Genomic DNA, 57,316 nt, shown 5'->3' on the forward strand with positions numbered 1-57,316 from the left:
CGAAATATCCACGCCGAGTTTTTTACCCAGCGCGGGGAGCGAATAGAACTGACCTTTCTTGGAACCCGAAATCGGGAATTCCTTGAGCGTGTTCAGAGTGTTGCGGGACATAACCTCTCCTTAGATATAACAAGACAAAGCTAACGGGGTTTTTACTTCACATTAAAAAATTTACTGCATTGTATTTTTTATTGGCAACTTGGCCAGAAATTATTGCTCAGCTTGCGGCTGCCTGTTCCGCCGATTTGCATTCGTTGGCAAGCTGGCGGCCGCGCTTGGCGTCGAGCAGCATGGCCTTGACCGGGATGCCGATAAACACCAGGCCGCGCTTTTTATGTTCCAGGCGTTCGGCGCCGCTTTCGGTTTCAACGCGGGTCATGGGAATGATCCGCTTGTCCCAGCGCAGGGCGACATTTTGCGGATTGCCAGGATTGCGGTAAACCGTGATTTTGTGGCCTTCGGCGCAATCGTATTCGGTGACGATAGAGCCCGTGACATCGGCTTCGGCCTCTTCCTCTTCTTTGGCCGCTTTTTTGGTGGTTTTCTTGGCGGGCTTCTTCTCCGCCTTCTTTTCAGCCTTGTTATCAGCCTTTTTCGGCGCGGGGGCGGCGGTTTCCGCCGAGGCTGGCGACATCGCCAGCGCAATACTTGCTGCCATCAATATGGATAGGAATTTCTTCATGCCTGGGTCTCCTGGAGCGTTCGGTGGTATGTGTCCCTGCTGCGATAAGGTGGTTTTGCCCGATTTATAGTAATGCGGCTGCCGCTTCGGGCAAGGGCATGCCGCCGAGTTTTGCGCGCTGCAGGATGGTCCAGTAATACCGGTAGCTGGCGCGGTCGTGCAGCCTGCCGTGGTGCTGGATCGGACCCCATTGCGCATTTTGTGCTTCAGTCAGGATTTGCGCCGCTTCGTGCACTTCCGAACTGCGCGGCGTCATTGCCTTGATGATCGGCTTGATCTGGTCCGGATGGATGCTCCACATGCGGGTGTAGCCACATTCGCCGACGGCGCGGGTAGCATCGCCGGCGACTACGGCGCTGTCCTTGATTTCAGTGGTGACATTGTGCGAGGGTACCTTGCCGTGCGCGTGGCAGGCAGCGGCGATCTCGAGTTTGGCGCGCAGCACCAGCGGATGGGTGAACTGACCGGGGCTGCGCATGGCGTTGCCGGGGATCGCGCCATAATGGGCCGAGACGAAATCCATGATGCCGAAGGACAGCGACTCGACCTGCGGCAAGGCGGCAATGGCGTGGACGTCAGCCAGCGCGCCGTGCGTCTCGATCAGTACATGCACCGGCAGCTTGCTGCGCCCGTGCGCACGGGCGATCTTGTCGATGACGGCGAGGGCGCGCTTGACGTCCTTGAGGTTTTCCGCCTTGGGCAGCATCAGGTAGGCCAGGCGCGCGGCAGCGGTGGCGCAGATGAGGCTGACGTCCTGCTCGAAAAAATTGTTATTGACGTCGTGTACGCGGGCGCCGATGCGGCCGAAGCGGTTGTCATCCGAGGCGATCAGCGCGCCGACCAGTTGCGCATGGGCTGTTTCATTGCCGGCGGCGGCGCCGTCCTCGCAATCGAAGGTGATGTCGAACAGGGGGCCAATTTCTTGTTGCAGGGCAAGCGATTTTCGCATCAGCTTTTCAGAGCCGGCGTAGTGGTCACAGACCGGCAGGGTCACCGGCTTGGTCTTGTCCTGGAATAAGACTTCGGAAGGATGCATGTGCAGCGTTGCTTTTGATGTTGTTATCGGTAATGGAGTGTGGCGCGGCCGGGCGGTGCGCTGCTGTGCGCTGCCCGGCCGTCGGTAGCGTGATTAGCCTACCAGATGCTTGACGCCTTCGCGCTCTTCCGACAATTCGTTCAGGGTGAGGTTGATGCGCTCTTGCGAGAATGCATCGATTTCCAGGCCCTGGACAATCTTGTATTCACCGTTTTCAGTGGTGACCGGGAAGCCGAAGATGGTGCCTTCGGGGATGCCGTAGGAGCCGTCCGACGGGATGCCCATGGTGGTCCACTTGCCGTTGGTGCCCAGCACCCAGTCGCGCACGTGATCGATGGCAGCGTTGGCAGCCGAGGCAGCCGACGACAGGCCGCGCGCTTCAATGATGGCGGCGCCGCGCTTGCCGACGGTCGGCAGGAACACGTCCTTGTTCCAGACCTGGTCGTTGATCAGGTCCTTGACCGATTGGCCATCAGCCGTGGCGAAACGGTAGTCGGCGTACATGGTCGGCGAGTGGTTGCCCCACACGCACAGCTTTTCGATGGCGGAAACCGGCTTGCCGATCTTGGCGGCGACTTGCGACAGTGCGCGGTTGTGGTCCAGACGCAGCATCGCGGTGAAGTTCTTGGCCGGCAGGTTGGGCGCCGACTTCATGGCGATATAGGCGTTGGTGTTGGCCGGGTTGCCGACCACCAGGACTTTCACATTGCGCGAAGCGACAGCGTCGAGCGCCTTGCCTTGCACGGTGAAGATCTGCGCGTTGGCTTCCAGCAAGTCCTTGCGTTCCATGCCAGGGCCACGCGGACGGGCGCCAACCAGCAGGGCGACGTCGATATCCTTGAATGCGGTCAGCGGATCGCTGTGCGCGGTCATGCCAGCCAACAAAGGGAATGCGCAATCGTCGATTTCCATCATCACGCCCTTGAGCGCCTTTTGCGCTTTTTCGTCAGGGATTTCGAGCAATTGCAGGATGACCGGCTGGTCTTTGCCGAGCATGTCGCCGTTGGCGATGCGGAACAGCAGGGAATAACCGATTTGGCCGGCGGCGCCGGTCACGGCGACACGCATGGGGGCTTTAGCCATGTTGAATCTCCAGAGTGGGTGATGAAAAAAGTGCGATGTTATAACCAAAACCTTGCAATGATACTGCCGAAAGCAAGCCAAGTCAGCCAGTTCCGGCGCGCCGGGCGGGAAAAGCCCCGGAAAGCCGTTTTGACCTCGATGGATTTACATCAGGTGAAAATATTGCTCGCGAGTGTAGGCGCTGCGTAACACGCTGTCAATGACTATCTTATATCTTATATAAGACATATCACTAGCATTTTTTGCTAGACGGAAAAGGGTGAATTGTGGTGAAATCGGGGGCATGAGTTCTGTCCTCTCCAATTTGAGCAATGGCGGTGCGCCTGGCGCAGGGGCAGGGCCATCCGTTTCCAGTCCTTCTCCCACCTTCAGTCCGCTCTATCAGCAAATCAAGGCGCTGATCACGCAGAGCCTGCAATCCGGCGAATGGAAGCCGGGTGAGCTGATCCCCAGTGAGGTTGAGCTGGCTGCCCGTTTCAAGGTGAGCCAGGGCACGGTGCGCAAGGCGATCGACGAACTGGCTGCCGAAAACCTGGTGGTGCGCCGGCAGGGCAAGGGCACGTTCGTGGCGACCCATCATGAGGTGCGCGCGCAGTTCCGTTTTCTGCGTCTGATGCCGGATGTGGGTGAGCCGCACAGCGCGGAAAACCGCGTCATCGAAGTTAAGCGCCTGCGTGCGCCGGCCGAGGTGGCGCGCCTGCTGGAAGTGAAGTCCGGCGACCCCATGATATTCATCAAGCGCGTGCAGTCGTTCGATGGCGTGCCCACCATCCTCGAAGAGTTGTGGCTGCCCGGCGTGCTGTTCAAGGGACTGACTGCGGAGCGTTTGATCGAATACAAGGGGCCGATGTATGGCTTGTTCGAGACGGAATTCGGCACGCGCATGATTCGCGCCACCGAGCAATTGCGCGCGATTTGCGCTGATGAGCATGCCGCGCAACTGCTGGAAGTTGCCCCGGGCACTCCTTTGTTGAGTGTCGAACGCGTGTCCTTTACCTATGGCGACAAGCCGGTGGAAGTGCGGCGTTGCCTGTATCTGACGGAAACGCACCATTATCAGAACGAATTGAGCTAGGTAGACAAGAAAAATTATTACCAGCGAGCTACAATATCGGGTTGGTGAGCTTCGCAAAAATAAGCGAAAATTACGAAATTGTTACAAGTGAGAGGTCTTGAAATGTCTGAACCAGAAAAAAACAACCGGCGGCAATTTGGTCCGATGACCTTTGCCCAGGCGCTGAGCTATCGATTGCCGCTGGCCGCCAAGGTGTCGATCCTGCATCGCGGCAGCGGCGCATTGATGTTCCTGCTGCTGCCCTTCGTGCTGTATCTGCTCGATCAAAGCCTGACGTCGGAGATTTCCTTCGACTATCTGAAGGGCTTTGCATCGCACTGGTTCATCAAGCTGCTGATCCTGGCTTTGTCGTGGGCTTATCTGCACCACTTCTGCGCCGGTATCCGCCACCTGCTCATGGATTTCCACGTCGGCGTCAACAAGGAAGCCGGTCGTAAGTCTGCCGCTACCGTGCTGGCGGTCAGCCTGCCGTTGACCCTGCTGGTTGCATTGAAACTGTTTGGAGTTTTCTAGAAAATGGCAAATAACAATATCGGACCAAGGCGCTTGGTCGTCGGCGCTCATTACGGCCTGCAGGACTGGATGGCGCAACGCATCACCGCGATCGTCATGGCGGTCTACACTGTCATCATCCTGGTCGCCTTCCTGAGCGGCACGCGCTTCAGCTACGAAGGCTGGGCTGGCCTGTTTGCCCACCAGTGGTTCAAGATCGCCACCTTCGTGACCTTCCTGTCGCTGGCGTATCACGCGTGGGTCGGCATGCGCAATATCTGGATGGACTATTGCACCAAGTCGGTCGTACTGCGACTCGTATTACAAGTTGCCACCATTGCGTGGCTGATTGGTTGTGCCGGTTGGGCGGCGCAGATTATCTGGAGAGCTTAACCGTGGCAGCAACTAAATCCACCATTCCAACCCGCCGTTTCGACGCCGTCATCATCGGCGCCGGCGGTTCCGGCATGCGCGCTTCGCTGCAGCTGGCCGAAGCCGGCCTGAACGTCGCCGTGCTGTCGAAAGTATTCCCGACCCGCTCGCATACCGTTGCTGCACAAGGCGGCATTGGCGCATCGCTGGGCAACATGGCCGAGGACAGCTGGTTCTGGCACATGTTCGACACCGTCAAGGGCGGCGACTACCTGGGTGACCAGGACGCCATCGAATTCATGTGCCGCGAGGCACCGAAGGTCGTCTACGAGCTGGAACACTTCGGCATGCCGTTCGACCGTAACGCCGACGGCACCATTTACCAGCGTCCATTCGGCGGCCACACCGCCAACTTCGGTGAAAAGCCGGTGCAGCGCGCCTGTGCCGCCGCCGACCGCACCGGTCACGCGCTGCTGCACACGCTGTATCAGCGTAACGTGCGCGCCAAGACCCACTTCTTCGTCGAATGGATGGCAATCGACGTGATCCGCGACGCTGAAGGCGATATCGTCGGCGTAGTGGCGCTGGAGCTGGAAACCGGCGATGTCATGATTCTCGAAGCCAAGACCACGATTTTCGCCACTGGCGGCGCCGGCCGTATTTTTGCCGCCTCCACCAATGCCTTCATCAATACCGGTGACGGCATCGGCATGGCAGCGCGTGCCGGCCTGCCGCTGGAAGACATGGAATTCTGGCAGTTCCACCCGACCGGCGTGTCCGGCGCCGGCGTGCTGATTACCGAAGGCGTGCGCGGCGAGGGCGGTATCCTGCTGAACTCCAACGGCGAACGTTTCATGGAGCGTTACGCGCCAACCCTGAAAGACCTGGCGCCGCGTGACTTCGTGTCGCGCTCGATGGACCAGGAGATCAAGGAAGGCCGCGGCTGCGGTCCGAACAAGGACCACGTGCTGCTGGACCTGCGCCATATCGGCGCCGATACCATCCAGAAGCGCCTGCCGTCGATTCTGGAAATCGGCCACAAGTTCGCCAACGTCGACGCCACCAAGGAACCGATTCCTGTCGTGCCGACCATTCACTACCAGATGGGCGGTATTCCGACCAATATCTACGGTCAAGTGGTCGCGCCGAAGAATGGCAACCCGAATGAAATCGTCAACGGCATGTACGCCATCGGCGAGTGCTCTTGCGTGTCGGTGCACGGCGCCAACCGCCTGGGCACCAACTCCTTGCTCGATCTGGTGGTGTTCGGCCGCGCTGCCGGTAACCACATCGTTGCCAGCAACCTCAAGCAAAAGAGCCACAAGCCGCTGCCGGCCGACGCCGCCGACCTCGCGCTGTCGCGCCTGAACCGACTCGAAACCAGCACTGGCGGCGAGCGCGTGCAGGATGTCGCCAACGATATCCGCTCGACCATGCAGAAGTATTGCGGCGTGTTCCGTACCGACGACCTGCTGCAGGCCGGCGTGGTGGAAATCATGAAGCTCGACGAGCGCCGCAAGCACGTGTCGTTCAAGGACAAGTCGAAGGTGTTCAACACCGCGCGCATGGAAGCCCTGGAACTCGACAACCTGATCGAGACCGCCAAGGCCACCATCGTTTCGGCCGCCGCCCGCAAGGAATCGCGCGGCGCCCATGCGCACCGCGACTATGAAGCGCGTGACGACGCAAACTGGATGAAACACACCCTGTGGTATTCGGAAGGCAACCGCCTTGACTACAAACCGGTCGTCACCAAGCCGCTGACGGTGGATACCTTCCCACCGAAGCCTCGTACATTCTGATCCGTCGGGCGTAAAGGAAAAATTATGGCACGTACACTCAAATTTCAAATCTACCGCTACGATCCGGACAAGGATAGCAAGCCTTACATGCAAGACCTGACGGTCGAGCTGAAGGACACCGACAAGATGCTGCTGGATGCACTGCAGCGCATCAAGTCCGATGTCGACGATTCGCTGGCGCTGCGCCGTTCCTGCCGCGAAGGCGTGTGCGGCTCCGACGCCATGAACATCAATGGCAAGAACGGCCTGGCCTGCACCACCAACCTGAATGAGCTGTCCGAGCCGATCGTGCTGCGTCCGCTGCCGGGCCTGCCCGTCATCCGCGACCTGATCGTTGACATGACGCAGTTCTTCAAGCAGTATCATTCGATCAAGCCGTATCTGATGAATGACCAGATTCCGCCGGAGAAGGAGCGCCTGCAATCGCCCGCCGAGCGCGAAGAGCTCGACGGTCTGTACGAATGCATCCTGTGCGCCTGCTGCTCGACGTCCTGCCCGTCGTTCTGGTGGAACCCGGACAAGTTCGTCGGCCCGGCCGGCCTGTTGCAAGCCTACCGCTTCATCGCCGACAGCCGCGACGAAGCCACCGGCGCGCGCCTGGATAACCTGGAAGATCCGTACCGTCTGTTCCGCTGCCATTCGATCATGAATTGCGTCGATGTCTGCCCGAAGGGTCTGAACCCGACCAAGGCGATCGGCAAGATCAAGGAATTGATGGTTCGCCGCGCCGCTTAAGGCGCTCATCGATATATCACTAATGTCAGCCACACATCAATCCGATCCGATCAAGCGTGCGCGCCTGCGCTGGCGCGCGCGCCGCGGCTTGCTGGAAAACGACCTGATCATTACGCGTTTCCTGGATGCGCATGAAACCACCCTGAGCGATGAAGAGGTGGATGCGTTTTCCCGTCTGATGGAATTGGCCGACAATGCATTGATGGAATTGCTGTTGGCGCGCAAGGAGCCGGAAGGCGAAGTGGACTTGCCGCACGTTCATGCATTGCTGGTCAGGCTAAGGGCGGCCTGATCGGCCTAATGTTTGTAGTCTCGTTTTTTATTTTAACAACCGACTCACCCCCAGGTGAATTGAAGGAAGAGCCATGACCAACTCTGATAATAAAGCCACGCTGTCGTTTTCCGACGGAACCCCCTCGCTTGATCTGCCTATCTACAAGGGCACGGTTGGTCCGGATGTCATCGACATTCGCAAGTTGTATGGCGCCACCGGCAAGTTCACCTACGACCCCGGCTTCATGTCGACGGCATCTTGCAATTCCTCGATCACCTATATCGATGGCGACAAGGGCGAGTTGCTGTATCGCGGCTATCCGATCGAGCAGTTGGCCGTCAATTGCGACTTCCTGGAAACCTGCTACCTGCTGATGAACGGCGAACTGCCGACCGCTGCGCAGAAAGATAAGTTTGTTTCCACCGTCACCAGCCACACCATGGTGCACGAACAGATGCAATTCTTCTTCCGTGGTTTCCGTCGCGACGCCCACCCGATGTCGGTGCTGGTCGGTACCGTCGGCGCGCTGTCGTCGTTCTACCATGACTCGCTGGATATCTCCGACGCGCATCACCGCGAAGTGTCGGCCATCCGCCTGATCGCCAAGCTGCCGACCCTGGTTGCCATGGCATACAAGTATTCGGTCGGCCAGCCGTTCGTCTATCCGCGCAACGACCTGTCGTACAGCGCCAACTTCATGCGCATGATGTTCTCCAATCCGTGCGAGGACTACAAGGTCAATGACGTGCTGGTGCGCGCCCTGGATCGTATCCTGATCCTGCACGCCGACCACGAGCAGAACGCTTCGACCTCGACCGTGCGTCTGGCCGGCTCTTCCGGTGCCAATCCGTTCGCCTGTATCGCAGCCGGTATCGCCTGCCTGTGGGGCCCGGCACACGGCGGCGCCAACGAAGCCGCACTGACCATGCTCAAGGAAATCGGCTCGGTCGACAATATCCCGGCGTTCATTGCGCAGGTGAAGGACAAGTCCTCCGGCGTCAAGCTGATGGGCTTCGGTCACCGCGTCTACAAGAACTTCGACCCGCGCGCCAAGCTGATGCGTGAAACCTGCTACGAAGTCCTGAACGAACTGGGCCTGGAAAACGATCCGCTGTTCAAGCTGGCCATGGCGCTGGAAAAAGTGGCGCTGGAAGACGAATATTTCGTGTCGCGCAAGCTGTACCCGAACGTCGACTTCTACTCGGGTATCGTCCAATCGGCCCTGGGTATCCCGGTGTCGCTGTTCACCGGTATCTTTGCGATGGCCCGCACGGTTGGCTGGATCGCCCAGTGGAACGAAATGATTTCCGATCCGGAGCAAAAGATCGGCCGTCCGCGTCAGCTGTTCGTCGGTTCCCCGACCCGCGATGTGCCGCCGCTGGCCAAGCGCGGCTGATACGGCAGACATGTCAGGTAAAGAAACGGGCTTCGGCCCGTTTTTTTTAGGCTGTTTGCCGACGGCAGCGGGGCCAACAAGGCGGCTTCTTTATGATATGCTCTGCGCTATCCATAATTCTGGTAATCAGGTCAAAAGTCCTTCCCCACAACTTGATGTGCAATCCGCTAACCGGTCAGGCCGTGTCGCGGAAGGTTAAATTAACCCGCTAATCTCGCGAAGCGCGAAGAAAGGTGAGCAGTATGATGCAGCAGTATCGTTCCAACTCCTATCTGTTTGGAGGTAACGCGCCGTACATTGAAGAATTGTACGAGGCCTATCTTCTCAATCCCGGCGCCGTGCCCGACAACTGGCGCGCCTATTTTGATGCGATGCAGCATGTGCCGGCCGTCGATGGTTCGGACAAGCCTGACGTTGCGCACGCTCCGGTCATTGCCTCGTTTGCAGAACGCGCCAAGCAGGGCCCGATCCGTACCGTGACCGCTTCGGCCGATGTCGAAATGGGCCGCAAGCGTGTCGGCGCCACCCAGCTGATCGCCGCTTATCGCTTCCTTGGCACGCGCTGGGCCAACCTGGACCCGCTGCAACGCCAGGAGCGGCCATCGATTCCCGAGCTGGAGCCGAGCTTTTATGGCTTTGCCGATGCCGACATGGATACGGTGTTCAATGTCAGCAATACCTATTTTGGTACGGAAAACGCATCGCTGCGTGACCTGCTCAATGCCTTGCGGGATACTTATTGCCGCTCGATCGGTGCAGAATTCATGTACATCAGCGACCCGGCGCAAAAGCGCTGGTTGCAGGAACGACTGGAGTCGACCCGTTCCGCACCGAATTTTTCCAAGGAAAAGAAACAGCATATCCTTGAGCGCCTGACGGCGGCCGAAGGCCTGGAACGTTACCTGCATACCAAATACGTGGGGCAGAAGCGCTTCTCGGTGGAAGGCGGCGAAAGCTTTATTGCCTCGCTCGATGAAGCCGTTCAGCGTGCCGGCCAAAAGGGCGTGCAGGAAATCGTCATCGGCATGGCGCACCGCGGCCGTTTGAACGTGCTGGTCAATATCCTGGGCAAGGCACCAAAGGACCTGTTTTCCGAATTCGAGCACACAGCGCCGGAAGACTTGCCGGCAGGTGACGTCAAGTACCATCAGGGCTTTTCCTCCGACGTTACCACGCCAGGCGGCCCGGTTCACCTGTCGCTGGCATTCAACCCCTCGCACCTGGAAATCGTCAATCCTGTGGTCGAAGGTTCGGCCAAGGCGCGCATGGTACGCCGTGGCGACAAAAAGGGCGCGCAGGTGCTGCCGATCCTGGTGCACGGCGATGCTGCATTCGCCGGCCAGGGCGTGGTCATGGAAACCCTGAACCTGGCGCAAACCCGCGGCTACGGCACGGGCGGCACGCTGCATATCGTCATCAACAACCAGATTGGCTTTACCACGTCCGACCCGCGCGACTCGCGCTCGACGCTGTACTGCTCCGACGTCGTCAAGATGATCGAGGCGCCGGTATTGCACGTCAATGGCGACGACCCGGAAGCCGTGATCCTGGCGACCCAGATCGCGCTGGACTACCGCATGGAATTCCAGAAGGATATCGTGGTCGATATCGTCTGCTTCCGCAAGCTGGGCCACAACGAATCGGATACGCCTGCGCTGACGCAGCCGCTGATGTACAAGAAAATCGGCAAGCATCCGGGCACGCGCAAGGTGTATGCCGACAAACTGATCACCCAGGGCGCCATTCCCGCCGATGGCGGCGACGCCATGGTCGCGGCCTACCGCGCGGCGATGGATGCCGGCAAGCACACGGTCGATCCGGTCATCACCAACTACAAGAGCCAGTTTGCCGTCGACTGGATGCCCTTCCTGAACCGCAAGTGGACCGATGCCGCCGACACGGCGGTGCCGATGGTGGAGTTGCAGCGCCTTGCCACCCGCATTACCGCTGTGCCGGAAGACTTCAAGCTGCACCCGCTGGTGGAAAAAGTGCTGGGCGACCGCGCTGCGATGGGTCGCGGCGAGACTAACCTCGACTGGGGCATGGGCGAGCATCTGGCATTCGCCTCGCTGGTCTCCTCCGGCTATGCGATCCGCCTGACCGGGCAGGATGCCGGACGTGGCACCTTTACGCATCGTCATGCTGTTCTGCACGATCAGAAGCGTGAGAAATGGGATGCCGGTACCTATATCCCGCTGCAAAATGTCTCGGACAACCAGGCACGTTTCCTGGTGATCGACTCGGTGCTGTCGGAAGAGGCGGTGCTCGGCTTCGAGTACGGTTACTCCTCGGCCGAACCGAACACCCTGACCATCTGGGAGGCGCAGTTCGGCGACTTCGTCAACGGCGCGCAAGTGGTGATCGACCAGTTCATCAGCTCGGGCGAAGTGAAATGGGGCCGCGCTTCCGGTCTCGTGATGATGCTGCCGCACGGTTATGAAGGCCAGGGTCCGGAGCATTCGTCGGCACGTCCGGAACGCTTCCTGCAGCTGTGCGCCGACAACAACATGCAAGTCGTGCAGCCCAGCACTTCGGCGCAGATTTTCCATCTGCTGCGCCGCCAGATGATTCGCCTGTTCAGGAAGCCGCTGGTGATCCTGACGCCGAAATCGCTGTTGCGCAACAAGGATGCCGGCTCGCCTTTGTCGGAGCTGGCCAATGGTTCGTTCCAGACCGTGATTGGCGAAGTCGACGAGAAAATCGACGCCAAGAAAGTCAAGCGCGTGGTCGCCTGCTCCGGCAAGGTGTATTACGACCTGGTGAATGCCCGCAAGGAGCGCGGCCAGGGCGATACGGCGATCATCCGTATCGAGCAGCTGTACCCGTTCCCGCACAAGGCATTTGCCGCGGAATTGAAGAAATTCCCGAACATGGCCGAACTGGTGTGGGCGCAGGATGAGCCGCAAAACCAGGGCGCCTGGTTCCAGATCCAGCACAATATCTTCGAGAACCTCGATGATGGCCAGAAGCTTGCCTACGCAGGCCGCCCCGCCAGCGCATCGCCGGCGGTCGGTTACTACGACAAGCACTATGCGCAGCAGAAGGCGTTGCTGGAAATGGCGTTTGCCAAGCTCAAGGGCTTCGTCCTGACTAAATAACACCCGGCGGCGCGCCAGAAGCTGGCGCGCCGTCTGAACAACCCGAAACGGAGAGTTACATGGCTATTTTTGAAGTGAAAGTTCCGCAACTGTCGGAATCGGTTGCCGAGGCAACCCTGCTGCAGTGGCACAAGAAGGTCGGCGAAACCGTCGCCCGCGATGAAAACCTGATCGACATCGAAACCGACAAGGTCGTGCTGGAATTGCCGGCACCCGCCGCCGGTGTCATCACCCAGATCATCCGGGGCGATGGTTCGACCGTCGTCGCCGGTGAATTGATCGCCGTCATTGATACCGAAGCCACCGCATCGGCAGGCGCCCCTGCAGCGGCAGCACCGGCTGCTGTCGCACCGGCTGCTGCCGCTGCGGCGCCGTCGGCCGCCGGCATCGCCATGCCCGCCGCCGCCAAGATGCTGGCCGATAACCAGCTGTCGGCTTCGCAAGTGGCCGGCACCGGCAAGGATGGCCGCATCACCAAGGGTGACGTCATCGGCGCGCTGGAAAAGAAACCCGCTGCCGCACCGGCCGCGCCTGCCGCTGCCGCCAAGCCGGCCCTGCAGCAAGTCGCCGCACCGGTCAGCCTGAATCTGGGCGACCGTCCGGAAGAGCGCGTGCCGATGAGCCGCCTGCGTGCCCGCGTGGCCGAGCGCCTGCTGCAATCGCAAGCGACCAATGCCATCCTGACGACCTTCAACGAGGTCAACATGCAGCCGGTCATGGACCTGCGCAACAAGTACAAGGACAAGTTCGAGAAGGAACACGGCGTCAAGCTGGGCTTCATGTCCTTCTTCGTCAAGGCGGCCGTCGCCGCCCTGAAAAAATACCCGGTCCTGAACGCTTCGGTCGATGGCAATGACATCGTCTATCACGGCTATTTCGACATCGGTGTCGCAGTCGGTTCGCCGCGCGGCCTGGTCGTGCCGGTCCTGCGCAATGCCGATCAAATGTCGATCGCCGAGATTGAAAAGAAAATCGGCGAATTCGGCGCCAAGGCCAAGGATGGCAAGCTGACCCTGGAGGACCTGTCGGGCGGCACCTTCTCGATTTCCAATGGCGGCGTGTTCGGTTCCATGCTGTCGACCCCGATCATCAACCCGCCGCAATCGGCGATCCTCGGCATTCATGCCACCAAGGACCGTGCCGTGGTCGAGAACGGCCAGATCGTGATCCGTCCAATGAACTACTTCGCGATGTCGTATGACCATCGCATCATCGACGGCCGCGAAGCAGTGCTCGGCCTGGTGGCAATGAAGGAAGCCATGGAAGATCCGGCACGCCTGCTGCTGGACCTGTAATCGAATCGGAATCGATGGGAGGCACGCGGCTTGTCGGCAACTCCGCCGCCGCGTGCCTCTTTTTGCGTATAAGGAATAAGACAATGTCCAAAGAATTTGATGTAGTGGTGATCGGCGCCGGTCCCGGCGGGTATATCGCGGCCATCCGCGCTGCGCAGCTGGGTTTCAAGACCGCTTGTATCGATGAGTGGAAAAACGACAAGGGCGGCCCGGCACCGGGCGGCACCTGCACCAACGTTGGCTGCATACCCTCCAAGGCCTTGCTGCAATCTTCGGAGCATTACGAACATGCCGGTCACGGCTTCGCCGAGCATGGCATCGAGGTCAAGGGCCTGAGCCTGAATCTCAAGCAGATGCTTGGTCGCAAGGATAACGTCGTCAAGCAAAACAACGACGGCATCCTGTACCTGTTCAAGAAAAACAAGGTTACCTTTTTCCACGGCCGCGGTTCGTTCGAGAAGGCCGAGGGTGGCGTCTACACCATCAAGGTCGCCGGCGCTGCCGAAGAAACCATCACCGGCAAGCATGTCGTGATCGCCACCGGCTCCAATCCGCGTGCCTTGCCTGGCGCAGCCTTCGATGAAAAGCTGATCCTCTCGAACGCCGGCGCGCTGGCGATCGACGCCGTGCCGAAAAAGCTGGGCGTGATCGGTGCCGGCGTCATCGGCCTGGAAATGGGCAGCGTCTGGCGTCGCGTCGGCGCCGCAGTGACGGTGCTGGAAGCCATGCCGACCTTCCTCGGCGCAGTCGACGAGCAGATCGCCAAGGAAGCGCAAAAGCTGCTGGCCAAGCAGGGCCTGGAAGTCAGCCTGGGCGTCAAGATCGGTGCGATTACCGCCGGCAAGAAAGACGTCACCGTGGAATACGCGGATGCCGCCGGCAAGGAACACAAGGCGGTGTTCGACAAGCTGATCGTCTCGATCGGCCGCGTGCCCAACACCACGGGCCTGAATGCCGAAGGCGTTGGCCTCAAACTCGATGAGCGTGGTTTTGTCGCCGTCGACGACGATTGCAAGGCCAGCCTGCCGAACGTGTGGGCGGTGGGTGACGTGGTGCGCGGCCCGATGCTGGCACACAAGGCCGAAGAAGAGGGAGTTGCAGTTGCTGAACGTATTGCCGGCCAGCATGGTCACGTCAATTTCAACACAATTCCCTGGGTGATTTATACTTCTCCAGAGATCGCCTGGGTTGGCAAGACCGAGCAGCAGCTGAAGGCGGAAGGCGTGGCGTACAAGGCCGGCACTTTCCCTTTCCTGGCCAACGGCCGTGCGCGCGCGCTGGGCGATACTTCCGGCATGGTGAAGTTCCTGGCGGATGCGAAGACCGATGAAATCCTCGGCGTGCATATCGTCGGTCCGATGGCTTCGGAACTGATTGCCGAATCGGTGGTGGCGATGGAATTCCGGGCATCTTCGGAAGACATCGCCCGCATCTGCCATGCGCATCCTTCGCTGTCGGAAGCGACCAAGGAAGCAGCGTTGGCAGTTGACAAGCGCGCGCTGAACTTTTAAGTACGCTTGCAAGCAAGCCTGCAGGTGTGCTTGCTCCCCCATTTCGGCAGGAATGGGGGCAAAGGAGCCCATATGCGTTATCTGATTCTTGCATTGCCGCTGGCGCTGGCCGCCTGCGCGAGTATGGATGCCGGTGAAAAAAAAGGCATCACGATCGAAACCACCAGTCGCCAGCAAGTCGTGGCCGGCGCCAGCTGTGTCGTCAGTAATGGCAACGGCTCCTGGCAGGTGGTGACGCCGGCGACCGTGGATACGGGCGGCGTCAATGGCGATTTGCGCGTGGTCTGCAACAAGTCGGGTTACCGTACCTCCGAATTCCTGTTCCGGCCATCGGCCTATGCCTCTTCCGGCACCAGCCTGGGCATTGGCGTGGGCGGCGGTGGCCGGCGGGTCGGTGGCGGCGTCGGTTTTAGTCTGCCGCTCGGCGGCAATGGCGGTGGCGGCAGTTACCCGTCGCAGGTTGCCGTGGAAATGAGCCCCATGTAATGAATGCAAAGTCGATGAACGTCCAGGAATTTTATGAGCATGCGCTCAAGCAGCGCAGCTATGCGTCCGATCCGGCGCAGCTGCGCGCGGTAGCACGCCTGCAGCAGTCTTTCGATGAATGGAAGGCGTACAAGGCGACCCGCTCCAGCAAGCTCAAGCGCATGATCCGACGCCCCGAAGTGCCGCGCGGCGTTTACATGTGGGGCGGGGTCGGCCGCGGCAAGTCGTTTTTGATGGACAGCTTTTATTCTGTGGTGCCGGTGGTGCGCAAGACGCGCCTGCACTTTCACGAATTCATGCATGGCGTGCATCGCGAGCTCGATGCGCTGAGAGGGGTCGCCGACCCGCTTGATGAAGTTGCGCGCCGCATCGCCCGCAAGTACCGCCTGATCTGCTTCGACGAATTTCACGTCTCGGATATCGCCGACGCCATGATCCTGTACAACCTGCTCAAGGCCTTGTTCGAGAACGGCGTGAGCTTCGTCATGACCTCCAACTATGCGCCGGACACGCTGTACCCGGACGGTTTGCATCGCGATCGCATGTTGCCGGCGATCGCCTTGCTCAAGGAAAAGCTCGACGTGCTGAATGTCGATGCCGGCAACGATTACCGCAAGCGCTCGATGGAGCAGGTGGAAAGCTACCTGACGCCGCTGGGCGCCGCGACCGACCGCGCCTTGCGCCACGCCTTCACGGCGATCGCCGAATGCGCCGACGAGGAGCCGCACATCATCGTCGAAGCGCGCGAGATCCATACGCTGCGCCGTGCCGGCGGCGTGATCTGGTTCGATTTTGCCGCCATGTGCGGTTCGCCGCGCTCGCAAAACGATTATCTGGATATCGCCAGCCGCTTCCATACGGTGATCCTGTCGGGGATTCCGCGCATGACGGCGGCGATGGCGTCCGAAGCGCGCCGTTTCACCTGGTTGATCGACGTGTTTTACGACCGTAAGGTCAAGCTGTTGATGTCGGCCGAAGTGCCGCCCGAGGAGTTGTACACTGAAGGCACGCTGGCTACCGAATTTCATCGTACCGTTTCGCGCATCATCGAAATGCAGTCGCGCGAATACATGGAGTCGAACCGGCGCGAAATCGCCGATGCGATCGCCTGAACAACCAGACTAGGACTGTATCGACCATGGATGTCAGCGGATTTTCACGTGTCTTGAGCGCCTTGCTGCTGGGCCTGGTTCTGGCCCAGCCGGCGCTTGCACAGCAAGACAAGGCGCAGCAAGACAAGGTACTCGAGGACGCGCCGCAAGACCAGCCGCGACCACAGGCGTCGCCGGCTCCTTCGGCCGCTGCGCACAGCGTCGATGCGATGGTTGCGCGGTATCCGCAGGGAGCAATTGATACGGACGCGCTGGCAGTGCAGGCGCAAGCTGATGTCAACTACGCACGGAGCGTGCTCGCGGCGCAATTCGCGAACGCCCAGAATGCCTGCCATGGCCGCTTCTTCACCAATGCCTGCATCGACCGCGCGAAGGAGGCGCAGCGCGCCGGACTCGCTGCACTGCGGCCGGTCGAACTGGAAGCCAATGCTTATCTGCGCCAGTCACGGGTAGACCGGCGTGATCGTGCGCTGACAGAACAGCGTATCAAGGCGGAAGCGGTTGCGCAGGAACGCTTGCAGTTGCAGCCGGAGAATGAAAAAAAGGCCGCCCGCAAGGCTGAGGAGCGCGCAAGCCGGGAGCAGGAACGACAGGCCGGGCAGGCGGCCCCTGCCGGCATCGTCGACGACCGCGTGCGGCGTCACGAAGAAAAACTGCAACGCTTGCGCGAAGAAGATGCCGGCAAGGCGCAGGAGCGCGCCAGAAATATTGCTGCCTACGAGGAAAAGCAGAAGGAAGCCGCCGAGCGGCAAAAGAAGGTTGCCGAGAAAAAGGCGCAGAAGCAGCAGAAGCAGGGCGGCAATCCGGCCAGTCCAGCTGCCACCGCAGCCGGCCAGGCAGTGACCCCTGCCAAACCCTAGACTGCCCGCCCCATTTTTCCGACAGTGTAGTTGCGTTGTTCCTTTGGCAGCGTCACCAGCTTGACGATGGCCAGAGTGCAATTGTCCGCTACCGTGCCGGCCGCGCGTTCACGGGCTTTCTTGATCAGCATTTCGGAAGCCTGTCGCGGCGAATTCATTGCCAGCGCGGCACCCAGTTCGGCATCGCTGAAATAATGCCAGAGGCCGTCGGAGCACAGCAGGAAGGCGTCGCCGGCTTTCAGGCCGTCGTGCCGCCCGATGGTGATGTAGGGTTCATTGCTCGAGCTGCCCAGCACGTTGATCAAAATGTTGGACAGCTTGTGGTTTTTGGCTTCGTCGCGCGCCAGTTTGCCCTGGCTGATCAATTGTTCGACATAGGAATGGTCGGTGGTGCGTTCGGCGAAATTGGGGCCGCTGAATCGGTACAGGCGTGAATCGCCGACATGCGCCCAGATCGCGGACTTGTCGGGCGTGATTACCAGCAGTACCATGGTGCTGTGCGGTTGTTTTTCGGCCGAAAATCCGGTCAGCTTGATGATGGTGTGGACTTCATGGGCGATGATCTTCATCATCTCTTCAACCGTTTCGGTCAGCGGCGAGAAGAGTTCGAAATTCTGCCTGGCAGTGCGGATTACTTGCTCTGCAGCCATAGAGCCGCCGCTCCTGCCGCCCATGCCGTCGGCCAGCACCGCCATCATGTAACCGGGTGCCTTGGGCGCGGAAAAGAGCGCGGCGCGATCCTGTTGTTCAGACCGGTCGCCTATGTGTTGGGCCGTGCCTGCTTCAATCTTGTATTGGCTCATACGTCGGGGTGGATTACACTGCGCATTGGCAATGGGCATATAGTACGGAATATTTCTTCCATGCGCCAATGATGACGGGTGGAAATGTGAATTATTGTGAATTTTTTGTCTTAAAAGTAACAGAATGAGCAAAGCCGCCGTGGAAGATATTCAACGCCGTATCATTGAACTGGAAGTCGAGCACCGCGATCTGGATGCGGTGATCGACCTGTTGTCGCGTGCTTTGCGGCCGGAGGAGCTGCAATTGCGGCGCCTCAAAAAGCGCAAGTTACAGTTAAAAGACCATATCACATTGTTGAAAATGCAATTGATTCCTGATATCCCGGCCTGATGCGCCGCCTGATCCGAATCTCCCGGCGACGCCTCCCGCGCACCGCCTTCGCTACAGAACGACCTTGACTCAAGAAAATCCCGCACCCGCCCAAGCCGGCGTCCATGACCAGGAAGTCGAGCAACTGTTCGATGCCGGCGGCCCCTTGGGCCAGGCGGTGTCGGGGTTCCGGCCGCGCCAGTCGCAAACCGAAATGGCCCAGGCGATCGCCGAGGCCATCGCGCAGCAGGGCAGCCTGATCGCCGAAGCCGGCACCGGCACCGGCAAGACCTTCGCCTACCTGGCGCCGGCGCTGCTGTGGGGCGGCAAGGTGATCGTTTCCACTGGCACCAAGAACTTGCAGGACCAGCTGTTCCTGCGCGATATCCCGACCGTGCGCAAGGCATTGAATACCCCGGTTTCGGTGGCGCTGCTGAAGGGCCGCGCCAATTACCTCTGTCACTTTCATCTTGAACGCACCTTGCAGAACGGTCGCCTGACCGCGCGCGAAGATGTCGGCTACCTGCGTGAGATTTCGCGCTTCGCCAAGACCACCAGCACCGGCGACAAGGCGGAGCTGGCGCGGGTGCCGGAAACCGCCCTGGTGTGGAACCTGGTGACTTCTACCCGCGATACCTGCATGGGTGCCGAATGCCAGTATTACCAGGATTGCTTCGTCATGAAGGCACGCCGCGAGGCGCAGCAGGCCGATGTGGTGGTGGTCAACCACCATTTGTTCTTCGCCGACGTGGCGCTGAAGGATACCGGTATCGCCGAATTGCTGCCCTCGGCCAATACCATCGTTTTCGACGAGGCGCACCAGTTGCCGGAAACCGCATCGCTGTTCTTTGGCGAGACGGTCTCGACTGCGCAAGTGCTGGAGTTGTGCCGCGATGTGCTGGCCGAAGGCCTGGCGCATGCGCGCGACGGCGCCGCATGGCCGCAAGTGGTGGCGCCGGTCGAGCGTGCCGCGCGTGATTTGCGGCTGGCCTTTTCGCAGGATATCGTGCGCCTGGCAGTTGGCCAGATCGCGCCGTCCAGCCCGTTTTTCCCGGCGCTGGACAAGCTCATGTCGGAACTCGAGGGCATGATCGTGGTGCTGCAGGCGCAGTCCGAACGCGCCGAAACCATCGAGCAGTGCCGCGTGCGTGCGCACGAGCTGTCGGCCAAACTGATGGCCTGGAAAAGCGCCAGCGGCGCGGCGCCCGCCCAGGTGGAGGAAGAACAGCAGGCGGTGCTGTGGGTGGAAGCCTTTTCGACATCCCTGCAATTGCACAAGACGCCGCTATCGATCGCCCCGGTATTCTCGAAGCAGCGCGAAGGCACGCCGCGCGCCTGGATATTTACCTCGGCGACGCTGGCGGTGAAAAATGATTTCCAGCATTACACCTCGCAAATGGGCTTGCACGATGCCCCGGCCCGCACCTGGCCGAGCCCGTTCGACTACGGCAAACAAGCCTTGCTGTACGTGCCCGACGGCCTGCCGCAGCCAAACTCGCCCGGCTACACCGATGCGGTGGTCGACATGGCGCTGCCGCTGATCGAAGCCGCCGGCGGCCGCACCTTCCTGTTGTGCACCACCATCCGCGCGGTCAACCGCGCCGCCGAACGCCTGCGCGCCGAATTCGAGGCGCGCAATCTGCCATTCCCGCTGCTGGTGCAGGGCGAAGCCGGCCGCACCGAATTGCTGGAGCGTTTCCGCAGCGCCGGCAATGCCGTGCTGATCGGCAGCCAGAGTTTCTGGGAAGGGGTGGACGTGCGCGGCGACGCCTTGTCGCTGGTAATCATCGACAAGCTGCCGTTCGCGCCGCCGGACGACCCGGTGCTGGCCGCGCGCATCGAGGCGCTGGAGCGGCGCGGCCTGAACGGCTTTGTCCACCACCAGTTGCCGGAAGCGGTGATCACCCTGAAGCAGGGCGCCGGCCGCCTGATCCGCGATGAAACCGACCGCGGCGTGCTGGTGATCTGCGACCCCAGGCTGATTTCCAAACCGTATGGCCGGCGCATCTGGCAAAGCCTGCCGCCGTTCAAGCGCACCCGTGTCGCCGCGGATGTCCTGGCATTTTTCAACGAGCCTGCAGGCATTGGTCATACGCACTGAATTTTTTGAGGAGCTTCATGGCTACACCGATTTCCCTGTTGCCGATACGACGTGCCGACCTGTCGGTAGGGTTGCGGCTTGGGCGGCCAGTGTACGATTGGCACGGCACATTGTTGCTGGCGGCCGGCACCGTGATCGAGTCGCAAGGACAGCTCGATAAACTCCTGCAAACCGGTTTTATGGAAGAATCGAATTGGGGGGCGGCCGCGCCTTCCGGCGTTTCCGCGCCTCCCCGGAGCAAGGTGCGGGTGGCTTCCAGCGCGACCGAAGCTGCCACGGATGCTGCCGCGAAGGAAACGATCGTCCGCATGGAGGACGTGCACTGGGCCGTTGGCGAAGCCATGACCTTGCAAGCACACGACAAGCCTTCGCTGCGCTATCCAATCCAGCTGATCGGTTTCATCAAGCATCGCATGCTGTTCGTCAGCGCGCCCACGGTGGATGGCAAGTTCGAACTGATCCGCGAGGGCCAGACTTTCGTGGCCCGGGCGTTCTCCGGGAAAAAGGCTTATGCCTTCACGGCAGCCGCTCTCAAGTCGGTGCATTCGCCGCATCCCTATCTCCTGCTTGCTTATCCGCGTGAAGTGCGCTGTACCGTGGTGCGCCAGAGCGCGCGCGTGCAAGTCAGGCTGATTGCTGCGGTGGCGCTGGGCAGGCCGGAAAGAATGGCTGCCGGCACCATTACTGACCTCAGCACGGGCGGTGCATCGGTTATTTCGAAAGAGCCGCTGGGCGTCAAGGGCGAAACCGGCACGATCAAGTTCAAGGTACATGCCGCCGAAGCGGACGCTTATCCCAACATCCGCTTCATTTTGCGTTCCGTGGTGCAGGATGAGGGGGGCGAAGGGTTCCGGCAGGGATTGGAATTCGTTGACGTGCCTGCGCATGAGCGCTTGATCCTGTCGGCGTTCGTCCATCAGGGCCTGGTGGCGTAATTTCATCGCATGTTAATCGGCGCCTGAGATTGCTTCAGGTAAAATCCGCTTATGAAAATTCTTGTCAGTAACGACGACGGTTACCTTGCCCCCGGCATCATTGCCCTGGCCGATGCCCTGGCGTCGATCGCGGAAATCACCGTGGTGGCGCCTGACAGCAACCGTTCAGGCTCTTCGAATTCGCTGACCCTGGACCGGCCGCTATCGGTATACAGGGCTGCCAATGGTTTTTATTTTGTCAACGGCACCCCTTCGGATTGCGTGCACGTGGCGCTGACCGGGCTGATTGCCGACAAGCCGGACCTGGTCGTCTCCGGCATCAACCAGGGCCAGAACATGGGTGACGATACGTTGTATTCGGGTACCGTGGCCGCCGCCACCGAAGGCTATCTGTTCGGCATTCCTTCGATCGCCTTTTCACAGGTGGAAAAGGGCTGGAAAGAGCTCGATGCAGCCGCTCGCAAGGCCAGGGAAATCGTGCAGCGGCGCTTCGATGCGCTGCAAAAGCCGTATCTCCTGAACGTCAATATTCCCAACCTGCCTTATGACAAGCTTGGCAAGATCGTGCCGACGCGGCTCGGCAAGCGGCATCAATCCGAGGCCGTGATCCGCACGCAGGATCCGCATGGGCGCGAGATTTTCTGGATTGGCCCGGCCGGCGCCGCCCGCGATGCCGGCGAGGGCACCGATTTCCACGCGACCGCAGCCGGCAATGTCTCCATTACGCCGCTGCAGATCGATCTTACCCATGCCGCGCAACTCGATGCGCTGGCCAGGGCTTGCCATGACTGACAAGGGCAAGCGTTTTCCGCTGTCCCTGTCTGCACTAGTGGAAAAGCCGGGGTCGGCGGCGCTCCGGCCAGGGGCGGCGGTATCGCGCCAGACCGCCACCCGTAACGCCGCCCAGCATTGCATGCGGGACGCACTCGCTGCAGCGGCGCCCAGGACGATGGCCGCAGGAGCGCTTGCACCCGCGGCGCCTTCATCCAAGTCCGCAGGTCCGGCCAATCCCGCTGTTTCGACAGGCGCCGGAAAATCGACGGCTGCTGCCGCGCCAGCCAGTGCGCGCGCGGTGCCGCTGGTGTCCGAAGGGGTACGCAAGGCGATGGTCGAGCGCGTGGCAAAACAGGGCGTGCGCGACCCCATGGTGCTGGCGGCCATGCTGGAAGTGCCGCGACATTTGTTCATGGAGCCGGCGCTGGCCAGCCAGGCCTATATCGATGCCTCGCTGCCGATCGGCTATCATCAAACCATTTCCCAGCCTTATATTGTGGCGCGCATGATCGAAGTCATGCGCGACAACCGCAATCGCGGCGCCTTGGGCCGGGTGCTGGAGATCGGCACCGGCTGTGGCTATCAGGCTGCCGTATTGTCGCTGGTGGCAAAGGATGTGTTTTCGATCGAGCGCATCAAGCCCCTGCACGAGCTGGCGAAATCCAATCTGCGGCCGATGCGCATCGCCAATATCCGCCTGCATTACGGCGATGGTATGCTTGGCCTGCCGCAGGCGGGGCCTTTTGACGGCATCATCCTGGCCGCGGCCGGACTCGAAGTGCCGCAAGCCCTGCTGGCACAATTGACAATCGGCGGCCGGCTGGTCGCGCCGGTCGGCGAGCGGCACCAGGTGCTGCAGCTGGTCGAGCGCACCGGCCCGGCGGAATGGGCCAGTACCACGCTGGAGGCTTGCCACTTCGTGCCGCTGCGTCCCGGCACCGTATGAAGGGAGTGCTTTTGCAAACAATGAAACTGAAGAGAAACGAAAAAATGCGTCTGGTTTTACCAATTACGCTGGCGGTCCTGCTGGCGGCATGCAGCACGCCGCGCCCGCCGGCCCCCATTGTCGACAGGACCCCGCGTCCTGACAGCCGTGCCGCCACGACGGCGAGCGCCGGCGCCCGGCAGATGGACAGCCATGGCAATTACGCGGTAAGAAAAGGCGATACCCTGTTCCAGATATCCCAGGATTTCGGCCAGAACGTGCGCGACCTGGTGAGCTGGAACAATCTGGCCAATGCCAATGACATCCAGGTCGGCCAGCTCTTGCGCGTGGCGCCGGCAGGCGCAGTTGGTGCAGTTGGCGCACCGTCCGCCGGGGTGCCCAGCACCGGCGCCGCAGCAGTGCCGGCGATCGAGGTCCGGCCGCTGAACGCGTCGCCGTCGGTGTCTGCGGCGCCGCCGGTCTCTGCAGCCAACGTACCCAACAAGACCGCGCCGCGGGGCGACAAACAAGCTTATTCCGAAACCGCCCTGGCCGAGCTGCAAAAGCCTGACAGCGCCACGCCGGCAAGCGCGCCGGCCCCGGCTCCGGCCCCGGCCGCGGCGTCCCCGAGCGCAGCCAGGCCGGTAGAAAAAGCCGCAGACAAGCCCATCGTCGCCGCCGTGAATCAGGAAGACGCCGGCATTTCCTGGATATGGCCGACCGACGGCAGGATCGTCGGCAGCTTCGACGGCACCAAGAAGGGCATCGATATCGGCGGCAAGTCCGGCCAGCCCGTGGTGGCTGCCGCCGGCGGCAAGGTGATGTATGCTGGCAGCGGCATTCGTGGTTATGGCAATCTTGTCATCGTTAAACATACCAATAACCTGCTTTCGGCCTATGCCCACAACAAAACCATCCTGGTCAAGGAGGGTCAAACTGTCGGCAAAGGCGACAGGATCGCGGAAATGGGCAATACTGATGCCGATGCGGTCAAGCTTCACTTTGAGATTCGTCAGCAAGGAAAACCGGTCGATCCTGCAAAATTCCTCCCTAGCCGATAAATGACACGAAACCCTCGCCCCCCGCTGGATGATGAAATGCTCACGGATGACGCCTCCGACATGCCCATTGAGCTCGCAGACCAGCGCACAGGGGAGGGGCCCGACGAGGAGCTTGCCGCCGTTCGCACGGCCGAAGTCGACAGCGTCGATGAACTCAAGACGGTGCTGGCTGCCGAGCTGTCCACCGACACCACGCAGCATTACCTGAACCAGATCGGCGCGCGGCCGCTGCTGACGGTGGCCGAAGAAGTGCATTACGCGACCCTGGCCAAGCAGGGCAACTTCGAGGCGCGTCAGAAAATGATCGAGCATAACCTGCGCCTCGTGGTGTCGATCGCCAAGCATTACATCAACCGCGGCGTGGTGCTGCTCGACCTGATCGAGGAGGGCAACCTCGGCCTGATGCGCGCCATCGACAAGTTCGAGCCGGAGCGGGGCTTTCGCTTTTCCACCTATGCCACCTGGTGGATCCGCCAGAGCATCGAGCGCGCCATCATGAACCAGGCGCGCACGGTGCGGCTGCCGGTGCACATGGTGCGCGAGCTGAACCAGATCCTGCGCGCCAAGTATCATCTGGAAGCACAGCACCGCGACGGCAAGGATGCCAGCGCCGAAGACATCGCCCACCTGGTCGACCGGCCCGTGGAAGACGTGCAGGACATCCTCGCCTTGTCCGAGCACGCCACCTCGCTCGACGCCCCGCTGGACAGCGATCCGCAGGCCAGCCTGATGGACATGCTGCCCGGCGACAGTGCCGACGGCCCCGATTCGCGCGCCGAACTGGGTGAAATGGTGGCCAAGGTGCGCGACTGGCTGGGCAAGCTGCCCGACAAGCAGCGCATCGTCATCCTGCGCCGCTTCGGCCTGGACAACGACGATCCCGCCACGCTGGAAGAACTGGCCGAGGAAATGGGCGTCACCCGCGAGCGGGTGCGCCAGATCCAGCAGGAAGCCCTGATCAAACTGAAACGCGCACTGACCTCCAACGGGGTTGGAAAGGATGCCCTGTTGTGACCCCGATCATGGTATTCGACATCGAGACCATTCCCGATGTCGATGGCTTGCGCCGCCTGCATGGCCATGCGGCCGAAATGAGCGACGCCGCAGTGGCGGAACTGGCCTTTGCCGCCCGCCGCGAAAAGACCGGCGCGGATTTCCTGCAGCACCACCTGCATCGGGTCGCGGCGATTTCCTGCGTGTTCCGCGACGACGAGGGCTTCCGGGTGCGCTCGCTGGGCAGCCTGGAAGACGGCGAAGCAAAGCTGGTGAACGATTTCTTCCGCGTGATCGACCGTTACACGCCGCAGCTGGTGTCCTGGAACGGCGGCGGCTTCGACTTGCCGGTGCTGCACTACCGCGCCATGCTCAACGGCGTGACAGCTTCGCGCTACTGGGAAATGGGCAACGAGGACCGCGATTTCAAGTGGAACAATTACCTGAGCCGCTACCACACCCGCCACCTCGACCTGATGGACCTGCTGGCCATGTACACCGGCCGCGCCAATGCGCCGCTGGACGACCTCGCCAAGCTGTGCGGCTTTCCCGGCAAGCTGGGGGTCGACGGATCGCAGGTCTGGAACCTGTGCCGGGACGGGCGCCTGAAGGAAATCCGCGACTACTGCGAAACCGACGTGGTCAATACCTACCTGGTGTATTGCCGCTTTCAGTTGATGCGCGGCGAATTGAGCCGCGATGGCTACGCCGCCGAGATGGAACTGGTGCGCTCGTCCCTGTCCAGGCTCGACAGCCCGCACTGGCGCGAATACCTGGACGCCTGGCCAGGCGAATAAGCCTCTCTGTCCCCGCCATGTCCGCACCGGCGCTGATGCCGGCGCGGGCGGATTGCTTTATCATGTCGGGCCATTCTGCGCCAGGTCACGGCTTCACGACGGCGCCCCTTAATCCAGTTTTTGCCGGTTTTATCCTATGCAGTCCAATATCATCGAAATCGAATCCCTCGACATGGAAGGCCGCGGCGTCGGCCACCTGGCCAACGAAGACGGCACTCCCGGGAAAGTCATTTTCGTCGAAGGCGCCTTGCCGGGCGAGCGCGTCACTTACCAGACCTTCCGCAAGAAGCCCAAGTGGGAAGCCGCCACCATGGTCGAGCTGCTGCGCGAATCGTCGCTGCGCGTCAAGCCGAAATGCCAGTACTTTGGCATCTGTGGCGGCTGCTCGATGCAGCATCTCGAACCTGCGGCGCAAGTAGCGATCAAGCAGCGCGTGCTGGAAGACAACCTGAAACACCTGGGCAAGGTGCAGGCGTCGATGATGCTGCGCCCCATCTACGGGCCGACCTGGGGCTACCGCTTCCGCGCCCGCATTTCGGTAAAAAATGTCGTCAAGAAGGGCGGGGTGCTGGTCGGCTTCCATGAGCGGCGCTCCAGCTTCGTTGCCGACATGAAAACCTGCGACATCCTGCCGCCGAATGTTTCGGCGCTGCTGGTGCCGCTGCGTGGCCTGGTGGCGTCGTTGTCGATTCCCGAGGGCATACCCCAGCTTGAGCTGGCGGTCGGCGCCGGCGAGCATGAAAACGTCACGGTGCTGGTGATGCGCAACATGGCGCCGCTCACCGCCGATGACGAGGCAAAGCTGAAAGCCTTTGCCGACCAGCACGCGATCCACTGGTGGCTGCAGCCCAAGGGGCCCGACACGGCCTATCCCTTTTATCCGGCCGATTCGCAACTGGAGTATGTCCTGCCGGAATTCGGCATCCACATGCCGTTCAGGCCGACCGATTTCACCCAGGTCAACCACCAGATCAACCGCGTGCTGGTGTCGCGCGCCCTGCGCCTGCTGGACGTGCAGCCGCAAGACCGGGTCGCCGACCTGTTCTGCGGCATCGGCAACTTCACCCTGCCGCTGGCGACCCAGGCGCGCGAAGTAATGGGTATCGAAGGCAGCACTGCGCTGACCGAGCGCGCCTTGCAGAATGCCGAATTCAACGGTCTGGCGGCGAGAACCACTTTCCAGTGCCGCAACCTGTTCGAAATCAGTGCCGAAGATGTGGCAGCCTTGGGCAAGTTCGACCGCATGCTGGTCGACCCGCCGCGCGAAGGCGCGCACGCATTGTCGCTGGCGCTGGCTGAACTGGCCAGGACGCAGCCGGACATGCTGCCGAAACGGATCGTGTATGTTTCCTGCAATCCGGCCACGCTGGCGCGCGACGCCGGCATCCTGGTGCATGAGGCAGGCTATGTGCTGCAAAAGGCGGGGGTGGTCAACATGTTCCCGCATACGGCGCATGTGGAATCGATTGCGGTGTTTGATTTGCCGGAACGGCATTGGCGACTCCCGGAAGCGTGAAGGATTTCCAATTGGAAAATTGCCGGATATCATGACGGTTTAGCCCAGCAATGTCGGTGGGTTCAAGCTTGGGAAAGTTGAATAAAATGCACGTCGGCAAGTTCATCAAACTTTTGAGCATTTGTGGCGCGATTCTTGGTCTGTCGGCTTGTGCAACAGGTGTGACCCAGCGCAATGAGGATCCGAAGGAATGGGCATTGAATGCGATGGTGGAGGCGAGGAAGTTTTATACCTCGGGAAAAACCGTCGAAGAATACGTGCGGGGCAAGGCGGACGGCGACGACAAAAGCATCTACGCTTATTACCTTTGTTCCGGCTTCATCGAAGCGGGCGACCAGATCCGCGCCGAACAGTGCATCGGCATGTACAAGCAAAAAACGCAGGCATTGGCGAACGATAAAACCAAATCCATGGCCGCCGCCGGTTTCAGCAACAGCCTGGAGCAGCTGCAAATCCAGTACAACCAGCTGTTGCTGGAGCAGGGCCGCTACAAGGAGGTAGTCGCCAACCTCATGCCTTACGTCCAGCGTGAAGCGACCATGTTCTCCTTTAGCGGGGAAAAAAACCGGAATTTCATCAGCCGGGCAATCGCGGCGCCGATACTCGCCAGAGCCCAGCGCAACATGGGCGGCATCGAGCCGGTTGTCAAACAAGCGCTGGAAGACTACGTGTCGTTCATCCGCCTGCCCTCGCGCATCATGAATCCGCGCGGCGGCGCGGTGGTGGCAGCCGAGACGGAATTTTTGCTTGGCCGATATGAAGCCTGTTATCAGACGATCCCGCGCTCGGCCGTCGGCCTCGATGTGGGCTTGATCAAGCTGTTCAGCGCGCCCTTGAACCAGCTTTACGAAGGCGGGGCGGACGCCATGGAGCGCGTCGCGAACTTGTATTACCTGCGCCTGCAAGCCTTGTGCGCCTATGAGAGCGGCAAGCTGGAGGAGGCGAAGCAGACTTACCTGGAACTGCTGCAGTTGGAGGACACGAAATACCTCATGGGCCTGCAGCGCCTGGCGAATTACCATCTCGGGCGCATCGATTACGCTAAGGGCGACAAGGAATCGGCCATCGCGTACTGGAAGGCCGCAATTGCCGCCCTGGAAGCCGAGCGGGCTGCGATCGATTCCGAGGCGGGCCGCATGGGCTATGTCACCAGCAAATCCGAAATGTATGCGCTGCTGATCGATGAGCTGGTCGCGCGCGGGCGCGATGCCGAAGCCTTCGAATACGCCGAACGCGCCAAGTCGAGGGCGCTGGTGGACATGCTCGGCACCAAGCTGTCGGCATCCGGCCAAGGCAAGCCGGGCGCTTTTTCGCAATCCCTGCAGGAGCTGCAAATGTCCGACGCCGCGGAAAATTTCTTGCGGCCGACGCTGACTGCCGGCGCCAGCCGGACCGCGAATCTGCGGCAGAACATCGTCCGCGGCAATCCGCATCTGGGATCCCTGATTTCCGTCGCGTCGCTGCCGGCGGCACAAGTGCAAAGTCAACTGAAAGCCGGGGAAACCGTCATCGAGTACTTCGGCGAAGGGGAAAGGCTGTTCGCCTTCGTGGTCACGAAAAAGGCGATCAAGGCGCTGAAGCTGGACGCGAAACCGGCGCTGGCGCATGCGAAAAATTTCAGGAAAAGCATCACCGACCCCAAGAGCAAGGACTACCTGGCAAATGGCAAAAAACTGTTCGACGCGATCATGGCACCGGCATTGTCGTTCGCGGACAAGGGGCCTCTGACCATCATTCCTCATGGCGCCCTGCATTACATACCGTTTGCCGCACTCCACGATGGTCGGGCCTATCTGGTCAATAATGCCGAACTACGGGTATTGCCGAGCGCGTCGGTTCTTCCCTTCCTTGGCAAGAACGCGAGTCCCAAAAACAGCGATCTGCTCGTGCTGGGCAATCCCGACCTTGGCGATCGCAGCCTTGATTTGCCCGGCGCCGAAGAAGAGGCAAAACTGCTTTCCAGGTTAAATGCGCGATCCAAACTGCTGTTAAGAAAGCAGGCTTCCGAAACTGCCTTAAGAAAGCTCGGGCCGCAGCATCGGGAAATTCATTTCGCCATGCATGGGAAATTTGCCTCCGACAATCCTCTATCATCCGGCTTGTACATGTCGGCGGATGCGGAAAACGATGGCTTGCTGACGGTAGGGGAGCTTTACGATTTGCAGCTCAATGTGGATCTGGTGGTCCTGTCCGCATGTGAAACCGCGCTTGGCGACGCCTCTCGCGGGGATGATGTGGTTGGCCTGAACCGCGGTTTTCTATACGCCGGCGCCAGTTCGATCGTCTCTTCCCTGTGGGAAGTCGATGACCAGGCGACGCGCGATCTGATGCTCGGTTTTTATCAAAACCGGACCGGGTCCGGCAAGGCCGCCGCGCTCAGACGTGCGCAACTGAAAATCATTGGCAAGTATCCGCATCCTTACTATTGGGCCGCGTTTCAGATCAGCGGCGTGTTCTGAACGGCAGGGCATTCCTGCTTCTTGCCGCCGTCGTCAGCGCTTGCCCGCCAGCTGGAAGGCCGCCCAGTAATAGGGGTGGGGGTATTTCGCCTTGACTGCCCGCTGCGCCTTCAGCAGGGCATCGGACTTGGCGGAGACGCCGACTTCCTTGTAGAAGCGGGTCATCATCTCGTAGGTCGCCTGGTCATCGACTTCCCACAGGCTGGCGATGATGCTGGCGGCGCCGGCATAGAAGAACCCGCGGGTCAGGCCAATGACGTCGTCGCCGTTGTCGATTTTCCCGAGCCCGGTTTCGCAGGCGCTCAGGGTGACCAGGTCCGCATTTAATTCGAGCGAATACAGTTCGTCGACGGTGAGCGTGCCGGTTTCCATGGCGCTGCCTTTTTTTTCCGGCGCGAGGAACAGTCCCGACTGCAGCGGCTGCTCCGGATTGAACTTGCCATGGCTGGCGAAATGAATCCAGGCGTATTGGGCGCCTTCCGACTTCACGACGGATTTGGTAGCGGCGCCGCGCAGCAAGACTTTGGCATCCGGATGCAGACGGGCGATTTCGGCAGCCTCCTTTTGTGCGCCCGGCAGGTCCAGTTGCGGATTGCCGAGGTCCGGATTGCCCAGCACCAGCAAGCCCTTGCCGGAGGTTTTGCGTCCGTTCAGAAACTTGAGCATGCTGGCGCTGGGCAAGAGGCGGATGCTGTAGCGATCGACCAGGAATTCCTTGCTAGCGGCGAGTGCATTGAAGGGCAGGTAATGCAGCACGCCGTGCGGGACGATCAAAAGCTTGCCCTCCTTCGGCAGGCCGAGCGGCGCCAGCAGGCGCGCGTACAGCTGGCTGCCGAGCGCGTGAAAGTCGCGCGACTGCGGGTTTTGCACTGCTGCGCGCATGCGTCGTGCCTGTTCGGCCAGGCCGGTACCGTCGAGGCGGACCGCGCGCAAGGCGCCTTGCGTCGCAACGAAGGCGTACAGGTCGCGGCCGAAGTAATAGAATTCGACCAGCGTTTCATCGGGCTGCAGCAGGCCGCGCAGTTCCGCTTCGCCGATGCCACTGACCGTCACCAGCGAAGCCAGTTCCGGATCCGCCTTGCGCAGCCGCTCGGATGCGGCCGCCATGCTGCGGCGGACTTGCTGCTGCCGTTCAAGCTGCTGTGCGGTCGCGCTCAGGCGATCGGGGACCGACAGCGCCGCGTTCAGCCGCGTCATTTCCGCCAGCGAGGCGCCGGCAGTCGTGGACTGGCCGAAATTTTCTTTCGAGGCGAGCATGTCCACCAGGGCGCGCGCCTTGGCGCGTTCGGCGAGTTCGAAGGCTTCGCCATCGCGTCTGGCGCGGATCAGCGCGCCGATCAGATGGCTGTAGATGGCCTGCTTGTCGCCGACGAAGCCGATCTTGCCGGCATCGCTGCGGATGGTCGAGCGCTCCTGTTCGATGACTTCGACCGCCTGCCGGTAATAGCGGATGGCGTCGGCCGGCTTGCCGTCCTTTTCGGCGATGCGGCCGCGGTTGAACAGGCCGGTCCAGTAAGTATCCCCTTGCGTGCTGAAACGCGGGTGGGTGAGGGCGGCATCGTAACTGGCGCGCGCATCATCGATGCGTCCCAGTTCCAGCAGCACGGCGCCGCGGCTTGCGGCTTCGGCGGCGCGCATGTACGACACGCTATCCTCGCCGAACTTCCCGGGTTGCGCATAGAAATTCTGCACCATCGGGCTGCCTGCAAATTTTTCGGTTTCCTCCAGCGCTAGCGCGTAGTCTTTCGTCAGCATATAAATTTCGGCAAGCCAGTGATGCTTCATGTCAGCCACGGCGGCATCCTGTGCCGTGGGAACATGAGCGGCAAGCCGCTTTGCCGTATTGCGGGCATTTGCGATGTCGCCTGAAGCTGCATAGACGATGCCAAGCTTGCCAAGTGAATGCACATCGATGTCCTTCGGGTCTTTCATTGCCATCAGCAAGGCATCGATCGCCCTGCGGTAGTCGCCGACCTGGCGATAGCCTTCCGCGAAGACCTGATAGATCGTGGCCGAGAAATCTTGCCGGATGCCGGAACCGTAATCGAACATGAAGACGCCGTTGACGGCGCGCGTGCGCAGTTTGTCGAAGCAGTCCGTCATCTTGCCGAACTGGCGCGCATCGCTATAGGCGGTGCAGAGGTGAAAAAGAATGTCGGTCTTCAGTTCGCCTTTTGCCGCAAACGATTCCAGATGCGCGACGTTTTCGGCGTGGAGGCCCATGCCTTTCAGCTCGCCCATCTTCATGAGATCGCTGTGGCTCAATTCGACTGTCTGTGATTTGCCATTCGCTGGATTCTGCGGGCTTTGGGCCGACGCCCAGCCAGCGAGCAGCGAAAGCATCAGGGTTGCCAGAGCGCTTGTCGGTTTCATGAGTATGGCCCGGTCAATTGCGGCGCACTTCGACGCGCCGGTTGATTTCGTCATCCGCCTGATCCGGATTCAGCAGGCGGTCGAAGCCGAAGCCGAGTATCACCAGGCGCTCGCGCGCGATGCCATGCCGTTTCGCCAGATAGTCGCCGACCGCGGCCGCGCGTTCGCAGGACAGGCGCTTGTTGTAGTCGCCATTTCCCTGCCTGTCGGTATGGCCGGCGATGACGAAGGTCTCGGTGCGAAGTTCAGGGCTCTTGAGCGCCTGTCCCAGCGCATCGAGCATCTGCTCGGCATCCGCGGACAGCTTCGATGAATCCAGCGCGAAACGCACGTTCAGGTCGACCTTGGGCGCATCGGTGACATACAAGGCCCGGGTTTTCCCGGCGCCACGCGTGCCTGCGAGTGCATTGCCCGGTGTGTCGCACAGCGCGGTGGTGGCATCCGGCAGTTTTGCGTCGGGGCGGATCAGGGCCCTGGTGCGGCGTGCAGGAGCCTGGCCATCCGGCATCGGCTTTGCCAGTGCTTCGATCAGTTCCTGCGCAGACGGCGCATCCAGGCGGCTTTGCGCATGCGCAGGCAGCGACGGCAATGCCAGCGTCGCCATCATCGCGGCAAGAGTGCCGATACGGCGCGGTAAAAAGCGAAAACCCGCACGGGGGGGCATGGAGGGCGAATGCATCAACTTCTCCACGCGTCTAGTTGACTTCAATGATCGGCAGCACGGCGCTGGCGCCGATGCGTCCCGGCGCACTGGCCCCTTGCCCCATTCCGACTACGGCCAGGTTACGTACTGCGCGTGTGCTGGCGGCAGTTGAACGGAAAGGCGTACTGGCGATTTCCGTCATGCCGGCGCCGAATTCGCGCGGCGTCTCCGACAGGATCGCCATGACATAACTGGTACCGGCCGGGCCTGCAGCCTGGATGCCCCAGGATGGGCGCGGCAGCAGCGTGGTGCCCGCCTGGACATGATTGTTGGCGTCGCGGCTGTTGGGGAACAGAAGGTCGAAGGATTTGCCGTCCGAGCCTACATGCAGCAGGTAGAGATAGCCACTCTGGTTCGTGGTCACCGAGAGGTCGAGGTAATCCCGACCGATCTTCATGCTGGGCTTGGCGCTGCGCAATTGCACGCGCATGTTTGGCGAGGCCTGCTGGCGCAGGTTTTCCAGCGCAGCCAGTGCATTGGCTGCGCCGTCAGCGGACGCCGCGGCGGCGCCGGCAGTGCCGCCCTGCGCCGGCATGGCGGAATGGGCGAAGGCCAGCGGCAGGTCGGCGTTGCCGACCAGTGTGATGGTTTGGTTGTAGTTATTGTTGCGAATCCATTCCTGTGCGCAACGCTGCAGTTCGCGTCCGGTCAGCATGCCGCTGCGGTCGGCGTCCGCGCGCGCATCCAGGCAACTGGACCAGGCGACCGTGGCGGAACTGCCACGTGAGGTTGCAAACGCTACCTCATTGTCGGCGGCAGCGGCGATGTAGAGGAAATTGGCACCCGCCTTAGCGGCTGTCGGTACCAGGTTGCGCGTCATCTTTGCATTGATCGCATTGCCGCACTGGTAATTCGCGGTGTTCGTCACATCCTTCCAGGTTTTTGCCTTGCGATCGGGATCGGCATGGATGTCGCGACTCTTGGTGGCCTGTCCGCCCGAGAAACAGGAGTCATTCAGCATCACGACCTGTCCCGCTTTTGCCGCGAGTTGCTTGAGCGTCGTCTCTAGTTCAATGTCATCAAAGGTGCTCATGTCATGCGTCACCATGCCTTCGGAACATTTGCCAGCCCCGCGCGAGGACCTTTGCGAGCCGTGTCCGGAGTAGTAGATGAAGACATTGTCACCCTGCGCAATGCGCGTCGTCAGCGTCGCCAGCGTCGCTTGCAACCCGTGCTGGGACAGCTGGCTATCCTTGTGGTCGAGGATGTTCGGTTCCTGCACGCCCATGGATTGCGCAATCTTGCGCGCCATGCGGGCATCCAGATCGATTCCCGGCAGCGATGCATTCGGATTACTGTAATTCCCGATTGTCAAGATCAGGGCATAGTTCTCGGCATGCAGCGGCGCTGCCGCGAGGGCACCGAGTGCAGCCAATCCGAAGGGGGCGATGTGTCGCTTCAGTGAAGTCAATTTCATTCCGGTTCCAGTCGTGTCGTCGAGGAAAAGCGGCGGCTCAATTGCCGTGCCGCAGGACCAGGATCTGGCTCAGTCCAAGATAGGCGCCGTTTTGCGCCAGTTGCGAATAGGCGGTCGCTTCCGGCATGTCCTGGCGATACACGGGCTGGCGGTTCAGTTCCTGGTTGGTAGCCTGCGGATGGCGGACGTTCAGCGATAGCAGTTCGAGGCCGGTCTTGCCTTCGAAAGTAAAGTATTCGCTGGCGCCCAGGGGCAGCATGGCCACTTCGCCGGCCTTGATCCGTACGACCTGGTCGGCGCGGGCCGGATAAAGCTGGCCGGCCCAGCTTGGCGGATGGCTGAACACGCCCTCCGGGCTGACCGTGCCCGGCTGGGCGCGCAACGCGTCCAGTGACACGATCGCATCGAAGGTGCTGACCAGCCGTAATTTGAAGCGCTCGCCGGTGCGGAACGCTGCCACCAGCGAACGGGTTTCGGTCACGCGGTTCTGGCTATCGAGCATCATGGCCGATACCGTTACGCCCTGATAATTTGCCCTGCCGTCCCATGGTTTATTGGGATCGAATGCGGCCTGCTGCGTCGCGAAGGGCACGTCGGGTTGCCCCAGGATCAGCGGCGCCGGGCTGAAGTGCGGCGCCTGTGTAAACGGAATCTGCTGTCCAGGTTGCAGATTGTAAGAAGCGGGCTGCGGTGACGGAATCCAGGCGCTTTGCGAGCCTTGCGCCATGGTCGCCAGGCTGCCTTGCAACTGCGGGGCGATCTGGTTGACGAATGCCGCCGCCAGCGAGACTGCGGTGGACGGCTGTGCGGCACCTGCCTGCGCCGGCATGGCGGCACCGCCGATGCGGTTGTTCGCCCAATTGTTGATCGCCTGGAAAATGGTCAGTCCAGCATACCCGGCCAGGTTGAGCAAGCCGAATTTCTGCGTCGCTTCAGTTTGCTTCTCGGCAGGCGGCAGCGTCTGCGTGGACGATTGGGCGTGCGCGGTCAGCGGCGTCATGCAAGCCAGCGTCAGGCAGATACCGGTGCGGGCAGCCTGTTTTGCGAATGTCCGGCCAGCGCGCGATTCGGAGATGGTTTTCATTGTGTCGTTCCCTGGATGGTCAGAGAGCTGCGGGTTTATTGATGGCGGATATGAATCGTGACAAATCCGCCCTGGCCGTTCGGGTTGTAGAAATAAGTGCCCTGGTTGGTGTTTTCCGTCACCAGCCGAATGTCTTTGGCTGACTTGCCGGCGCTGCCATTGGCGGCCATCATGCCCTGGAATGCAGGGAAAGGATCGCCGCTATGGCCCGAGGGCAGCAAAACAACGTGCAACTGATCCACGCCGCGATTGCCGGTCAATTGCATGAGGTTACTGACGGATTCTACGCCTGCCTTGACGCGCGCTCGCCAGATTGGCGCCTTGCTGGTTTCGCCGACAGGGGGGGTGTTGAAGATCGCAACCTCGCCGTCACGGGGCGAAAGGAGCTTGATGCGGAATTTGTCGCCGGTCGAGAAGGGGGCCTCGACGGAGCGCGTAACCAGCATGTTGAGCGGTCCTTCAGTCAGCACGGAGACGGCCAGGGCATCGGGTCGGGCCGTATTGGCCGCCGCACCCGGCGCCGCGGCAGCTTGTGCCAGGGATGCCAGCACGACTTCCTTGGCACGCGGGGCGGACTGGGATTGCGCGTAGACGCCGCAGGCGGCAAGGCCTAGTTGGGCGGCGAGCAGGATTTGTGTGACTAAACGGTTCATTCTTTTTCCCTGAGTTTTATGGCCAATTCGACAGCGTTGTCGTGAGGGTAAACTGGATGGAATGCAAACATCCACAAGCGGTGGGCAGCCGCATACCATACATATCTTGCGATTGATTTTGAGAAATATATCCGAAAGGCATTACTTTGGGTTGCTTGCCGCCGCTTTATCGATAATTTGTAAATTGAAACGCTACGAAATGTTGAATTTATGTAATCCCGACCGTTTGGCCGATATCTGAGGACGAAAAAAAACGGCCTTCCGGCCGGTTTTTGTAGAGAGGCTTCAAGCTTAATCGTCGCCGCCAAAAATCCCCAGAATCGACAGCAGGTTGGCGAAAATATTGTAGACATCCAGATAGATGCTCAAGGTGGCGGTGATGTAATTGGTTTCGCCGCCATTGATGACTTGCTGGACGTCATACAGGATGTACGCCGAGAAAATACCGATCAGGATCACCGACAGGGCCAGTTGCAGCGCCGGCAGTTGCAGGAAGATGTTGGCGACCATGGCCACCAGCGCCACCAGCATGCCGACGAACAGCCATTTGCCCATGCCGGAGAAATCGCGCTTGGATACCGTGGCGATGGTAGCCATTACGGTAAAGATCGCCGCCGTGCCGCCGAAGGCGGTCATGATTAGCGAAGCGCCGTTGGAATAACCCAGGGTATGGCTGATCAGGCGCGACAGCATCAGGCCCATGACAAAGGTAAAACCCAGCAATACGGCTACGCCCATGGCGGAGTGCTTGGTTTTCTCGATCGCCCAGATGAAGCCGAAGGCGATTGCCATGAAGGCAATGAAGCCGATGAACGGGCTGCCGGCGAACAGGGAAAATTTGAATTGCACGCCCAGCCAGGCGCCGAGCACGGTCGGCACCATTGATAGCGCGAGCAGCAGGTAGGTATTGCGCAACACCCGGTTGCGCGCGACGGCCGGTTGCGCGGCGGTGCTGTAAGCGTGTTGCAGGGGTTGGTTCATATATTGCCTCCAGTAATGGTATCAGGTTTGCAATCCCAAGAATAGCATGACTGCGGCAGCAATGCTTTATGATAAATTGGGAAATACAGAGGATTTACTCCCGGTTTCCTATGGGGTTCAAGTCATGGGGAGGGCGTTTCGTGCTAAAATCGAAGGTTAGTTGAATTTTTAACGTTTACCCTTAACCCTTTCATTTTATTGGAGTTTTTAGATGGCAATCGAACGCACCCTGTCGATCATTAAACCGGACGCAGTCGCAAAAAACGTGATCGGCCAGATCTACACCCGTTTTGAATCCGCCGGCCTGAAGGTCATCGCCGCCCGCATGGCGCAACTGTCGCGCGCCGAAGCCGAAGGCTTCTACGCCGTGCACCGCGAGCGTCCTTTCTTCAAGGATCTGGTCGATTTCATGGTGTCCGGCCCAGTCATGATCCAGGTGCTGGAAGGTGAAGGCGCGATCGCCAAGAACCGTGACCTGATGGGTGCTACCGATCCGAAGAAAGCTGAAAAAGGCACCATCCGCGCCGATTTCGCCGATTCGATCGATGCCAACGCCGTGCATGGCTCCGACGCAGCAGAAACCGCCGCCGTCGAAATCGCCTATTATTTCCCGGCCCTGAACGTCTATTCGCGTTAATCCCCCGTTGTCCTCCCCGCGCCTGCCAGTCGGCAGTCTGCGCGGGCGGACAACAACATGAAGTTGAAGTGGACCTATGACGACTCTCACCAACCTGCTGGACCTCGATCCCGCGCAACTCGTGGCCTACTGCGGCGAGTTGGGTGAGAAGCCGTTCCGCGCCAAGCAATTGCAACGCTGGATACACCAGTTCGGTGTCGCCGATTTCACCGCCATGACCGATCTGGCCAAGTCGCTGCGCGACAAGCTGGCCACGCGCGCCTTTGTTGCTGCACCGGCGGTGATCAGCGACCATACCTCGACCGACGGCACCCGCAAATGGCTGCTCGATGTCGGCCAGGGCAATGCCGTTGAAACGGTATTCATCCCCGAAGAGACGCGCGGCACCCTGTGTATTTCGACGCAGGCCGGCTGTGCGGTCAATTGCCGCTTCTGCTCGACCGGCAAGCAGGGTTTCAGCCGCAACCTGACGGTGGGCGAGATCATTGGCCAGTTGTGGATGGCCGAATTTGAATTGCGCAAGACCAAGGGCGTCGAGCCCGGCCCCAAGGGCGAGCGTCAGATCACCAATGTGGTCATGATGGGCATGGGCGAGCCGCTGCTCAACTTCGAGCCGACCGTCACCGCCCTGAAGCTGATGCTGGACGATAATGCCTATGGCTTGTCGCGCCGCCGCGTGACGCTGTCGACCAGCGGCGTGGTGCCGATGATCGACAAGCTGGCGCAGGAGTGCCCGGTGGCGCTGGCGGTGTCGCTGCATGCCTCCAGCGATGCCTTGCGCGACAGCCTGATTCCCCTCAATAAGAAATATCCGCTGGTCGAGCTGATGGCGGCCTGCAAGCGCTACCTCGAGTACGCGCCGCGCGATTTCATCACGTTTGAATACTGCATGCTGGCTGGCGTCAACGACACTGACGACAACGCCCGCGAGCTGATCGCGCTGGTGCGCAGCAAGGGCCGTGAAGTGCCATGCAAGTTCAACCTGATCCCATTCAATCCGTTCCCGGAGTCGGGCCTGCTGCGTTCGGATAATGCCCGCATCAAGGCATTTGCCCAGATCCTGATGGATGCTGGTATCGTGACCACGATCCGCAAGACCCGTGGCGACGATATCGATGCCGCCTGCGGCCAGCTGGCCGGCGAAGTGCAGGACCGTACGCGGGTGCAGGAACGCATGCAGAAAATGGCGGAATATAAAAATAAATTTGGCCAGGATTTCGGCCGTATCGTGGAGGTGTCGAGATGAAGAAACTGGGCAGCGTGCTTATCCTGGCGGCGGCATTCCTGGCGGGTTGCGCGAGCAATTCCCACATTGGCGCCGATCGCGAGTTGCTGACCAGTTCGGACCAGACCGATGATCAGAAGCGCGCGCGCATCCGCCTGCAGCTGGCGGTGAGCTATTACCAGCAGCAGCAGTTGCCGGTGGCGCTGGACGAGATCAAGCAGTCCCTGCAGGCCGACCCGAATTTCGCCGATGCCTATAGCGTGCGCGGCCTGATCTACATGGATATGGGCGAGACCCGGCTGGCAGAGGATAATTTCCAGCAAGCCCTGCGGCTGGCGCCGCAAAACCCCGATTTCAACAATAATTACGGCTGGTTCCTGTGCCAGAACGGCCGGCCGGAACAGTCGATCGCCTATTTCGAATCGGCCCTGAAGAACCGCAGTTACCAGTCGCCGGCCAAGGCCCTGCAGAATGCCGGCGTGTGCAGCCTGCGCATGAAGAAGAACGCTGAGGCCGAGCGCTATCTCACTGAGGCCTTCCGTCTGGATCCCGGCAGTGTGTCGACCAACGTCAACCTGGCGAAAATACATTACGAGCGCGGCGACTATGAGAAGGCGCGCTTTTACATTGCGCGCGTCACGCGTTCCGATGCCTTGAGCGCGGATGCCTTGTGGCAGGCCATCAAGGTCGAGCGCAAGCTGGGCGACCGCGCAGCTGAATTGAGCCTGGTGACCCAGTTGAGCCGCCGCTTCCCCGATTCGGCCGAATTTGCCGCCTACCAGCGTGGGGCTTTCAATGAGTGATGCGGGTATGGAAGGCCGCGACCAGGAGGCGCCATTGAGCCCGGCGCCGGAAGCCGCCATGCCGGGTCCGGGCGCCCAGTTGGCTGCACAGCGCCAGGCGCTCGGCTGGACGGTGGAGCAGGTGGCCAACCAGTTGAACCTGGCGCCGCGCCAGGTGCAGGCAATGGAAGACGATAATTTCGCTGCCTTGCCCGGGATGGTGATCGCGCGCGGTTTTGTGCGTGCCTATGCGAAGCTGCTCAGGCTCGAGCCGGCGCCGCTGCTGGCCCTGATTGCAGAAAAGCCGGCGCCGGGCACGGAATCGCTTGACGTGCGGCGCACCCGGTCGGCCACGTTTACTGAATCGAATTTGCCGGCGACCAAGCGTCCCGGTGGCGGGACAAAGTGGCTGGCGGCCATCCTGTTGTTGCTGGTGCTGGCGGCGCTTGGCTGGCTGGCCGTGCGGGATGGCTGGATCGCCGGATTGCCTGGCGGGCAGATGGCCCCGGCCCGGACAGGCATGCAGCCAGAACCGCTGGCGCCGGATGCTGCCAGCGGCGTGCCGCTGGGGCAGGCCGCCGAGGATGTGCCAGCGCCGACGACGGAAGCGCCGGCACAGTTGCCAGCCACGCCGGCTGCGCCAACGGCCCCGGTAACGTCGGCGGCAACGAACGCGCTGCCGCCGACGCCTGCGGCGCCATCAACACCTGCGGCACAATCGACACCTGCGGTGGCCGACAAGCTGGTGCTGACCGTGCGTGCAGCATCCTGGATCGAACTCAAGCGCGCTGATGGCGTCAGCCTGGCAGCGCGCCTGCTGCCGGCCGGAACGACCGAATCCTTCGACGTTGCTCAGGGCGCCAGCCTGGTGGTCGGTAATGCGGCAGGCGTCGATGTTACCTACCGCGGCCAGGCACTGAACCTGAATGCCGATACCAAGAACAACGTCGCGCGTGTGACACTGAAATAACGATGAATATGGAAAGCAATAATCTTCCGATCGGCTCCGGCCCGAGCCCAAGACGCCAAAGCAGGCGCGTGGTCATCCGTTATGGCGCGCGTGAAGTCGGCGTCGGTGGCGGCGCACCCGTGCTGGTGCAGTCGATGACCAATACCGATACGGCCGATGTCATTGCCACGGCAATCCAGGTCAAGGAACTGGCGCGCGCCGGTTCGGAAGTGGTACGCATCACCGTCAATAATCCGCAAGCGGCGGCGGCCGTGCCGGCGATTCGCGAGCAGCTCGACAAGATGGGCATCGACGTGCCGCTGGTAGGCGATTTTCATTACAACGGCCATACGCTGTTGAACGATTATCCCGACTGCGCACGCGTCTTGTCGAAGTACCGCATCAATCCCGGCAACGTCGGCCAGGGCGCCAAGCGCGACACGCAATTTGCGCAAATGATCGAGGCCGCCTGCAAGTACGACAAGCCGGTGCGCATCGGCGTCAACTGGGGCAGCCTGGATCAGAATCTGCTGGCGCGTATCATGGACGAGAATGCGCAACGCACCCAGCCCTGGGATGCGCAGGCGGTGATGTACGAGGCGCTGGTGACGTCGGCCATCGAAAACGCCCAGCGCGCCGAAGAGCTTGGCCTGGCGGGCGATCGCATCATCCTGTCGTGCAAGGTCTCCGGTGTGCAGGACCTGATCGCGGTCTACCGCGAACTGGCCAGGCGCTGCGACTATCCGCTGCACCTCGGCCTGACCGAGGCCGGCATGGGCAGCAAGGGCATCGTTGCCTCGACCGCGGCCTTGTCGGTGCTGCTGCAGGAAGGCATTGGCGACACCATCCGTATTTCGCTTACGCCCGAGCCTGGCGGTGACCGCACCAAAGAGGTGGTGGTGGCGCAGGAAATCCTGCAGACCATGGGTTTGCGCAAGTTCGCGCCGATGGTGATCGCCTGCCCGGGTTGCGGACGCACGACTTCGACGGTGTTCCAGGAACTCGCCGACCGTATCCAGAGCTATCTGCGCGAGCAGATGCCGGTCTGGAAAAAACAGTATCCGGGCGTGGAAGGCATGAATGTCGCGGTGATGGGCTGCATCGTCAACGGCCCCGGCGAATCCAAGCACGCCAACATCGGCATCAGCCTGCCCGGCACCGGTGAATCGCCTGCGGCGCCGGTGTTCGTCGATGGCCAGAAAAAAATCACTCTGCGCGGCGAGCGCATCGCCGAGGAATTCCAGGCGATCGTGCTGGACTACGTGCAAAGCCGCTATGGTGCCAATGAGGGCGCCAAAGAGGCCGCGCTGTAAGCTGCGCTGCGGCCCTCACATTTACCCAATCCGGCTGGTCCGGTCATGATGATTAGAAGATGTCTGAAAACAAGAAAGCAGAGAAAATTGTCGGCGTGAAGGGGATGAATGACATCCTGCCGGCAGATGCGCCCCTGTGGGAGTTGTTCGAGAATACCGTGCAATCGGTATTGAAGAGCTACGGCTTCCAGCAGATCCGCACGCCCATCGTCGAGCCGACCGCGCTGTTTGCGCGCGGCCTGGGCGCGGTCACCGATATCGTCGAGAAGGAAATGTATTCCTTCACCGATTCGATGAATGGCGACAACCTGACGCTGCGCCCGGAAAGCACTGCCGGCGTGGTGCGCGCGGCGCTCGAGCATAATCTGACCTACGATGGCCCCAAGCGCCTGTGGTACGCCGGCCCGATGTTCCGCCACGAGCGTCCGCAGCGCGGCCGCTATCGCCAGTTTCACCAGGTCGGCGCCGAAGCGATCGGTTTTTCCGGGCCGGACATCGATGCCGAACTGATCATGCTGTGCCAGCGCCTGTGGGATGACCTTGGCCTGTCGGACATCCGTCTCGAACTCAATTCGATCGGCGATGCCGAAGAGCGCCATCGTCACCGTGCCGACCTGATCGCGTATTTCGAGCAGCATGCCGACTTGCTGGACGAGGATGCCAGGCGGCGCCTGCATTCGAACCCGCTGCGCATCCTGGATACCAAGAATCCGGCGATGCAGGCGATGGTCAATGAAGCACCGAAGCTGATCGATTACCTCGGCGAGGAATCGCGCGCCCACTTCGAGGGTGTGCAGAAGATCCTGCGCCACAACAGCATTCCGTTTACCATCAACCCGCGCCTGGTGCGCGGCATGGATTACTACAACCGCACCGTGTTCGAATGGGTGACCGACCAGCTTGGTTCGCAAGGCACGGTCTGCGGCGGCGGCCGCTACGATCCGCTGGTCGAGATGTTCGGCGGTAAAGCAACCCCGGCCTGCGGCTTCGCCATGGGCGTCGAGCGCCTGCTGGAACTGATGAAGGCCAGCGGTGAGCAATTCGCCCGCAATCATTGCGACGTCTACCTGGTGCACCAGGGCGAGGGGGCGCAGATGCAGGCTTTCGTGCTGTCTGAGCGCTTGCGCGATGCCGGCCTGGATGTGGTGCTGCATTGCGCGACGACCGCCGGCACCGGCAGCTTCAAGTCGCAGATGAAGCGCGCCGACGCCAGCGGTGCAGCCTTCGCCCTGATCATCGGCGAAGACGAAGTGGCGGCCGGCAATGTTACGGTCAAGGCCATGCGTGCCGAGGAAGAGCAGAACAAGCAGGTCACGGTCGCCTTCGACAAAGCGGTTGAGCACGTTGTCGACCAGATCGTCGGGGCAGGCGACGAACATGACCACGATCACAATCACGAGCATATCCATTACCACCATTAACATTAAAATATCATGGCATACGATCTCGAAGAACAAGAACAAATGGCTTCCATCAAGGCTTGGTGGAAGCAATATGGCAACCTGATTACCTGGGTGTTGATCATCGCGCTGGGCGGCTATGCCGCCTGGACCGGCTGGAAGACTTATCAGGGCAACCAGGCGACGCAGGCGGGCATGCTGTATGAGGAATTGCAGAAAGCCGCTGGCGGCAAGGACGCCGCCAAGGTGGCGCGCGCTGCCGCTGATTTGCAGGACAAGTTCGGCCGCACGGCGTATGCCGAGATGGGCGCGCTGGCTGCCGCCAAAACGGCCTTCGATGCCGGCGACCTCAAGGCTGCCAAGGCGCAGCTCGAATGGGTGGCGAAAAGCGGCCAGCACGACGAATACAAGGCGGTAGCGAAGGTACGCCTGGCCGGCATCCTGCTGGATGAAAAGGCTTACGACGAAGGCCTGAAGCTCCTGGCTGGCGATTTCCCGGCGTCGTTTGCGGCTGCCGTGGCCGACCGCAAGGGCGATATCCTGGTAGCGCAGAACAAGCTGGAAGAAGCACGCACGGCATATCGCAGCGCGCTGGAAAAAATGGATGAAAATAATCCGGGGCGCCAGCTGGTGCAGCTGAAACTGGATGCGATCGGCGGCGCAGCGGCCAAGACCGCGGCTTGATGACAGGGGAGATGAGATGCGTATTGTTTTGAAACTGGCTGTCGCGGGAACCGTTGTCGCGCTCGCGGGATGTTCCACCCTGTCTTCGCTGAATCCCTTTTCCAGCAAGAAGGCGCCGAGCAATCCGCCGGCAGCGCTGGTCGAGTTCAAGCCGACCCTGGCGGCGACCGCCGCCTGGACGGTTGGCGTCGGCAGCGCCGGCGCGCACGTGTTTTCGCCGGCCGCGGCCCGCAACAGCCTGTTCGCCGCCGCCGCCGACGGCACGCTGACCCGTATCGAGGCCGCCAGCGGCCGCGCCCTGTGGCGCATCAATGCCGGCATGCCGCTGACCGCAGGGGTTGGCAGCGACGGCAACCTGGTCGTGGTGGCTGGCGAGAAGGGCCGCATCCTGGCATTCGATGAAAATGGCAAGGAAGTCTGGAAGGCGCAGGCCTCGAGCGAAGTGCTGTCGGCGCCGGCGGTCGGCCTGGGCCTGGTGGTGGTGCGCAGTGTCGACAACAGCATCGCCGGCTTTGATGCGGCAACCGGCAAGCGCCGCTGGGTCCTGCAGCGCAGCTTGCCTACCCTGACCTTGCGCAGCGCGCCTGGCATTGTCATCGCCGATGGCAATGCCTACGCGGCCCTGCCAGGCGGGCGCCTGTTGGCGGTGACGCTGAATAACGGCGGTCCGCGCTGGGAGGTGGCGGTCGGCGAGGCGCGTGGCGCCACCGAACTTGAACGCATGGCCGATACATCCGGCGCGCCGCTGCTGCTGGGGCGCGATGTTTGCGCGGTGGCCTATCAAGGGCGCGCGGCCTGTTTTGACGGTATCGGCGGCACAGCGCGCTGGGCGCGCAACCTGTCGAGCGAAGTTGGCCTGGGCGGCGACGAGCGTTTCGTGTTCGCCGCCGATGAGGCCGGCTCGCTGCACGCATTGACCCGCGAGAGCGGCGCCAGCGTCTGGCGCAACAAGCAATTGGCCAACCGCCGCCTGTCGGCACCGCTGTCCTTCGGCCGTGCCGTGGTGGTGGCGGATTACCAGGGCTATGTCCATTTCCTTTCACGTGAAGACGGCACCATGCTGGCGCGCGTAGCGACCGATGGCAGCCCGGTGATGGGCACGCCGGTGGTGGCGGGTTCGCATGCCGTTTTCCAGACCAGGGACGGTACCCTGGTCGCCTTTGGAGTTAACTGAATTTAATGAAACCGGTAATTGCATTAGTCGGAAGGCCGAATGTCGGCAAGTCCACGCTGTTCAACCGCCTGACGCGGTCGCGTGATGCCCTGGTGGCTGATCTTCCAGGCCTCACGCGCGACCGCCATTACGGCGAGGGCCGCGTCGGCGAACGTCCCTTCCTGGTGATCGATACCGGTGGCTTCGAGCCGGTCGCCAAGGAAGGCATCATGCATGAGATGGCTAAGCAGACCAAACAGGCCGTGGCCGAAGCCGATGCCGTCATCTTCCTGGTCGATGGCCGCCAGGGCCTCACGCCCCATGACAAGACCATCACGGATTTCCTGCGCAAGTCGGGCCGTCAGGTGCTGTTGGTCGTCAACAAGTCCGAGGGCATGAAGTACACCACGGTCACCGCCGATTTCTACGAACTTGGCCTGGGCGATCCTTATGTCATTTCCGCTGCCCATGGCGATGGCGTGCATGACCTCGTCAACGAGACGCTCGACCTGGTGTTCGGCGCCAGGCAGGCGGAGCAAGAAGAGCCTGAAGAGAAGCAGGAATCCGGCATCAAGCTGGCCATCGTGGGCCGCCCCAACGTCGGCAAATCGACCCTGGTCAATGCCTTGCTCGGCGAAGAGCGCGTGATCGCCTTCGATATGCCCGGCACCACGCGCGACTCGATCGAAATCCCGTTCGAGCGCGAGGGCAAGCATTACACCCTGATCGACACCGCCGGTATCCGCCGGCGCGGCAAGGTTTTCGAGGCGATCGAGAAATTCTCGGTGGTCAAGACCCTGCAATCGATTTCGGAAGCCAATGTGGTCCTGCTCCTGCTCGATGCACAGCAAGACATCTCGGAACAGGATGCCCATATTGCCGGCTTCATCCTGGAGTCGGGCCGGGCGCTGGTGGTCGGCATCAACAAGTGGGATGGCCTGACCAGCGACCGCCGCGATGAAATCAAGATTGACCTGGATCGCAAGCTCAGTTTCCTGTCCTTTGCCAAGTTCCATTTCATTTCGGCGCTCAAGTCCACCGGCATCGGTCCCCTGATGAAGTCGGTCAATTCGGCCTATGCCGCAGCCATGATCAATCTTTCTACGCCGAAGCTGACGCGCGCCCTGGAAGAGGCGGTGGAGCACCAGCAGCCGCGCCGCAAGGGGTCGATCCGGCCGAAGATGCGTTATGCGCACCAGGGCGGGCAGAATCCGCCGATCGTGGTTATCCACGGCAATGCACTGGATGCCATCGACGACAACTACAAGCGTTACCTGGAAAAGCATTTCCGGGAAACTTTTTCGCTGATTGGTACGCCATTGCGGATCGAATTCAGGTCAGGAAAAAACCCCTTCACCAAGTAGGAAAAATAGGCCGATGTAACGACTTTTTTCGTTACATTGGTCATGGCAACAAATTGAAAAATCGGCTACAGTCGAATTTCTTCACCCTGGAGGCACTTGAAAACCAATCAAGTTGCCTCCACCTCCAGAACACAACTACACAATGGAGCTGTTATGAGCAATAAAGGGCAACTGTTACAAGACCCCTTCCTGAACGCCTTACGCAAAGAGCACGTCCCGGTTTCAATCTACCTGGTCAATGGCATCAAGCTGCAAGGACATGTCGAATCCTTCGATCAATACGTGGTCCTGCTGCGCAATACCGTCACGCAAATGGTTTACAAGCATGCGATCTCCACGGTGGTCCCGGCGCGTGCGGTCAACCTGAACGTCGATACCGAAGCGGAATAAGATTTGCCAATCAGTAATTTCATGTTGACACCGATATGCGCACGGCTCTAGTCGGCGTCGATTTCGGCAAGGGCGACTTTGCCGCCAGCCTGGAAGAGTTGTCGCTGCTGGCCAAGTCCGCCGGCGCGCAGCCGGTAGTCACCATCATTGGCCGGCGCGCCAGTCCGGATGCCGCATTGTTTGTCGGCAGCGGCAAGGCCGACGAAATCGCCAACGCGGTACGCGACGAGACCCTGGAGCTGGTGATTTTCAATCATGCCCTGTCGCCGGCCCAGCAGCGCAACCTCGAACGCCACCTGAAGGTGCGGGTGGTCGACCGTACCAGCCTGATCCTCGACATTTTCGCGCAACGCGCGCAAAGCCACGAGGGCAAGGTGCAGGTCGAGCTGGCCCAGTTACAGCATCTGGCAACTCGCCTGGTGCGCGGCTGGACCCATCTGGAACGGCAAAAGGGTGGTATCGGCTTGCGCGGTCCCGGTGAAACGCAGCTGGAAACCGATCGCCGCCTGTTGGGCGAGCGGGTCAAGGCCTTGCGCGCCAAACTGGACAAGCTGCGCCGCCAGCACGCCACGCAGCGCCGTGCGCGCTCCCGCAGCAATACTTTTTCAGTGTCGCTGGTCGGCTATACCAATGCCGGCAAGTCGACCCTGTTCAACTCGCTGACGAAGGCGCGGGCTTATGCCGCCGACCAGCTGTTCGCCACCCTGGATACGACTTCGCGGCGGCTGCACCTGGACGAAGTGGGCAGCATCGTGATTTCGGATACGGTCGGTTTCATCCGCGAGTTGCCGCATCAACTGGTGGCGGCTTTCCGCGCCACCCTGGAGGAAACCATCCAGGCCGACCTGTTGCTGCATGTGGTCGATGCGGCCAGCCCGGCGCGCATGGAGCAGATCGAGCAGGTCAACCTGGTACTCAAGGAAATTGGCGCCGACGATATTCCGCAGATTCTGGTCTGGAACAAGATCGATGCGGCGGGCCTGGAGCCGGCGGTGGAGCGTAATGAGTATGATAAAATCCGGCGTGTTTTCATCAGCGCCCAAACCGGCGCCGGCCTGGATCTTTTGCGCCAGGCCATGGCGGAGTTTGCCAGGGAGAGTGGCGCGGCCCCGCTCGCGGGCGCATCCGTGCAGGTGATCAATGACGCGCATATTTAGTAATTCAATGGGCATTCCGCCACACAATCAATGGGCATTTTCCCACACTATTTCAGCTGATCGCGACCTAGAATGCTTGCCCCAATACTAAAAAAAATCGGTCTCAAGTTTTCGATCAACGATCCCCGCTGGGGTCGTGGTTCGCAAGACGACAACCAGAACCAGAACCAGAATCCGCAGGATGGCAAGCGGCCGGAAGGCCCGCCCGACCTCGATGAATTGTGGCGCGATTTCAACCAGCGCCTGAACCGCCTGTTTGGCGGCAAGAAGGGCGGCGGCAATGGCCCTGGCGGCTTCAAGCCGGAAATGCGCGGCGCCGGCTTCGGCATCTTCGGCATCGCCGCGGTCGTGCTGGCTTTCCTGTGGCTGATCAGCGGATTTTTCATTGTCCAGGAAGGCCAGACCGGTGTGGTTTTGACTTTTGGCAAGTACACGCATAAAACGCCGGCCGGTTTCAACTGGCGCTGGCCGGCGCCGATCCAGACCCATGAAATCGTCAACGTGTCGCAGGTGCGCACTGCCGAAGTCGGCTATCGCGGCAGTGTCCGCAACAAGCAGACCAGTGAATCGCTGATGCTGACCGACGACGAGAACATCATCGACATCCAGTTCGCGGTGCAATACACCCTGAGCGATGCCGAAAAATGGATTTTCAGTAATCGCGAACAGGAAGAAATGGTCAAGCAGGTGGCTGAATCGGCAATTCGTGAAGTGGTCGGCAGGAACAAGATGGATTTCGTGCTGTACGAAGATCGCGCCAAGGTGGCCTTCGACGCCAAGAAACTGATGCAGGACATCCTCGACCGCTACAATGCCGGCGTACTGGTGACCAACGTCGCCACACAGGGCGTGCAACCGCCCGAGCAGGTGCAGGCGGCCTTCGACGACGCCGTCAAGGCCGGGCAGGACCGCGAGCGCCAGAAAAATGAAGGCCAGGCCTACGCCAATGACGTGATTCCAAGGGCGCGCGGCGCCGCCGAGCGCCTGTTGCAGGAAGCCGAAGCCTACCGTGCGCGCGTCGGCGAAACCGCGCAGGGCGATGCCTCGCGCTTCAAGCAAGTGGTGGCGGAATACCAGAAGGCGCCGGCCGTCACGCGCGACCGTATGTATCTCGATACCATGCAGCAGATTTTCTCCAACACCGGCAAGGTCATGATCGACGCGAAAAGCGGCAATAATCTCCTGTATCTACCACTCGACAAGCTGATTGCGCACACCGCCGGCCAGGATGCGGCCAACGCGGCGCGCGCCCCGGCGGCGTCCGCAGCAGCCGCTGCCGGCAGCCCGGAAGCCGCCGCCCAGACGCTCGAAGCCGAGCGCGCGTTGCGCTCGCAGGATGCGCGCAGCTCACGTGAGCGGGAGGGCAGATAATGAACCGTCTTGTTACCATTGCCGTCGCCGCCGTCCTGGCGATCTGGTTGCTGTCGTCCACCGTGTTCATCGTCGACCAGCGCAAATATGCGATCGTCTTCGCCCTCGGTGAAGTCAAGCAGGTGATCGACAAGCCTGGCCTGCATTTCAAGATGCCGCCGCCGTTCCAGAATGTGATTTTCCTCGATAAGCGCATCCTGACGCTGGATTCGCCGGATGCCGACCGTTTCATCACGGCCGAAAAGAAGAACATCCTGATCGATTCCTTCGTCAAGTGGCGTATCGTCGATCCGCGCCTGTATTTCGTCAGCTTCAGCGGCGACGAGCGGCGCGCGCTGGACCGCATGTCGCAGATCATCAAGGATGCGCTGAACCTGGAAATCACCAAGCGCACGGTGCGCGAAGTGATCTCCGGCGAGCGCGCCAAGGTGATGAATGCGATCCAGAAGAATGTCGAGGACGAGGCCAAGAAGATCGGTATCCAGGTCATCGACGTGCGCCTGAAACGCGTGGATTATGTCGAGCAGATCAGCAATTCGGTATTCGACCGCATGCGCTCGGAACGTCTGCGCGTGGCCAACGAATTGCGCTCGACCGGCGCGGCGGAATCCGAGAAGATTCGCGCCGACGCCGACAAGCAGCGTACCGTGATCCTCGCCGAAGCCTATCGCGAAGCCGAGAAGATGCGCGGCGAGGGCGATGCCAAGGCGTCGCAGATCTATGCCCAGGCGTTTGGCCAGAATCCCGAGTTTTACAAGTTCTATCGCAGCCTGCAGGCGTACCGGACCAGCTTCAAGGGCCAGAACGATGTGATGGTGCTGGATCCGAATTCCGAGTTTTTCCGCTATTTCAGGAGCTCGGGCGCGGCGGGCGCCGGCGCCAAGTAAGCGGAATCCGCTTGCAGCGGATTCCATGGTTTTTCGATGGGCGGCACCGATGTGTGGATGGATCGCCCGGTTTGCTGGACTGGCCATGGCCAGTCCGGTTTATTTTTTTCTGAAGCAATTTCACTGTAATGCGCACCTGGCTCCTACCTGAAAACATTGCCGATGTCCTGCCCGCCGAGGCGCGCAAGATTGAAGACTTGCGCCGCAACATGCTCGACACTTTCCGGCGCTATGGCTATGAGCTGGTCATGCCGCCGATGCTCGAGTATCTCGAGTCGCTGCTGACCGGTGCCGGCCAGGACATGGGTTTGCGCACCTTCAAGCTGGTGGACCAGTTGTCCGGACGCACCCTGGGTCTGCGCGCCGACATGACCACGCAGGTGGCGCGCATCGATGCCCACCTGTTGAATCGCAGTTCGGTCACGCGCCTGTGCTATGCCGGCAGTGTGCTGCACACGCGGCCATCGGGCCTGCACGCCACGCGCGAACCGCTGCAGATCGGCGCGGAAATCTATGGCCACGCCGGCCTGGAAGCCGATGCCGAAATCCAGGAACTGGTGCTGGCTTGCCTGGCGCTGGCCGGCATTGCCGAGGTCAGGCTGGATTTGTGCCATGTGGGCGTGGTGCGGGCGATCCTGCAAAGCGATGTCCGCGCGCAATCCGATGAAGAAGCTTTGATCAGCTTGTTGAAAACCAAGGATGGCGCCGGCCTGCGCGAACTGACGGGCGATTATGCCCCCGCCACGCGCGCCGCCTTGCTGGCGCTGCCCGCCCTGTATGGCGATGGCAGTGTGCTGGCCGCGGCGCGTGCCGCCTTGCCGGCCTTGCCTGGCGTGGTGCAGGCACTGGATGAATTACAGGCCTTGCTGGATGTGGCAGGCAGCGCCACCGTGACGATCGACCTGGCTGACTTGCGTGGCTACCAGTACGAAAGCGGCGCGATGTTTGCCGCCTACGTGCCGGGTTTGCCGAACGCAGTGGCGCGTGGCGGCCGCTACGATCATGTCGGCGAGGCCTTTGGCCGGGCGCGCCCGGCGACCGGATTTTCGATGGATTTGCGCGAACTGGCGCGGCTTTTGCCGGCCGTCGAGCGCAGCAGTGCGATTCTGGCGCCGTGGGGGCGCGACAATGCATTGCGCGAACAGATCACGGCGCTGCGTCGGGCCGGCGAAGTCGTGATCCAGTGCTTTCCAGGCCATGGCAGGGAACAAGGTGAATTCGATTGCGACCGCGAGCTGGTGTGCGAGGGCGGCAATTGGGTATTGAAGAATTTGAGCTAACTGACTGTAGAGAATCGTATGGCAAAGAACGTAGTGGTGATCGGTACCCAATGGGGCGATGAGGGCAAAGGCAAGATCGTCGATTGGCTGACCGATCATGCGCAGGGCGTGGCGCGCTTCCAAGGTGGGCACAATGCCGGCCACACGCTGGTCATCGGCGGCCAGAAAACGGCGCTGCAGCTGATCCCCTCGGGCATCATGCGCGCCGGCGTGGCCTGCTATATCGGCAATGGCGTGGTGCTGTCGGTGCCGGATCTGTTGCGCGAGATTGACAAGCTCGAGGCCAGCGGCGTCGAGGTGGCTTCGCGCCTGAAGGTATCGGAAGCATGCCCGCTGATCCTGCCTTACCATGCTGCGCTGGATGCGGCGCGCGAATTCGCCCGCGGCGCCGCCAAGATCGGCACCACCGGCAAGGGCATCGGCCCGGCCTATGAAGACAAGGTGGCGCGCCGGGCGATCCGCGTGATGGATTTGTTGAACGAGCAGCGTTTCGCCGAAAAGCTGGCAGAAAACCTCGATTACCATAATTTCGTCCTGACCCAGTATCTGAAGGCGCCGGCAGTCGACTATCAGAAGACCCTGGACGATGCGTTGGCCAACGTGCCGCGTATCCGGCCGATGGTGACCGATGTGTCGAGCGCCCTGTATGCCGCCTACAAGGCTGGCGCCAACCTCTTGTTCGAGGGCGCCCAGGGCAGCCTGCTGGACGTCGATCACGGCACCTATCCCTTCGTCACCTCGAGCAATTGCGTGGCTGGCAATGCCGCCGCCGGCACCGGGGTGGGGCCGGGCATGCTGCATTACATCCTCGGCATTACCAAGGCTTACACGACCCGTGTCGGCTCAGGCCCTTTCCCGTCGGAGTTGCCTACGGATGCCGGCGTCGGCCAGCATCTCGCCAGCGTTGGCCATGAATTCGGCACCGTCACGGGACGTGCGCGCCGCTGCGGCTGGTTCGATGCAGCCCTGCTGCGCCGCTCGATCCAGATCAATGGCGTGACCGGCATCTGCCTGACCAAGCTGGATGTGCTGGATGGCATCGAGCAGTTGAAGATTTGCACCGGCTATCTGGTCGATGGCAAGGCGGTCGATATCTTCCCGCTGGGCGCGGAAGATGCCGCGCGCTGCGTGCCGGTGTACGAGGAAATGCCGGGGTGGACGGAGTCCACCGTGGGCGCCAAGAGCATGGATGCCTTGCCGGCGAATGCGCGGGCCTATATCGCCCGCATCGGCGAGTTGATCGGCACGCCGATCGACATGGTCTCCACCGGTCCGGACCGTGAGGAAACCATCGTGCTGCGGCATCCTTTCAAGTAAATCGCATCCGCATCGAGGAGCTGATTCATGGCCGATGCAGGGCATGGCGAACTCAGGGTTTCCTGGAGTCAGTACCGCCGTCATATCGAAGAGCTGGCGGTGCTGGTGCATCGTTCAGGCTGGAAGTTCGATCACATCCTGTGCCTGGCGCGCGGCGGCTTGCGGCCGGGGGATGTGCTGTCGCGGCTGTTCAACGTGCCGGTGGCGATCCTGGCCACCAGCTCCTATCGCGAAGATGCCGGCAGCACGCAAGGTGAGCTGGCCATCGCCAGGCATGTCACCATGTCCAGCGGTACGCTGAAAGGGCGGGTATTGCTGGTGGATGACCTGGTTGATTCCGGCGTCACGCTGGACAAGGTGCAGAAGCATTTGCGGGAAGCTTTTCCGGAGGTTTCCGAGGTGCGCTCGGCAGTGATCTGGTACAAGGCCTGCTCTTGCATGCGCCCGGATTATTTTGTGCAATATCTGGAAACGAATCCCTGGATCAAACAGCCGTTTGAAGAGTACGAGCACTTGGGGATTGAGGGTTTGCTGAAGCGGGGGTTGACGGACGCCTGTTCCGACTGAAAGTCTGACGGCCTATCATGAAAAAAGCTTCGCTGCGGCGAAGCTTTTTTGTTTTCAAAGGCCCACGTCGGGAGCTCGGCCACGTTCCGCGGCCCCGGCCGGGCCGATAGGCCCAGCCTTTCGAGTCCCTCCCGCAAAGCGCGCAGGCGCTTTGCTCGTGGGCGCACAAAATAAAAAGGGATCGCCGAAGCGATCCCTTTGTATTTTGGTGCCCACGGAGGGACTCGAACCCCCACACCTTGCGGCACATGGACCTGAACCATGCGCGTCTACCAATTCCGCCACGTGGGCTAACGAAGACAAAATTATAGCTGAAAGTTGGAATTTGTCAAAGCCCTGCAGCACATTAATATTTTTAGCCTGATTAAACTTCTGATTGTTCAGGCAAATTTATTGCTACTCCAGTACACTAAGATATTCAACAAAAACCTATAGCCGATACCTCTTTTGAGCCAATATCTTTATCCCATTCCTAGCCGAGAGGAAATCCTCGGTATCCTGCGCACTTCCACGGGCGCCCATGATGCAGCGGAGCTCGCCGCCGCGCTCGGTGTCAAACCCGAAGAAATGGAAGGCTTGACGCGCCGCCTGAACGCCATGGAGCGCGATGGCCAGCTCAAGCCTGACCGGCACGGCAAGTATCAGCTCGCCAACCAGGCCAGCTTCATCGAAGGGCGTGTCAGCGGACACCGCGAAGGCTTTGGTTTCCTGATCCCGGACGATGGCGGGGATGATCTCTTCCTTTCCGAGCGGGAGATGCAAAAGGTTATGAACGGCGATCGCGTGAAAGCGCGCATCGTTGGCGTCGATCGCCGCGGCCGCCCCGAGGGCAGCATTGTCGAAGTCGTCTCGCGCGCCAATACCCATGTGATCGGCCGCCTGCTGAATGAAAATGGCACCTGGGTCGTCGCCCCCGAGGACAAGCGCATCGGCCAGGATATTCTGCTGGTTGGCAAGCCTGGCAAGGCCAAGGCCGGCCAGGTGGTGAGTGTCGAGCTGGTCGAGCAACCGGCGCGCTTTACCAAGCCGTCTGGCAAGATCGCTGAAGTGCTGGGCGACATCGACGACCCCGGCATGGAAATTGAAATCGCCGTGCGCAAGTTCGGCGTGCCGCACGAATTTTCTGATGCAGCCTTGAAACAGGCGACCAAGCTGCCGAATGAAGTGGTGGCGGCCGACCTGGATGAGCGCGTCGATTTGCGCGACGTGCCGCTGGTAACCATCGATGGCGAGGATGCGCGCGACTTCGATGACGCGGTGTATTGCGAGCCGGTGAAGATCGGCCGCACTCCCGGCTACCGCCTGATCGTGGCGATTGCCGACGTCAGTCATTACGTCAAACCCGGTGAGGGCCTGGACAATGATGCGATCGAGCGCAGCACCTCGGTCTATTTCCCGCGCCGTGTCATCCCGATGTTGCCGGAAAAGCTATCCAATGGCCTGTGCTCGCTGAACCCGGCCGTCGATCGCCTGACGCTGGTGTGCGACGCCGTCATCACCAACAAGGGCGAGATCAAGGCTTACCAGTTCTACCCGGCGGTGATCCATTCGGCCGCGCGCCTGACTTATACCGAGGTGGCTGCGGTTCTTGGCAACACCAAGGGGCCGGAAGCGGCCCGGCACGCCGCCCTGGTGCCGCACCTGACGCATCTCTACGAAGTCTTCCAGTGCCTGCTGACCGCGCGCCATGCGCGCGGCGCGATCGACTTTGAAACCACCGAGACCTATATCGTCTGCAATGCCAACGGCAAGATCGAGAAGATCCTGCCGCGCACGCGCAATGATGCGCATCGCCTGATCGAGGAATGCATGCTGGCGGCCAACGTCTGTGCCGCCGATCTGCTGGAGCGGCATGAGCATCCGGGTGTCTATCGCGTGCATGCCCGGCCGACCAAGGAAAAGCTCACGCAGGTGCGCAACTTCCTCAAGCAGGTCGGCCTGCATTTGGGCGGCGGCGAGGAGCCCGTGGCCTCCGACTATGCCGAATTGCTGCCCAAGATTAAATTGCGCCCGGATGCCGTGCTGCTGCAGACCATGTTGCTGCGCTCGATGCAGCAGGCGGTCTACAGCCCGGACAATATCGGCCATTTCGGCTTGTCCTACGAAGCCTATGCGCACTTCACCAGCCCGATCCGGCGTTACCCGGACCTGCTGACGCATCGCGCCATCAAGGCCATCCTGCACGGTAAACGCTATTCGCCCAAGGGGATCGATACCACGGTGCTGAACACCATGCTGTCGCCGGCGGCGCGCAAGATGCAGGCGCAGAGCAAGGCGGCCGGCAAGAAGAAAAGCGAGGGCGACCTGGCGATATGGGAAGCGCTGGGCATCCATTGCTCGGCCAACGAGCGCCGCGCCGACGAGGCGTCGCGTGATGTTGAAGCCTGGCTCAAGTGCTACTTCATCCGCGACAAGCTGGGTGAGGAATTCACCGGCACCATTTCCGGCGTGGCGGGCTTTGGCATTTTCGTGCAACTCGACCAGCTCTACATCGAGGGCATGGTGCATGTCACCGATCTCGGCGCCGATTATTTCCAGTACGATGAGACCCGCCATGAATTGCGCGGCGAGCGTACCGGCATTCGCTACCAGCTGACCGACCGCGTGACGGTGCAGGTCAGCCGGGTTGACCTCGATGCGCGCAAGATCGACTTGCGCCTGGTGCATGAACCGGGCATCCATACCCAGCTGAAAAACGAGGCGCGTCGCGCCGATGCCACGCAGGGCAGGTCCGGCAAGGCCGGAAGCAAGCCTGGGGCGGGCAGCGCCAAGTTGGCCAACTCAGCCAGCAATGCGCAAGGCGCCAAAGGCGCTAAAGGTGGCAAAGGTGCCAAGGGCGCCAAAGGTGCCAAAGGTGCCAAGGGTGCAGAGGCCGAAAATGGCGCCGGTGCCGCGCGCGCGCGGCCAGCCAAGGGTGGCGCTGCCACCAAATCGTCGAGATCGTCCGCACCAGATGGGACGCGCTCGGCCGGTAAACCTGCCAGGAAAAAGCGTTAAACAATGAAAAGCAAGATGATTTTCGGCTTCCATGCCGTCACCGCCCGGCTGCGCCACGATGCTTCATCGGTCGAAGAGATTTATATCGATGCGTCGCGCCACGACCGGCGCATGCAGGACCTGATCCAGGCCATCAAGGCAGCCAATGTCCGCATCATTCATGCCGACGACCAGCGTCTTGACAGCATGGTCGGCACGCGCCGTCACCAGGGCGTGGTGGCGAAAGCCGGCGAACTTTCGCTGGCGCGCAACCTCGATGAATTGCTCGATGCGATCGAAGGCCCGCCGCTGCTGCTGATCCTCGACGGCATCACCGATCCGCATAACCTCGGCGCCTGCCTGCGCGTGGCCGACGGCGCCGGCGCGCATGCGGTGATCGCTCCCAAGGACCGCGCAGTCGGCCTGAATGCGACGGCGGCCAAGGTGGCCAGCGGCGCTGCCGAGACCGTGCCCTACATTACCGTCACCAACCTCGCGCGCACCATGCGCGAACTGAAGGAGCGCGAGGTCTGGCTGTATGGCTTTTCCGACGATGCCGAAAAAACCCTGTACGAAGCCGAACTGGCTGGCCCGGCGGCGTTGGTGATGGGCTCGGAAGGCGAGGGCATGCGCCGGCTGACGCGCGAGAATTGCGACGTGCTGGTCAGCA

At 61.1% G+C, this 57,316-nt stretch carries 52 protein-coding genes and 1 tRNA gene (2 of these 53 running past the window's edge); 41 read left to right on the plus strand and 12 right to left on the minus strand.

Going from position 1 to position 57,316, the window contains the following annotated elements:
- The 4 genes from acnA to D3878_RS01710 form a co-directional block, all read right to left on the minus strand.
- A protein-coding gene (gene acnA / locus D3878_RS01695) for an aconitate hydratase AcnA (RefSeq protein WP_119783901.1) crosses the window boundary here: on the minus strand, positions 1-111 show its 5' end (the start). It extends 2,598 nt beyond the left edge of the window; only the first 111 of its 2,709 coding nucleotides appear in the window; it begins with the start codon at positions 109-111; its stop codon lies off the left edge, out of view.
- Between the two features lie 106 nt (positions 112-217).
- Entirely contained in the window at positions 218-682 is a 465-nt protein-coding gene (locus D3878_RS01700; protein WP_119783902.1) for a hypothetical protein, read from the minus strand.
- Between the two features lie 64 nt (positions 683-746).
- The gene (locus D3878_RS01705; RefSeq protein ID WP_119783903.1) at positions 747-1,718 is read right to left on the minus strand and encodes an HpcH/HpaI aldolase/citrate lyase family protein; all 972 of its coding nucleotides are present in this window, start codon (positions 1,716-1,718) and stop codon (positions 747-749) included.
- A gap of 93 nt (positions 1,719-1,811) precedes the next feature.
- Complete coding sequence (locus D3878_RS01710; RefSeq protein ID WP_119783904.1) at positions 1,812-2,801, minus strand: malate dehydrogenase; 990 nt, start codon at positions 2,799-2,801, stop codon at positions 1,812-1,814.
- Between the two features lie 283 nt (positions 2,802-3,084).
- Here D3878_RS01710 and D3878_RS01715 point away from each other — a divergent pair, with 283 nt between their 5' ends.
- The 13 genes from D3878_RS01715 (at position 3,085) to D3878_RS01775 (ending at position 17,309) form a co-directional block, all read left to right on the plus strand.
- Positions 3,085-3,876 carry a GntR family transcriptional regulator gene (locus D3878_RS01715; RefSeq protein ID WP_119783905.1) on the plus strand — a complete coding sequence of 264 codons (792 nt, stop codon included), beginning with the start codon at positions 3,085-3,087 and terminating at the stop codon, positions 3,874-3,876.
- A gap of 102 nt (positions 3,877-3,978) precedes the next feature.
- Positions 3,979-4,389: a succinate dehydrogenase, cytochrome b556 subunit gene (gene sdhC, locus D3878_RS01720; RefSeq protein WP_119783906.1), complete on the plus strand. Its 411-nt coding sequence runs from the start codon at positions 3,979-3,981 to the stop codon at positions 4,387-4,389.
- 3 nt (positions 4,390-4,392) lie between these two features.
- Positions 4,393-4,761, plus strand: coding sequence for a succinate dehydrogenase, hydrophobic membrane anchor protein (gene sdhD, locus D3878_RS01725; protein WP_119783907.1), 369 nt, complete (start codon positions 4,393-4,395; stop codon positions 4,759-4,761).
- Positions 4,762-4,763: 2 nt separating this feature from the next.
- The gene (gene sdhA, locus D3878_RS01730) at positions 4,764-6,542 is read left to right on the plus strand and encodes a succinate dehydrogenase flavoprotein subunit (RefSeq protein ID WP_119783908.1); all 1,779 of its coding nucleotides are present in this window, start codon (positions 4,764-4,766) and stop codon (positions 6,540-6,542) included.
- A gap of 24 nt (positions 6,543-6,566) precedes the next feature.
- Positions 6,567-7,277 carry a succinate dehydrogenase iron-sulfur subunit gene (locus D3878_RS01735; protein WP_119783909.1) on the plus strand — a complete coding sequence of 237 codons (711 nt, stop codon included), beginning with the start codon at positions 6,567-6,569 and terminating at the stop codon, positions 7,275-7,277.
- A gap of 22 nt (positions 7,278-7,299) precedes the next feature.
- Positions 7,300-7,569 (plus strand): FAD assembly factor SdhE, encoded by a 270-nt coding sequence (locus D3878_RS01740; protein WP_119783910.1) that lies wholly within the window; start codon positions 7,300-7,302, stop codon positions 7,567-7,569.
- A gap of 73 nt (positions 7,570-7,642) precedes the next feature.
- Positions 7,643-8,947 carry a citrate synthase gene (gene gltA / locus D3878_RS01745; RefSeq protein ID WP_119783911.1) on the plus strand — a complete coding sequence of 435 codons (1,305 nt, stop codon included), beginning with the start codon at positions 7,643-7,645 and terminating at the stop codon, positions 8,945-8,947.
- A 242-nt stretch (positions 8,948-9,189) separates the two neighbouring features.
- Positions 9,190-12,045, plus strand: coding sequence for a 2-oxoglutarate dehydrogenase E1 component (locus tag D3878_RS01750; RefSeq protein WP_119783912.1), 2,856 nt, complete (start codon positions 9,190-9,192; stop codon positions 12,043-12,045).
- Between the two features lie 59 nt (positions 12,046-12,104).
- On the plus strand, positions 12,105-13,340 hold the full coding sequence (odhB, locus tag D3878_RS01755; RefSeq protein ID WP_119783913.1) for a 2-oxoglutarate dehydrogenase complex dihydrolipoyllysine-residue succinyltransferase: 1,236 nt from the start codon (positions 12,105-12,107) through the stop codon (positions 13,338-13,340).
- 83 nt (positions 13,341-13,423) lie between these two features.
- Positions 13,424-14,851 carry a dihydrolipoyl dehydrogenase gene (gene lpdA / locus D3878_RS01760; RefSeq protein ID WP_119783914.1) on the plus strand — a complete coding sequence of 476 codons (1,428 nt, stop codon included), beginning with the start codon at positions 13,424-13,426 and terminating at the stop codon, positions 14,849-14,851.
- Positions 14,852-14,923: 72 nt separating this feature from the next.
- Entirely contained in the window at positions 14,924-15,337 is a 414-nt protein-coding gene (locus D3878_RS01765; RefSeq protein ID WP_119783915.1) for a hypothetical protein, read from the plus strand.
- Between the two features lie 14 nt (positions 15,338-15,351).
- Positions 15,352-16,449, plus strand: a complete 1,098-nt coding sequence (zapE, locus tag D3878_RS01770) for a cell division protein ZapE (RefSeq protein WP_119787642.1) — start codon at positions 15,352-15,354, stop codon at positions 16,447-16,449.
- Positions 16,450-16,475: 26 nt separating this feature from the next.
- Positions 16,476-17,309 carry a hypothetical protein gene (locus D3878_RS01775; RefSeq protein ID WP_119783916.1) on the plus strand — a complete coding sequence of 278 codons (834 nt, stop codon included), beginning with the start codon at positions 16,476-16,478 and terminating at the stop codon, positions 17,307-17,309.
- On the opposite strand, the gene D3878_RS01780 is transcribed toward D3878_RS01775, so the two are convergent.
- On the minus strand, positions 17,306-18,112 hold the full coding sequence (locus tag D3878_RS01780) for a PP2C family protein-serine/threonine phosphatase (protein WP_119783917.1): 807 nt from the start codon (positions 18,110-18,112) through the stop codon (positions 17,306-17,308). The genes D3878_RS01775 and D3878_RS01780 overlap by 4 nt on opposite strands.
- A 124-nt stretch (positions 18,113-18,236) precedes the next feature.
- Between D3878_RS01780 and D3878_RS01785 the strand changes: the two genes are divergently transcribed.
- The 10 genes from D3878_RS01785 to D3878_RS01830 all read left to right on the plus strand — a co-directional run bounded on the left by D3878_RS01785 (position 18,237) and on the right by D3878_RS01830 (position 29,983).
- Positions 18,237-18,443, plus strand: a complete 207-nt coding sequence (locus tag D3878_RS01785) for a YdcH family protein (RefSeq protein ID WP_119783918.1) — start codon at positions 18,237-18,239, stop codon at positions 18,441-18,443.
- 64 nt (positions 18,444-18,507) lie between these two features.
- Complete coding sequence (locus D3878_RS01790; RefSeq protein WP_119783919.1) at positions 18,508-20,523, plus strand: DNA repair helicase YoaA; 2,016 nt, start codon at positions 18,508-18,510, stop codon at positions 20,521-20,523.
- A 17-nt stretch (positions 20,524-20,540) separates the two neighbouring features.
- Positions 20,541-21,458, plus strand: coding sequence for a flagellar brake protein (locus tag D3878_RS01795; protein ID WP_119783920.1), 918 nt, complete (start codon positions 20,541-20,543; stop codon positions 21,456-21,458).
- 51 nt (positions 21,459-21,509) lie between these two features.
- The gene (surE, locus tag D3878_RS01800) at positions 21,510-22,250 is read left to right on the plus strand and encodes a 5'/3'-nucleotidase SurE (RefSeq protein ID WP_119783921.1); all 741 of its coding nucleotides are present in this window, start codon (positions 21,510-21,512) and stop codon (positions 22,248-22,250) included.
- Positions 22,243-23,178: a protein-L-isoaspartate(D-aspartate) O-methyltransferase gene (locus tag D3878_RS01805; protein WP_119787643.1), complete on the plus strand. Its 936-nt coding sequence runs from the start codon at positions 22,243-22,245 to the stop codon at positions 23,176-23,178. Before surE ends, D3878_RS01805 begins: the two co-directional genes overlap by 8 nt.
- A gap of 20 nt (positions 23,179-23,198) precedes the next feature.
- Positions 23,199-24,218: a peptidoglycan DD-metalloendopeptidase family protein gene (locus tag D3878_RS01810; protein WP_119783922.1), complete on the plus strand. Its 1,020-nt coding sequence runs from the start codon at positions 23,199-23,201 to the stop codon at positions 24,216-24,218.
- Positions 24,219-25,232, plus strand: a complete 1,014-nt coding sequence (gene rpoS, locus D3878_RS01815; RefSeq protein WP_119783923.1) for an RNA polymerase sigma factor RpoS — start codon at positions 24,219-24,221, stop codon at positions 25,230-25,232. It abuts the gene before it with no gap.
- Complete coding sequence (locus D3878_RS01820; RefSeq protein ID WP_119783924.1) at positions 25,229-26,008, plus strand: 3'-5' exonuclease; 780 nt, start codon at positions 25,229-25,231, stop codon at positions 26,006-26,008. The genes rpoS and D3878_RS01820 overlap by 4 nt, the downstream gene beginning before the upstream one ends.
- A 136-nt stretch (positions 26,009-26,144) precedes the next feature.
- Positions 26,145-27,524: a 23S rRNA (uracil(1939)-C(5))-methyltransferase RlmD gene (rlmD, locus tag D3878_RS01825; protein WP_119783925.1), complete on the plus strand. Its 1,380-nt coding sequence runs from the start codon at positions 26,145-26,147 to the stop codon at positions 27,522-27,524.
- Positions 27,525-27,685: 161 nt separating this feature from the next.
- Positions 27,686-29,983 (plus strand): CHAT domain-containing protein, encoded by a 2,298-nt coding sequence (locus tag D3878_RS01830; protein ID WP_158592151.1) that lies wholly within the window; start codon positions 27,686-27,688, stop codon positions 29,981-29,983.
- 33 nt (positions 29,984-30,016) lie between these two features.
- Here D3878_RS01830 and D3878_RS01835 read toward each other — a convergent pair whose 3' ends face one another.
- The 6 genes from D3878_RS01835 to D3878_RS01860 all read right to left on the minus strand — a co-directional run bounded on the left by D3878_RS01835 (position 30,017) and on the right by D3878_RS01860 (position 37,194).
- Entirely contained in the window at positions 30,017-32,356 is a 2,340-nt protein-coding gene (locus D3878_RS01835; RefSeq protein ID WP_158592152.1) for a CHAT domain-containing protein, read from the minus strand.
- Positions 32,357-32,369: 13 nt separating this feature from the next.
- Positions 32,370-33,035, minus strand: coding sequence for an OmpA family protein (locus tag D3878_RS01840; protein WP_119783928.1), 666 nt, complete (start codon positions 33,033-33,035; stop codon positions 32,370-32,372).
- A 16-nt stretch (positions 33,036-33,051) separates the two neighbouring features.
- Entirely contained in the window at positions 33,052-34,476 is a 1,425-nt protein-coding gene (locus tag D3878_RS01845; protein WP_119783929.1) for a DUF4384 domain-containing protein, read from the minus strand.
- Between the two features lie 37 nt (positions 34,477-34,513).
- A complete protein-coding gene (locus tag D3878_RS01850) occupies positions 34,514-35,560 on the minus strand; it encodes a hypothetical protein (RefSeq protein ID WP_119783930.1) in 1,047 nt (348 codons plus the stop codon).
- Between the two features lie 35 nt (positions 35,561-35,595).
- Complete coding sequence (locus tag D3878_RS01855; protein WP_119783931.1) at positions 35,596-36,213, minus strand: hypothetical protein; 618 nt, start codon at positions 36,211-36,213, stop codon at positions 35,596-35,598.
- A 291-nt stretch (positions 36,214-36,504) separates the two neighbouring features.
- Positions 36,505-37,194 carry a Bax inhibitor-1/YccA family protein gene (locus tag D3878_RS01860; RefSeq protein WP_119783932.1) on the minus strand — a complete coding sequence of 230 codons (690 nt, stop codon included), beginning with the start codon at positions 37,192-37,194 and terminating at the stop codon, positions 36,505-36,507.
- 211 nt (positions 37,195-37,405) lie between these two features.
- Between D3878_RS01860 and ndk the strand changes: the two genes are divergently transcribed.
- The 16 genes from ndk to D3878_RS01940 all read left to right on the plus strand — a co-directional run bounded on the left by ndk (position 37,406) and on the right by D3878_RS01940 (position 53,670).
- Positions 37,406-37,831, plus strand: coding sequence for a nucleoside-diphosphate kinase (gene ndk, locus D3878_RS01865; RefSeq protein WP_119783933.1), 426 nt, complete (start codon positions 37,406-37,408; stop codon positions 37,829-37,831).
- A 76-nt stretch (positions 37,832-37,907) separates the two neighbouring features.
- Positions 37,908-39,077 carry a dual-specificity RNA methyltransferase RlmN gene (gene rlmN / locus D3878_RS01870; protein WP_119783934.1) on the plus strand — a complete coding sequence of 390 codons (1,170 nt, stop codon included), beginning with the start codon at positions 37,908-37,910 and terminating at the stop codon, positions 39,075-39,077.
- A complete protein-coding gene (pilW, locus tag D3878_RS01875) occupies positions 39,074-39,859 on the plus strand; it encodes a type IV pilus biogenesis/stability protein PilW (RefSeq protein WP_119783935.1) in 786 nt (261 codons plus the stop codon). Before rlmN ends, pilW begins: the two co-directional genes overlap by 4 nt.
- Complete coding sequence (locus tag D3878_RS01880; protein WP_119783936.1) at positions 39,852-40,808, plus strand: helix-turn-helix domain-containing protein; 957 nt, start codon at positions 39,852-39,854, stop codon at positions 40,806-40,808. The genes pilW and D3878_RS01880 overlap by 8 nt, the downstream gene beginning before the upstream one ends.
- An 8-nt stretch (positions 40,809-40,816) precedes the next feature.
- Positions 40,817-42,100, plus strand: a complete 1,284-nt coding sequence (ispG, locus tag D3878_RS01885) for a flavodoxin-dependent (E)-4-hydroxy-3-methylbut-2-enyl-diphosphate synthase (protein WP_119787644.1) — start codon at positions 40,817-40,819, stop codon at positions 42,098-42,100.
- Between the two features lie 59 nt (positions 42,101-42,159).
- On the plus strand, positions 42,160-43,521 hold the full coding sequence (hisS, locus tag D3878_RS01890) for a histidine--tRNA ligase (protein WP_119783937.1): 1,362 nt from the start codon (positions 42,160-42,162) through the stop codon (positions 43,519-43,521).
- Between the two features lie 12 nt (positions 43,522-43,533).
- The gene (locus D3878_RS01895; protein ID WP_119783938.1) at positions 43,534-44,184 is read left to right on the plus strand and encodes a YfgM family protein; all 651 of its coding nucleotides are present in this window, start codon (positions 43,534-43,536) and stop codon (positions 44,182-44,184) included.
- Positions 44,185-44,200: 16 nt separating this feature from the next.
- Positions 44,201-45,358, plus strand: a complete 1,158-nt coding sequence (gene bamB, locus D3878_RS01900) for an outer membrane protein assembly factor BamB (protein ID WP_119783939.1) — start codon at positions 44,201-44,203, stop codon at positions 45,356-45,358.
- 5 nt (positions 45,359-45,363) lie between these two features.
- Positions 45,364-46,701 carry a ribosome biogenesis GTPase Der gene (gene der / locus D3878_RS01905; RefSeq protein WP_119783940.1) on the plus strand — a complete coding sequence of 446 codons (1,338 nt, stop codon included), beginning with the start codon at positions 45,364-45,366 and terminating at the stop codon, positions 46,699-46,701.
- A 153-nt stretch (positions 46,702-46,854) separates the two neighbouring features.
- On the plus strand, positions 46,855-47,091 hold the full coding sequence (gene hfq, locus D3878_RS01910; RefSeq protein WP_119783941.1) for an RNA chaperone Hfq: 237 nt from the start codon (positions 46,855-46,857) through the stop codon (positions 47,089-47,091).
- A gap of 35 nt (positions 47,092-47,126) precedes the next feature.
- Positions 47,127-48,248 (plus strand): GTPase HflX, encoded by a 1,122-nt coding sequence (hflX, locus tag D3878_RS01915; RefSeq protein WP_119783942.1) that lies wholly within the window; start codon positions 47,127-47,129, stop codon positions 48,246-48,248.
- 72 nt (positions 48,249-48,320) lie between these two features.
- Positions 48,321-49,619: an FtsH protease activity modulator HflK gene (gene hflK, locus D3878_RS01920; RefSeq protein ID WP_119783943.1), complete on the plus strand. Its 1,299-nt coding sequence runs from the start codon at positions 48,321-48,323 to the stop codon at positions 49,617-49,619.
- The gene (hflC, locus tag D3878_RS01925; RefSeq protein ID WP_119783944.1) at positions 49,619-50,506 is read left to right on the plus strand and encodes a protease modulator HflC; all 888 of its coding nucleotides are present in this window, start codon (positions 49,619-49,621) and stop codon (positions 50,504-50,506) included. The genes hflK and hflC overlap by 1 nt, the downstream gene beginning before the upstream one ends.
- Positions 50,507-50,634: 128 nt before the next feature.
- Positions 50,635-51,786: an ATP phosphoribosyltransferase regulatory subunit gene (locus D3878_RS01930; protein ID WP_119783945.1), complete on the plus strand. Its 1,152-nt coding sequence runs from the start codon at positions 50,635-50,637 to the stop codon at positions 51,784-51,786.
- A gap of 18 nt (positions 51,787-51,804) precedes the next feature.
- Positions 51,805-53,103: an adenylosuccinate synthase gene (locus tag D3878_RS01935; RefSeq protein ID WP_119783946.1), complete on the plus strand. Its 1,299-nt coding sequence runs from the start codon at positions 51,805-51,807 to the stop codon at positions 53,101-53,103.
- Between the two features lie 27 nt (positions 53,104-53,130).
- A complete protein-coding gene (locus tag D3878_RS01940; protein WP_119783947.1) occupies positions 53,131-53,670 on the plus strand; it encodes a phosphoribosyltransferase in 540 nt (179 codons plus the stop codon).
- A 206-nt stretch (positions 53,671-53,876) separates the two neighbouring features.
- Here the strand turns inward: D3878_RS01940 and D3878_RS01945 are convergent.
- A tRNA-Leu gene (locus D3878_RS01945) sits at positions 53,877-53,961 on the minus strand.
- A 156-nt stretch (positions 53,962-54,117) separates the two neighbouring features.
- On the opposite strand from D3878_RS01945, the gene rnr reads away from it, so the two are divergent.
- The gene (rnr, locus tag D3878_RS01950; RefSeq protein WP_119783948.1) at positions 54,118-56,667 is read left to right on the plus strand and encodes a ribonuclease R; all 2,550 of its coding nucleotides are present in this window, start codon (positions 54,118-54,120) and stop codon (positions 56,665-56,667) included.
- Positions 56,668-56,670: 3 nt separating this feature from the next.
- Positions 56,671-57,316, plus strand: partial view of a 23S rRNA (guanosine(2251)-2'-O)-methyltransferase RlmB gene (gene rlmB / locus D3878_RS01955; protein WP_119783949.1) — the 5' portion only. It continues 95 nt past the right edge of the window; only the first 646 of its 741 coding nucleotides appear in the window; the start codon lies at positions 56,671-56,673; the stop codon falls past the right edge of the window.

Source organism: Noviherbaspirillum sedimenti, from assembly GCF_003590835.1.
GTDB classification, from domain to species: domain Bacteria; phylum Pseudomonadota; class Gammaproteobacteria; order Burkholderiales; family Burkholderiaceae_D; genus Paucimonas; species Paucimonas sedimenti.

What these genes read in the sequence shown, in the direction of transcription:
- D3878_RS01810 (WP_119783922.1), top strand. Translation starts at nt 23,199, where the DNA reads ATGAAACTGAAGAGAAACGAAAAAATGCGTCTGGTTTTACCAATTACG.
- D3878_RS01795 (WP_119783920.1), top strand. Translation starts at nt 20,541, where the DNA reads ATGGCTACACCGATTTCCCTGTTGCCGATACGACGTGCCGACCTGTCG.
- D3878_RS01750 (WP_119783912.1), top strand. Translation starts at nt 9,190, where the DNA reads ATGATGCAGCAGTATCGTTCCAACTCCTATCTGTTTGGAGGTAACGCG.
- sdhC (WP_119783906.1), top strand. Translation starts at nt 3,979, where the DNA reads ATGTCTGAACCAGAAAAAAACAACCGGCGGCAATTTGGTCCGATGACC.
- sdhD (WP_119783907.1), top strand. Translation starts at nt 4,393, where the DNA reads ATGGCAAATAACAATATCGGACCAAGGCGCTTGGTCGTCGGCGCTCAT.
- D3878_RS01930 (WP_119783945.1), top strand. Translation starts at nt 50,635, where the DNA reads ATGCGCACCTGGCTCCTACCTGAAAACATTGCCGATGTCCTGCCCGCC.
- rlmD (WP_119783925.1), top strand. Translation starts at nt 26,145, where the DNA reads ATGCAGTCCAATATCATCGAAATCGAATCCCTCGACATGGAAGGCCGC.
- gltA (WP_119783911.1), top strand. Translation starts at nt 7,643, where the DNA reads ATGACCAACTCTGATAATAAAGCCACGCTGTCGTTTTCCGACGGAACC.
- D3878_RS01880 (WP_119783936.1), top strand. Translation starts at nt 39,852, where the DNA reads ATGAGTGATGCGGGTATGGAAGGCCGCGACCAGGAGGCGCCATTGAGC.
- hflC (WP_119783944.1), top strand. Translation starts at nt 49,619, where the DNA reads ATGAACCGTCTTGTTACCATTGCCGTCGCCGCCGTCCTGGCGATCTGG.
- D3878_RS01780 (WP_119783917.1), bottom strand. Translation starts at nt 18,112, where the DNA reads ATGAGCCAATACAAGATTGAAGCAGGCACGGCCCAACACATAGGCGAC.
- D3878_RS01740 (WP_119783910.1), top strand. Translation starts at nt 7,300, where the DNA reads ATGTCAGCCACACATCAATCCGATCCGATCAAGCGTGCGCGCCTGCGC.
- D3878_RS01700 (WP_119783902.1), bottom strand. Translation starts at nt 682, where the DNA reads ATGAAGAAATTCCTATCCATATTGATGGCAGCAAGTATTGCGCTGGCG.
- D3878_RS01860 (WP_119783932.1), bottom strand. Translation starts at nt 37,194, where the DNA reads ATGAACCAACCCCTGCAACACGCTTACAGCACCGCCGCGCAACCGGCC.
- lpdA (WP_119783914.1), top strand. Translation starts at nt 13,424, where the DNA reads ATGTCCAAAGAATTTGATGTAGTGGTGATCGGCGCCGGTCCCGGCGGG.
- D3878_RS01705 (WP_119783903.1), bottom strand. Translation starts at nt 1,718, where the DNA reads ATGCATCCTTCCGAAGTCTTATTCCAGGACAAGACCAAGCCGGTGACC.
- der (WP_119783940.1), top strand. Translation starts at nt 45,364, where the DNA reads ATGAAACCGGTAATTGCATTAGTCGGAAGGCCGAATGTCGGCAAGTCC.
- hflX (WP_119783942.1), top strand. Translation starts at nt 47,127, where the DNA reads ATGCGCACGGCTCTAGTCGGCGTCGATTTCGGCAAGGGCGACTTTGCC.
- rlmN (WP_119783934.1), top strand. Translation starts at nt 37,908, where the DNA reads ATGACGACTCTCACCAACCTGCTGGACCTCGATCCCGCGCAACTCGTG.
- ndk (WP_119783933.1), top strand. Translation starts at nt 37,406, where the DNA reads ATGGCAATCGAACGCACCCTGTCGATCATTAAACCGGACGCAGTCGCA.
- D3878_RS01785 (WP_119783918.1), top strand. Translation starts at nt 18,237, where the DNA reads ATGAGCAAAGCCGCCGTGGAAGATATTCAACGCCGTATCATTGAACTG.
- D3878_RS01850 (WP_119783930.1), bottom strand. Translation starts at nt 35,560, where the DNA reads ATGAAAACCATCTCCGAATCGCGCGCTGGCCGGACATTCGCAAAACAG.
- D3878_RS01715 (WP_119783905.1), top strand. Translation starts at nt 3,085, where the DNA reads ATGAGTTCTGTCCTCTCCAATTTGAGCAATGGCGGTGCGCCTGGCGCA.
- surE (WP_119783921.1), top strand. Translation starts at nt 21,510, where the DNA reads ATGAAAATTCTTGTCAGTAACGACGACGGTTACCTTGCCCCCGGCATC.
- hisS (WP_119783937.1), top strand. Translation starts at nt 42,160, where the DNA reads ATGTCTGAAAACAAGAAAGCAGAGAAAATTGTCGGCGTGAAGGGGATG.
- D3878_RS01835 (WP_158592152.1), bottom strand. Translation starts at nt 32,356, where the DNA reads ATGAAACCGACAAGCGCTCTGGCAACCCTGATGCTTTCGCTGCTCGCT.
- hflK (WP_119783943.1), top strand. Translation starts at nt 48,321, where the DNA reads ATGCTTGCCCCAATACTAAAAAAAATCGGTCTCAAGTTTTCGATCAAC.
- ispG (WP_119787644.1), top strand. Translation starts at nt 40,817, where the DNA reads ATGGAAAGCAATAATCTTCCGATCGGCTCCGGCCCGAGCCCAAGACGC.
- hfq (WP_119783941.1), top strand. Translation starts at nt 46,855, where the DNA reads ATGAGCAATAAAGGGCAACTGTTACAAGACCCCTTCCTGAACGCCTTA.
- rpoS (WP_119783923.1), top strand. Translation starts at nt 24,219, where the DNA reads ATGACACGAAACCCTCGCCCCCCGCTGGATGATGAAATGCTCACGGAT.
- D3878_RS01935 (WP_119783946.1), top strand. Translation starts at nt 51,805, where the DNA reads ATGGCAAAGAACGTAGTGGTGATCGGTACCCAATGGGGCGATGAGGGC.
- D3878_RS01775 (WP_119783916.1), top strand. Translation starts at nt 16,476, where the DNA reads ATGGATGTCAGCGGATTTTCACGTGTCTTGAGCGCCTTGCTGCTGGGC.
- D3878_RS01710 (WP_119783904.1), bottom strand. Translation starts at nt 2,801, where the DNA reads ATGGCTAAAGCCCCCATGCGTGTCGCCGTGACCGGCGCCGCCGGCCAA.
- D3878_RS01845 (WP_119783929.1), bottom strand. Translation starts at nt 34,476, where the DNA reads ATGAAATTGACTTCACTGAAGCGACACATCGCCCCCTTCGGATTGGCT.
- D3878_RS01765 (WP_119783915.1), top strand. Translation starts at nt 14,924, where the DNA reads ATGCGTTATCTGATTCTTGCATTGCCGCTGGCGCTGGCCGCCTGCGCG.
- D3878_RS01855 (WP_119783931.1), bottom strand. Translation starts at nt 36,213, where the DNA reads ATGAACCGTTTAGTCACACAAATCCTGCTCGCCGCCCAACTAGGCCTT.
- pilW (WP_119783935.1), top strand. Translation starts at nt 39,074, where the DNA reads ATGAAGAAACTGGGCAGCGTGCTTATCCTGGCGGCGGCATTCCTGGCG.
- zapE (WP_119787642.1), top strand. Translation starts at nt 15,352, where the DNA reads ATGAACGTCCAGGAATTTTATGAGCATGCGCTCAAGCAGCGCAGCTAT.
- D3878_RS01735 (WP_119783909.1), top strand. Translation starts at nt 6,567, where the DNA reads ATGGCACGTACACTCAAATTTCAAATCTACCGCTACGATCCGGACAAG.
- D3878_RS01805 (WP_119787643.1), top strand. Translation starts at nt 22,243, where the DNA reads ATGACTGACAAGGGCAAGCGTTTTCCGCTGTCCCTGTCTGCACTAGTG.
- D3878_RS01895 (WP_119783938.1), top strand. Translation starts at nt 43,534, where the DNA reads ATGGCATACGATCTCGAAGAACAAGAACAAATGGCTTCCATCAAGGCT.
- bamB (WP_119783939.1), top strand. Translation starts at nt 44,201, where the DNA reads ATGCGTATTGTTTTGAAACTGGCTGTCGCGGGAACCGTTGTCGCGCTC.
- D3878_RS01840 (WP_119783928.1), bottom strand. Translation starts at nt 33,035, where the DNA reads ATGCATTCGCCCTCCATGCCCCCCCGTGCGGGTTTTCGCTTTTTACCG.
- odhB (WP_119783913.1), top strand. Translation starts at nt 12,105, where the DNA reads ATGGCTATTTTTGAAGTGAAAGTTCCGCAACTGTCGGAATCGGTTGCC.
- D3878_RS01940 (WP_119783947.1), top strand. Translation starts at nt 53,131, where the DNA reads ATGGCCGATGCAGGGCATGGCGAACTCAGGGTTTCCTGGAGTCAGTAC.